The sequence below is a fragment of the Streptomyces sp. NPDC002619 genome, assembly GCF_042889305.1.
Lineage (GTDB): Bacteria > Actinomycetota > Actinomycetes > Streptomycetales > Streptomycetaceae > Streptomyces.
The window spans coordinates 54,416-110,407 of the sequence record NZ_JBIAQV010000022.1 but is presented as its reverse complement, the minus strand read 5'-3'; the positions used below and the strand labels follow the sequence as shown (position 1 = coordinate 110,407).

The window sequence follows — 55,992 nt, the reverse complement described above, 5'->3', positions numbered from 1 at the left end:
GGTGTTGGAGACGACCTGGCCGGCGAAAAAGAGTCGGTAGTTCCTGATCCTCAGCGAGCTGAACATCGAGGACTTGGCGGAAACGGGAGTGGTAGTAGCGGTCGGTGCGGGGGCGGAAATTGCTCCGGATCCCGTACTCAAAGTGGGTTCGCCTCCTTGGTTCGGTACGACGATTCAGTACGACGGCTTGGTGCGCGGCGCGGCTGCACATGTGCAACGCGCCGCGCCACGTGGCTACAGGTTTGCGAGCTTCTCCAGCACGGGGGCGGCGGCGCGGACTTTCGCCCACTCGTCCTCGTCGAGGCCGTCGACGAGGCCGGCCAGGAACGCGTTGCGCTTGCGGCGGCTCTCCTCGAGCATCGCCTCGGCCTGCTCGGTCCTGGTGACGACCTTCTGGCGCCGGTCCTCGGGGTGCGGCTCCAGACGGACCAGTCCCTTGGCCTCGAGCAGCGCGACGATGCGGGTCATCGAGGGCGGCTGGACGTGCTCCTTGCGGGCGAGCTCGCCCGGTGTGGCCTGGCCGCAGTTGGACAGAGTGCCGAGCACCGACATCTCGGTGGGGCTCAGCGACTCGTCGACCCGCTGGTGCTTGAGCCGACGGGACAGCCGCATCACGGCGGAGCGGAGAGAGTTCACGGCGGCAACGTCGTCGCCATGCGTAAGGTCCGGCATGTCTTTAGAGTAACTCATTACTCTCGCTAAAGACCACCGGGAACGCGCCGGGTGCCCGTGACTTGGGCCACTGAACCATAGTCAACGCTTGCAGGGCACATTCATCACCCAAACGAGTGAGCCGATTCCGGAAAGTGAGACACCGGACGCCCGGAGATGGCGACCCTCGTAGCCATGGGGACCAGCGTGCTCAGCCTGCGGATGGACGGGGAGCTGCTCGACCGGCTCCGGGGCCATGCGGCCAAAAGAGGAATGAGCGTCCAGGACTATGTGATCCGGACGCTCATTCGGGACGACTTCGACGAGCGGTTCCAGGCCGCCGTCGAGGAGACGGAGAAGTTCTACGGGCTCACATGAGCCCGGCTCACGTGAGGCCCAGGGCCGGCATCAGGTAGTAGAAGGCGAACACGGCCGAGACGGCGTACATCGGTACGGGGATCTCACGGCCGCGGCCCGCCGCCAGGCGCAGCACCACGAAGGTGATGAAGCCCATGCCGATGCCGTTGGTGATCGAGTAGGTGAACGGCATCATCACCATCGTCACGAAGGCCGGGATCGAGACGGTGTAGTCGGCCCAGTCGATCTCCTTGACCGAACCGGCCAGGATCAGGAAGCCGACCGTGACCAGCGCGGGGGTGGCCGCCTGGGACGGGACCATCGTCGCGATGGGAGTCAGGAACAGCGCCACGGCGAACAGGGCACCCGTGATGACGTTCGCGAAGCCGGTGCGCGCGCCCTCACCCACACCCGCGGTCGACTCGACGAAGCAGGTGGTGGCCGAGGAGGAGCTGGCGCCACCGGCGGCGACGGCGATGCCGTCGACGAACAGCACCTTGTTGATGCCGGGCATCTGGCCCTGGGCGTCGGTCAGCTTGGCCTCGTCGCTGACGCCCATGATCGTGCCCATGGCGTCGAAGAAGCAGGACAGCAGGACCGTGAAGACGAACAGGACGCCGGTCAGGACGCCGACCTTGTCGAAGCCGCCGAAGAGGCTGACCTTGCCGAGCAGTCCGAAGTCCGGGGTGGAGACGGGATTGCCGGGCCACTTCGGGGTGGTCAGGCCCCAGGACGGCACCTTGGCGACGGCGTTGATGATCACCGCGAGCACGGTCATCGACACGATCGAGATGAGGATCGCGCCGGAGACCTTGCGGACGATCAGCGCGAACGTCAGCAGGACGCCCAGGATGAAGACGAGAATCGGCCAGCCATTGAGGTGACCATCGGCGCCGAGCTGGACCGGGACGGTGGTGTGGGCGGCGTCCGGGATACGGCCGACGAAGCCGGAGTCGACGAGACCGATCAGCATGATGAACAGGCCGATACCGATCGAGATCGCCTTGCGCAGGGAGTACGGCACCGCGTTCATGACGCGCTCGCGCAGCCCGGTGGCGACGAGCAGCATGACGACGAAGCCGGCGAGGACGACCATGCCCATGGCGTCCGGCCACGACATGCGCGGGGCGAGCTGGAGGGCGACGACGGAGTTCACGCCGAGGCCGGCCGCGAGGGCGATCGGGACGTTGCCGATGACGCCCATCAGCAGCGTCGTGAACGCGGCGGTGACGGCGGTGGCCGTGACCAGTTGCCCGTTGTCGAGCTGATGCCCGTACATGTCCTTCGCGCTGCCGAGGATGATCGGGTTCAGCACGATGATGTACGCCATCGCGAAGAAGGTGGCGAAACCGCCACGTATCTCGCGCGGCAGGGAGCTGCCCCGCTCGGAGATCTTGAAGTAGCGGTCGAGAGCGCCGTAGGCGGGCGCGCTGCCCGGTTGCTCCGGTGCGGGGACCTTGGCGGGTGCCGAGGTGGACATGCGGGACCTCACACCAACGGATTCCCCCAGGCACCGTTGGACTTTCATACGAATGGAAGCGGCCAAAGACAAACGGCTTCAGTATGAACGTATAAAAAAGAGTTGGCTATCTCCGCGCGTAGACCCCACTCGGCCATGAGGCCGGAGGCAGGCCTCGTAAGCTGTGCGCATGACGAAGTGGACCCCCACGCACGAAGCGCCGGAGCCCCTGGAGGGCCCCGTGGTCGCCACCATCACCGGCGGCACGATCGTCTGGTTCGTCCTCTTCCTGGTCCAGCTCCCGTTCTACAGCTGGTTCGACGACCACGGCCACACGTGGTGGCTGTGGACCTGCCTGGCCGGCGGCGGACTGGGCCTCATCGGCATCTGGTACGTCCGCAAGAGGGACGCGGCGATCAAGAGGGCAGCGGCGCTCGGCGTGACGGTAACGGAATAACCGCCCCCCCCGGTCTACAACCACCGCACGACTCCCCTCCTCCCCAGGTCGGATCTTCCCGCCACTCGGCAGGTGAAGCCGCATATCCGCACGTACCGTCGAATGCATGACGCATATCGACGCCGGCGCCGAGCTCGACCCCGTGCATCCGGTCCCCGTGCCGTCGACACCGTCGACCGGCCTGACGTCCACAGAAGTCGCGCGGCGCATCGCCCGCGGCCAGGTCAACGACGTACCCGTCCGCTCCAGCCGTTCCATCTCCGAGATCGTCCGCGCGAACGTCTTCACCCGCTTCAACGCGATCATCGGCGTCCTCTGGCTGATCACCCTGGTCGTCGCCCCGATCCAGGACAGCCTCTTCGGCTTCGTGATCCTCGCCAACACGGGCATCGGCATCGTCCAGGAATGGCGTGCGAAGAAGACCCTCGACTCCCTCGCCGTGATCGGCGAGGCCCGGCCGACCGTCAGACGTGACGGCAACGCCGTCGAAGTCCCCACCAACGAGATCGTCCTCGACGACCTCATAGAGATCGGCCCCGGTGACAAGGCCGTCGTGGACGGCGTCTGCGCCGAGGCCGACAGTCTGGAGATCGACGAGTCACTGCTCACCGGCGAGGCCGACCCCGTCGTCAAACGCCGCGGCGACCCGATCATGTCCGGCAGCTTCGTCGTCGCGGGCGGCGGCGCGTTCACCGCCACGAAGGTCGGACGCGAGGCCTACGCCGCCCAGCTCGCCGAAGAGGCCTCCCGCTTCACGCTCGTCCACTCCGAGCTGCGCACCGGCATCTCGACGATCCTGAAGTACGTCACCTGGATGATGATCCCGGCCGCCACCGGCCTGGTCGTCACCCAGCTCTTCGTCAAGAACAACCACCTGAAGGACGCCGTCGCCCGCACCATCGGCGGCATCGTCCCCATGGTCCCCGAGGGCCTCGTCCTGCTCACCTCCGTCGCCTTCGCGATCGGCGTCATCCGGCTGGGCCGCAAGCAGTGCCTCGTGCAGGAGCTGCCGGCCATCGAGGGGCTCGCCCGCGTCGACACGGTCTGCCTCGACAAGACCGGCACGCTGACCGAGGGCGGCATGGACGTCACCGAGCTGCGCTCGCTCAACGGCGTCGACGAGGCGTACACACGACAGGTCCTCGGCGCGCTCGGCGAGTCGGACCCGCGGCCCAACGCCTCCCTCCAGGCGATCATCGACGCCTACCCGGACAGCGAGGACTGGCGCTGCGTCGAGTCGCTGCCCTTCTCCTCCGCCCGCAAGTACAGCGGCGCGACCCTCAGCGAGGGCGACGGCGAGAGCAGTACCTGGCTGCTCGGGGCGCCCGACGTCCTGCTCACGCCCGAGGATCCCGCCCTCGCCGAGACCGAGCGGCTCAACGAGCAGGGCATGCGCGTCCTGCTGCTGGCCCGCGCCACCCGTGACCTCGACGACACCGACGTCGCCCGGGGCGCCCGGCCCGCCGCCCTCGTCGTACTGGAGCAGCGGCTGCGCCCCGACGCCGCCGACACCCTGCGCTACTTCGCCGACCAGAACGTCCATGCCAAGGTCATCTCCGGCGACAACGCGGTGTCCGTCGGAGCGGTTGCGGCCAAGCTCGGGCTCAGCGGTACGACGGTGGACGCGCGGCGGCTGCCCGCCGACAAGGACGGGATGGCGACCGCCCTCGACGAGGGCACCGTCTTCGGCCGGGTCACCCCGCAGCAGAAGCGGGACATGGTCGGCGCGCTGCAGTCCCACGGGCACACGGTCGCGATGACCGGCGACGGTGTGAACGACGTGCTGGCGCTGAAGGACGCCGACATCGGCGTCTCGATGGGGTCGGGGTCGGAGGCGACCCGTGCGGTGGCGCAGATCGTGCTGCTCAACAACAGCTTCGCCACGCTGCCGTCGGTGGTGGCGGAGGGGCGCCGGGTCATCGGCAACATCACTCGGGTGGCCACGCTGTTCCTGGTGAAGACCGTCTACTCGGTGCTGCTGGCCGTGCTGGTCGTGTGCTGGCAGGTCGAATATCCCTTCCTGCCACGGCACTTGACCCTGCTGTCCACGCTCACCATCGGCGTCCCGGCCTTCTTCCTGGCGCTCGCACCGAACAAGGAACGGGCCCGGCCGCACTTCGTGCGGCAGGTGATGCGGTACTCGATCCCAGGCGGGTTGGTGGCCGGGATCGCGACCTTCGTGACGTATCTGCTGGCCCGTCACCACTACACGGGTCCGGGCGCGTTGGACGCGGAGACCAGCGCGGCAACGCTCACGCTCTTCCTGGTCTCGATGTGGGTCCTGGCGATCGTCGCCCGGCCGTATACGTGGTGGCGGGTGGTGCTGGTCGCCTCGATGGGCGCGGCGTTCGTGTTCGTGCTTGTGGTGCCCGCGCTGCAGAGTTTCTTCGCGCTGAAGCTGGTCGGGATCACGATGCCGTGGACGGCGGTGCTCGTGGCGGTGGTGGCGGCGGCCGCCCTGGAGTTCCTGTGGAGATGGGTCGACCGCCGTTTCCCTACGTGAGAGAACCCGCGGGGCTACTGCACGTCGACGAAGTCGCCCGTCGCGCTCACCGAGGACGTCGTGGCGATGCCCGCGAAGCTGTAGCGGTAGTAGCCGTCGACGGACGCCGTGACCGTGGTCTTCAGGGCGCCCGTGGAGGACGACGTGATGGTCTTGAGGGTCGTGTAGGTGGTGGTGCCGTTCTTGCGGAACTGGAGCTTGACCGACTGGCCGCCGAGCGCGACGTAGGTCCCGCTCTCCCAGTTGGCCCGGGTCAGCTTGCCGCTGACCGTGATGGTCCCACCCTTCTTCACCGGCTCCGGTGTCGCGTCGGTGGTGAGCTTGGCCTGGCGGCGGATGGCGATGGTGCCGAGGTCGCCCTGCCACTTCTGGCCGCCGGTCTTGGTGTCGACCGCGACGCCGCCCGACTTCCAGGTGCCGGCGTCCGAGTTGTACAGCTCGGAGGCGGGGACGGTGATGGTGGCCTTGCAGTTCAGGGTGGTCGTGGAGGCGGTAGTGCAGGTGCCGGGGGCGTCGCTGATGATCTCGGCGGTGTAGTCCTGCGGGGAGGTGCCGCGGTAGATCAGCGGGCCGTTCTGGATGGTGCTGAGGTCCAGGCCGGCTGCGTGGGTCACGGTGTACGTGACCGGGAGCTTCAGGGTGGTGGTGGCTCCCTCGGTGGCGGCCTTGCCGTTGTTGACCTTCATGTTGGAGAAGGTGACGGCCGGCGCCGCGGCGGCCGTGGCGGCGTGCGCGGCCGGGACGGCGAGGGCGGACAGAGCGAGGGCGCCGGAGACGGCGGCCACGGTGGCGCGAATGCGCATGGAGTTCCCCAGGTGGAGAAAGGGGGGCGCGGGGCCCGAGTTGATCGTGGAGTCTGTTGACTCACGCGATCAGATCAACGACCGGGGGCGGGGGTTGTACGGCTGCGGGGCCGCCGCGGCAGATTTTGATCACGGATGACGAGCCCGTGGCCGGAGATTGCACGCGCATGACCGAATGCAGAGGAAACGCCACGGCCCCGGGTCCCCCCGGGGCCGTGGCAAGGGCCGGAACAGCCCGTGCGCCGCTTACTTCACGCCGACGTAGTCACCCGTGGCGGCGACCTGGGCGCTGTACGAGGCACCCGCGAAGTAGTAGCGGAAGTAGCCGTCGACGGACGCCGTGACCGTGGTCTTCAGGTTGCCCGCCGAGTCCGACTTGACCGTCTTCACCGTGCTGTAGGTGGTGGACTCCTTCTTGCGGAACTGCAGCTGCACCGACTGACCGGCGTACCCGTGGTACTTGTGGTCGGTCCAGTTCGCCAGGGTCAGCTTGCCGCTGACGGTGATGGTCTTGCCCTTCACCACGGGCTCCGGCGTGCCGTCGGCCGTGGCCTTGGTCAGGCGCTTGAGGCTGGTGGTGGCCAGCGCGTCCTGGTCGATGTAACCGACCTTGCTCCAGTCGATGTTGTCGGAGTTCGGGTCCTGGTCGTTCCAGTCGATCGCGAAGCCGACGGCCGTCCACTTGGTCGCGTCGGCGTTGGTCAGCTCGATGCCCGCGTAGACGTCGATGGTGCCCTTGCAGCTGTCCTGGGTCGCGGAGACCACGGTGCAGGTGGGGAAGTCGTCGCCGAAGAGGACGTTGACCGGGTTGTCGAACGAACCGCGGTAGATCTCCACGTCCATCATGAAGTCGGCCGCGTTGACGTCGATGCCCTCGGCGTGCGTGACGGTGTAGGTCACGGGGGCCGTGGTGTGGGTGGTGGTGCCCGCGTTGATCGACTTGCCGTTGTTGATCTTGACGTTGGAGAAGGAGAGGTCCAGCGCGTAGGGCTCACCCGTGTCGGCGGGGGTGGCCGTGCTGAACGCGGACTTGCCGGCGGCGTGGTGCGCGGCCTGCGCGGCCTTCACGAGGTTGTCGTGGTTGAACGAGGTGCCGTTGTCGGCGTGCGCGGCCGGCACGACGAAGGCAGAGAGGGCCAGGGCGCCGGAGACGGCGGCCACGGTGGCACGAATGCGCATGCGTTCCCCCATATGGAGAGCGGGGCCCGGCTGCGGACGTTCGCTACGACTCGCCTACGCCGAGGACCCACGTGATCGTGGAGTCTGTTGACTCAGATGATCAGATCCGCGACGGCTGTGGATAGTTGTACGAAAGGTGGAGAGTTTGTGTGCGCGTCATCTAGGTTACGGCCGGGCCAACGGAGCCCGTACGGAAGGTGTCCGAACCCGCCGCGGTCCGGCTCAGTCGAACCAGCGGTCCCGCGCCAACTCCTCCGTGCGGGACGGGTCCTCCAGCAGCGCGGCCACCTCGAAGCGGCGGGGCCACTGGCCGGCCGCCCAGGCCAGGCCCGCGGCCACGCCCTCCAGGGTCGCCGCGTGCAGGGTGCCGTCGGCCGTGAGGCGCCAGTCGATCTCAACGCCGTCGACGACGAGTTCCTCGTGCTCCACGTAGGTGTCCGGAGTGCGCGGGCCGAGCAGGACCCGCACCGACTCCGGTACGGCGTGCTCCGTGCCCTCGGAGTCCACCGACCCGGTGACCGACTCGCTCAGCCGCCGCACCTGGAACAACTCGGCCAACTCGGCGGCCCGCGACGGCCGTACGGGCAGCAGCGGGACACCGGACGTGAAGGGCAGCAGGTCGGGTGAGTCGACGACCACGGCGTCCGCCGCGTCCACCACCTCCACCCGCCCGTCCACCACGGCCCGCAGATCGTCCGGCAGGGTCACCTGCTCCGGATCCAGGTCGGCCAACGCGCCGTACAGACCGTGCAGTTGAGCAGCTCCGACAGGTCGCTCGGGATCGGCCAGGCGCTCCAACAGCTCGGCGGCGCCGCCGGGTTCGTCCAGCAGCGCGGCCACGGAGGTGCGGACGCCGAGGGCGCGCAGCACCTGTTCGTCCTCGAAGCCTGTGGCGTCCGCCTCGTCGTACAGGCCGTGCAGGAGCGGGTCGCCGCCCGCGGCCAGCAGACCGGCGGGGCGGCGGCCGTCGAGCACCGGGTGCCCGCGCAGCCACCATGCGGTGTACGGCCGTACGACCTCGTGGGTGCCGTCCGGCAGCAGGATCCGTACCGGCTGGGTGAGCGCGTCGCGCAGCGGCGGGCGGGCCAGCAGGGCGAGGGCCTGCGGCCAGTGGCCGTCGTCGACGAGGTCGAGGTCACGCACGGCCACCAGCTCGGTGGCGACCGGGGGTACGGGGGTGTCCGGGAAGCGGTCGAGGATGTCCTCGCACCACACGTCCACGGCGTCGAGCAGGCCGGCGTCGTCCGGTTCGGCGAAGTCCCCTTCCCGGGGCTCCAGTTCGTCGGGGTCGAGGACGACGTCCGTGGCGCGTACGAGCGCGAAGTCGGCGAGGACGCCACACGCGGCCAGCGGCTGCTCGCCCCACTTCTCGGCCAACTCAGCTTCCACCGCAGCCAGTTCGTCCTCGCGGATGACCTGGGCGAAGGGGCTGCCGGGGAGGACGAGTTCACCGGCGGGGGCGAGTTCGCCGTCCTCGTCGGGCAGGGCGAGGGCGCCGAGCCAGGGTTCGTCACCGGGTTCGAGGCCCGCGTCGCGCACGAGCGCGAGGACGGTGTCGGCCAACTCCTCGGCGTCCGGGGCGTCTTCCTCCCAGGCCACCGCACCGTCGTCGAGGGAGGCGGCGACGGCGGCGCGCACCTGCGGGGTGGTGAGCACGGCGCGCGGGGTCGCGGGCAGGGCGCCCAGCTTCTCGAGCAGCGGGTGGGCGGCGTCGGGGTGGGCGACCTTGAGGCCGAGCCGGGCCAGGACCTCGGGATCGATACGGGCGGTGTCCGAGGTGGGCAGGAGGACCTGGCGGGGCCCGATGGTCGTACGCCCGTCGGCAAGCGGCACCGGCAGCCCGGACAGCCGGTCGGGGTCGACGCCGGCGAGGCTGTCGTACAGCCGGTACCACCAGTCCGGGTCCTTCTCCAGACCGGCCAGGCGGTCGATCGCGTCGGCGAGCGAAAGGCGGGCGACACCAAGGGTGCGCAGCCCGACGCGGCGTTCCAGGCCGGCGGGCAGCAGGGTGGGCAGCACCTCGGCCAGGACGCGCACGGTGTCGCTGCCCGCGCCCTCGACGACCTCGGCGTCACGGGGGCGCAGGGCCTCGGGGAGGTCGTCGGCACCCTTGGGCTCGATGGCCGGCGGCAGGAAGGCCGTGCGCGGCAGCCGGTCCAGGATCGCCTGGCGCAGCGCCCCGTCCAGTTCGCCCTTGCCGAGCGGGCCGGGCACGAGGCCGATGATGCTGTCGGTCACCGGCCGCCAGCCGGCGAGGAGTTCGGCGTAGGCGTCCGCCGCCCGCTGCACCAGGAAGTCGGTGAGCGGACCGGGCGCGGCGTGCCGCCGGGTGGTGTCCAGCGGGAACGAGGCGATGAGCAGGGCGGGCACGCCGAGGGGCTCGTCGCTGGGGGTGGGGGCGTGCACGACGGGGGCGGTGCGGGGCGAAACCGGCCGCTGGTCCTCGTCGATGGGTACGGCCCAGGTGACCGACCAGTGGGGGCGCAGCCGCTCCTCCACGGGGCGGTCGGCGAGCAGGTCGGGGGTGAGCAGACCGTGCGCGGCGGCGGTACGCCAGCGGGTCGTGCCGTCGCGGGAGTCCTCGACGACGGTGGTGGTGCCGTCGGTGCGGCGGCGCAGGGTGCGCAGGGTGTCGGTCTCGACGACGACTTCCTCGAGTCCCGGCAGGGCGAGGAGGAGGGCGTCGTCGACGCTGTCCAGGAGGCGTTCGGCGAGATCGGTGGCGGCGGTGTCGCGCAGCGGGAGGATGACGACGGTGTCGTACGGGTCGGGGGCGGTGCCCTCGGCGGTGAACGGGAGGCGGAGGAGGGGTACGTGTCCGTCGCGTCGGCGGATCTCGTCGCGCAGGCCGGGGCCGTGGATGGCGGTCTCCTCGGCCAGTTCGCGGGCCTCTGCCAGGGACCAGCGCACGCCGCCGTGCCGGCCGACGACGGCGGGTTCGTCGGTGACGGCGAGTACGGCGGCGAAGCCGACGCCGAAGCGGCCGGTCTGGCCATCGGGGGCGTCGCGTTTCGCGGAGGCGCGAAGGGTGGCGAGGGACTCGACCCCGGCCGCGTCGAGCGGGGCGCCGGTGTTGGCGGCGAAGAGGACGCCGTCGCGGAGGGTGAGGCGAAGGCTACCCGGCGTGTGGGCGCGGGCGGCGGCGTCGGCGGCGTTCTGGGCGAGCTCCACGATGAGGCGGTCGCGGTAGCCGCCGAGAACCAGGTCCTCCTCGGCGTTGGCGTCCTCGCGGAAGCGGGCGGGGCTGGTGGCCCAGGCGTCGAGGACGCCACGGCGGAGCCGGGCCGTGCCGAAGGGATCGGCGCCCTCGGGCGCCGGCCGCACGAACTTGCTCACGTTCCCTCTCCTCGTCGACGTGAGGACGAAGGTACCCCCTGGCGGGCGCTGCCGCGGCATGCGGACGGAGGCGGGTGCGGCATGCGGGGCGGGGGGTCACCCGCCCAACGAGACCCACTCCCACACGTTGCCGGTCAGCATCCACGTCCCCGTCTCCGAAGACGCCGGCCCGTCGATCACGGTGGACCCGGTGGGCACCGGGAAGTAAGCCGGGCCAGGCGCGGTGTCGGTCCCCTGCGGCAGAATGGCGCCCCGTGCTCCGCGGAGGGGGAAGAGACGTTGACCATCGCCACTGGCGCCCTGGCCGGTCCGGTCGTCCATTGAGCGCCCGCGCCTGGATAGTCGCCGTATGGGCGCTGCTGTGCCTCGGCGGACTCGCCGCGACCTCCGCACTCAACGCCGGACCAGCCACCGAGAAGCCGACGCCGCGCGAAACGGCGGTCGATACGGCCGCCGTGGACTGCGAGCGAATCGCGGACGAGATCGAACGGGACCGCGCCGAGGCGCGCGAGACTCCGCAGCCGACCGGGAGACCCGACTTCGTTGCCCAGTCGGTGGCCGTGCTTCAAGAGTGTGCGGACGAACTGGAGGAGCGCGGCCTCAGGTAGCTCGTTGCCACGGAACCCGACCGGACACCCTGTGCCCCCTCTACGAGTGCCCCAGCTCCGCCGTCTCCTCGTCGCCCACCGCTGACACCGAGCCCGAGTCCGGGGACGGGCGAAGCGGGAAGGGGTCGACTCGGGTTTCGTCGATCACCGGGGCCGCCGGCTGGGGGGGCTTCGGCATGACCGCTGCCTCCGAGTGGCCGCCGCAGCCGTAGGTCAGGGACACCACGCGGCCGTCGGCCGGGGCGAACTCGTTCGCGCAGACTCCGAAGGCCTGGCCGAGGGAGCCGCCCAGCGGAAGCAGGAAGCCGCAGCTGACGCAGGCCGCGGGGGCCGCCTGGGCCATCGGGGTCTTGGGGCCGAACGCGTCCTCCCAGCGGTCGGCGGCGACATGCAGGCCGTACCGGGACAGGACGCGGGCGCGGCGCATGCCCAGTTCCTCGGCCACCGCGGCGATCGAACCGCGCGTAGGCGCGGCCGGGAGCGCCGCCGGGACGCCCGAGGTGACCTCCGCGTCCTCCGCCTCGACCAGTTCCGCCATCTCGTGCGACACCGGGGAATTGGGGGCCGGGTCGTCGTCACCCGTGTAGCCGGGCTCCAGGCGGAGGTCCTCGGCCTCGGTCGGCAGCAGGTCGCCGGGGCCCATGTCACCGGGGCGCAGCCGCTCGCTCCACGGCACCCACTCCGGCGCGAGCAGCGCGTCCGAGCCGGGCAGGAGGACGACCTCGTCCAGCGTGACCACCTTGGCGCGGGACGCGCGGGCCACTGTCACCGCCCAGCGCCAGCCGCGGTACCCGAGCTCCTTGCACTCGAAGAAGTGCGTGACAACGCGGTCGCCCTCGGACACGAGTCCGGAGTGCTCGCCGACCACACCTGGCGCGGCGGCCTCCTCGGCCGCGGCGCGGGCAAGGTCGACCGCCTCGGCGCACAAGCGGTCGGGGGTGCGGCTTCGCGTTGTCGCTGCGCTCACAGGTATCGCTTCTCTCCTACGCCGTCTCACGGGTACGCCTGCCTCAAGGCGGTGGGACGGACGGAGCGGACCTGTGGGCCGCATCGACGTCCGCGTCCGATCGCGCTCGGGCGCACCTCTGTCATCCATTCTGCGGGATGGCTGAGATACGCACGCTACCTGTTCGCTGGCGCTTGGCCTACACCGACGGTCCTTTCGCCGCTTCGCGGCGTTGTTTCCCGCCCGCCCACCTGTGACGGACGGCCGCAAAGTCGGGCGCCATGCGCGCCGTAACCGCACTATTGACGCGCCACTCAGGGCACTATGAACGTCGTGGCAGCCGCGAGGTCGTCCCAGGGCGCCGCCGGGGTCGGCGGGGTCCGGGGAAGCAGTCGAGGTGGCGGTGCGGGCCGGGTGAGCGGTGCCGTCCGCGCCGTCGGCCGTGCCCTGCACCTTCCCGTCACCGGTACCGCCCGCGGCATCCGCAGGGCCACGCACGCGCACGGCGCCGGCGAGTCCGGGCTGGGCAAGCTGATCGAGCTGCACGCCGTGAACGGCGCCGGTGACGTCATGGTCACCATCGCGCTCGCCTCCACTGTCTTCTTCTCGGTGCCGACGGACGAGGCCCGCGGCCGGGTCGCGCTGTATCTCGCCATCACCATGGCCCCGTTCACGATCCTCGCGCCCGTGATCGGCCCGCTCCTCGACCGGCTGCCGCACGGCCGTCGCGCCGCGATGGCCGGCGCGATGCTCGCCCGCGCCCTGCTCGCACTGATCATCTCCGGAGCGGTCGCCAGCGGGAGTCTGGAGTTGTATCCGGCCGCCCTCGGCGTCCTGGTCGCGTCGAAGGCGTACGGCGTCGTCCGCAGCGCCGTCGTGCCCCGGCTGCTGCCGCCGCGGTTCTCCCTGGTGAAGGCGAACTCGCGGGTCACCCTCGCCGGGCTGCTGGCCACCGGTGTGGCCGCGCCGGTCGGGGCGGGGCTGCACGCGATCGGCGATCCCTGGCCGCTCTACGGCGCCTTCGTGATCTTCGTGGCGGGTACGTTCCTGTCCTTCTCCCTGCCGCCGAAGGTCGACTCCGCCAAGGGCGAGGCCGTCGCCCTGCTGGCCGCCGACGAGGACCATCTGCACGGTCCGCACCGGGGGCCGGTGAAGCGACCGGGACTGCGCACGGTCGGCCCCGCCGTCACGCACGCCCTCGGCGCCAACGCCACCCTGCGCTGTCTGTCCGGCTTCCTGATCTTCTTCCTCGCGTTCCTGCTGCGCGAGCACCCGCTGACCGGCGAGAGCGCGGCCGTGTCGCTGGGCATCGTGGGCGTGTCCGCGGGCGCGGGCAACGCGCTCGGCACGGCGGTCGGGGCGTGGCTCAGATCGCGGGCGCCGGAGGTGATCATCGTGACGGTGGTAGCGGTGGTGCTGGGTACGGCGATCGTCGCGGCGCTGTTCTTCGGCGCGTTCCTGGTGGCGTGTCTGGCCGCGGTCGCCGGGTTCGCGCAGGCGCTGGCCAAGCTGTCCCTGGACGCGCTGATCCAGCGGGACGTGCCGGAGCTGGTGCGGACGTCGGCGTTCGCCCGTTCGGAGACATTGCTGCAGATGGCGTGGGTGTTCGGCGGCGCGGTCGGCATCGTGATGCCGCTCAACGGCACGCTGGGCCTGTCGGTGGCCGCCGTCATCGTGGCCGCGGGCTGGCTTGCGACCCTGCGGGGACTCTTGGCCTCGGCGCGGCACGGCGGCCGGGCAGGACCGCGAGTGGCGTAACGAACCGGGCACGCCGCACCCCACGTAGGCGGTCTGCCCGAGGTGCCAGATAGCCTTCGGCCATGACCATGCAATCCGTTGTGCGACGCCGCCGCGCGGTCGCCGTTGCCGGCGCCGTTTCCGCCGGACTGCTCGTCCTGTCGGCCTGCGAAAAGCCGACCCCGATCGCGACGATCACCGTCGGCACGAACTCGGTCAACTCCGAAGCCACTTGCTACAACGACGGTGACGCCCTGGACACGGCCGCCCTCGCCGAGTGCATCAAGAACACCGACATCAAGTCGATCAAGGTCGACCCGGACGACACCGTCCGCTTCGGCGTCGACCCGTCGATCGCCGACAGCGGCTGGACGATCCTGATGAACGGTCAGCCCCTCACCGACTCCAGCACGAAGACCTACCGCACGATCCCGGGCAGCGTGTTCTTCAACGCGCAGTACGGCGCGCAGGGCAACACGACCACGGTCTCCATCAAGGAGGGCGAGAAGACGGTCAAGGGTCTGTGGTCCTTCAAGCTGGAGAAGGACGCCTGATCACGTCCCCCGTGCATGTCCTCGTGGCCACCGCGGTCCCCGCCGAGCGGGACGCGGTGGCCCGTGCGTTCACGGCGGAGACGGCGGAGGTACGGCTGCCGGGGGCGACGCTCCACCGGATCGGCGGAACGGGCCATTACGACCTCCTCGCCGCCGGTGTCGGCCCCGCCCTCGCCGCCGCCTCCACCGCCACCGCGCTCACCGCGGCCGCCCTGGCAGGCACCCCCTACGACCTGGTCGTCGCCGCCGGGATCGCCGGCGGTTTCGCGCCGGACGCCCCCGTCGGCTCCCTCGTCGTCGCCGACGAGATCATCGCGGCCGACCTGGGCGCCGAGACGGCCGACGGCTTCCTTCCGGTCACCGAGCTGGGCTTCGGGACCGTCAGCCACCGTCCGCCCACATCACTCGTACGAACCGTGTCAGCGGCCACCGGGGCGCGCTCCGGGGCCGTACTGACCGTGTCCACGGTGACCGGGACGGCCGCCCGCGCCGTCCGGCTCCGCGCCCGCCACCCCCGCGCCCTCGCCGAGGCCATGGAGGGCTTCGGGGTGGCCGAGGCGGCCGCCGCGCACGGCGTGCCCGTTCTGGAGATACGCGCCGTCTCCAATCCCGTCGGCCCGCGCGACCGCACCGCCTGGCGCATCGGCGACGCCCTCGCGGCCCTCACCGAGGGCTTCGGGAAGTTCGCGCCCGCACTGGAGAGTTGGAACCCACATGACCACTGAGCCCCTGAGGATCGTTTACTCCCCCTGCCCGAACGACACCTTCGTCTTCGACGCCCTCGCCCACGGCCGCGTCCCGGGCGCGCCCGCGCTGGACGTGACGTTCGCGGACATCGACATCACCAACGGCATGGCCGAGCGCGGTGAGTTCGACGTGCTGAAGGTGTCGTACGCGGTGCTGCCGTACGTCCTCGACGAGTACGCGCTGCTGCCGTGCGGCGGCGCGCTGGGGCGTGGCTGCGGGCCGCTGGTGCTGACGCGGGAGGCGGGTGCGGATCTGACGGGCCGTACGGTCGCGGTGCCCAGCGAGAAGTCGACGGCCTATCTGCTGTTCCGGTTGTGGGCCGCGGACACGGTCCCCGGTGGGGTCGGCGAGGTCGTGGTCATGCCGTTCCACGAGATCATGCCGGCCGTGCGGGACGGGAAGGTCGACGCGGGGCTCGTCATCCACGAGGCGCGCTTCACGTACCAGAACTACGGGCTGCACAAGCTCGCCGACATGGGCGAGCACTGGGAGAACACGACCGGACTGCCGATCCCGCTCGGCGCGATCATCGCCAAGCGGTCGCTGGGCGCGGACACGCTGACGCGGCTGGCCGAGTCGATCCGTACGTCGGTGCACGCCGCCTGGGACGACCCGGAGGCCTCCCGCCCGTACGTCATGGAGCACGCCCAGGAGATGGACCCGGCCGTCGCCGACCAGCACATCGGGCTGTACGTCAACGAGTTCACGTCGGAACTCGGCGAGGACGGCTACGCGGCGGTGCGGGGCCTGCTCACCCGTGCGGCGGCCGAGGGGCTTGTGCCGCCCCTCGGCGCTCAGGCACTGGTTTTCCCCTAGCGGATTCCCCTACCAGTTCTCCCTGGCGGTCAGACGTCCAACTGGTCGGCGACCGCCCGCAGCAGGCCGGCGATCTTCCCGCCGGAGGCTTTGTCGGGGTAACGGCCCTTCTCCAGCATCGGCGTGATGTTCTCGAGAAGGGTCGTCAGGTCCTGCACGATGGAGGCCAGCTCGTCCGGCTTCTTGCGCTGCGCGGCCGCGACCGAGGGCGTCGGGTCGAGGATGACGACCGAGAGTGCCTGGTCACCGCGCTGGCCGGCGACCACGCCGAACTCCACGCGCTGGCCCGGCTTGAGCGCATCGACTCCGGCGGGAAGGACCGAGGAATGGACGAAGACGTCACCGCCGTCGTCACGGGAGAGAAAGCCGAAGCCCTTCTCGCTGTTGAACCACTTGACCTTGCCAGTCGGCAAAGCACACGCTCCCTCGATCGGTCCCGGACGCTCCTGGACGCCCTTGAACTGCCGTTGAACAACCTTACCGGCCGTCTCCCCACCAGGACAGGAGCACAAACGGCAGTATCTCTGCTGCTCCCTAGGGCTCGGAGACGAAGTAGCCACGGCCACTGACCACGTACACGAGTCCCTCAGCGCGGAGTCTGGCCAGCGCACGGGATGCAGTTGACTGCGACACGTCGAACTCAGCAGCAAGGGCAACAGTGCCAGGCACACGTGCACCAGGGGCGTACGTGCCAGCGCGGATACGGCGCCGGATCTCCTCTGCTACCTGCGGCCAATGCGGCTCTGCCCTGTTGATCTCCACCTATTCAGCGTGCGAGGGAATCACTCCGTGCGCTACCGAGGTAGTCAGATACGGAGGTAGTCTGGTGAGCCCAAACATGAAGCGGCCCCCAGCGATCAGGCAGCGATCAACTGGGGGCCTACCGACTGGATTGGAGTCGGCATGGCAGAGCGTAGCGTCGTACGGCGGTTGCCCTGGAGCGGACCAGAGGGGAAGCGAGCGCATCTGGTCACCGACGGCACTCCCACTCCCCTCTCACTGCCGGCAGACAGGATCGAGAGCCAGCAGATGGAAACAGCCGCAGGTTCGTCGGGTAACTGCTGGTCATGGAGGACTGGTCCGGCGATCACCAAGACGGCCAACGGCGACCAGCGGCTCTCAGAGAACCTTGAACCGATGTTCCCCCGGTACGTTATGGCTGATCAATTGCCTTGTCATCTTGCCTTTTCCAGGAAGTGAGAGCGACAGTTCTTCAGCCATGGTCTGAATGTCTCCCATGTCCATGACCATTCCTGCCGCGCTCTCGTCTGTTCCCTTGTCCCAAGCCCAGACCTTGACCTGATACGTCCTCAGGAACTCCCTACGGTCTTCCTGGTCTTTGGTTTCCCAGACTTCCCCGTACTTCTTTCCTGTGGCTTTCAGTGTCGGGTGAGCCCTCTCCTCTTCCTGCTTTGCCAGGAGAGCCACTTTCCCTGAAAGGCTCTTGTGCATGCGCTTGTAGGACTCTTCCTGTCCCTCTCCGTCGTACTCTCCTGACAGGAAGTCAGTTTCCAGCTTCTCCAGACGTGTCCTAGCCGACTGGAGTTCCCTTGCCTGAGAGGGTCCTACTCCTGCCCTCTCGTACATGTCCCACTGACCGACGCTCCCCCGGATCTCCTGGTCAACCCATGCGTCTAGAGCGTCTGCACGGACATAGAGACCCTGTGCACAGGCTCCACCCTTGAACTTGTTGGAGCAGCGGTAATACCTGTGTCCGGCAACCTTCGTACCGTCCTTCCTGGTGTGTCCAGAGCTCAGAAGAGAGGTAACCGGCGCTCCACACTCCCCACAGTGAGCAACACCGGACAGGAGACTCTTAGCGCCGTTACGGCTCCCTGTAGGGGCTCCCTCTGCCTTGGGAGCGGGCTTGATCCTGTCCACCAGGTCTGTCCATTCGTCCATGGACGCTAGAGGCTTCTCGGGGAGAATTACGGGCTCTCCCTGGTCATCCAATACAGCCTCTCCCTTGTAGGTGTAGATCCCTGGCACCCAAGGGGAACGGATGAACTTGTTGATGATCGTGGATTGCCACTGAGTTCCCTTGGTGGCTTCCCCCTTGAGCTTCCTGAGATGGTCACCCCACGTGAGGATTCCACGGGAGTTGAAGTCTCGGGCAATCCGGTGTGTGGACTGTCCCTCAGTGACTCGCTGGAAGATCTCTTCCACATAGGGGGCGTAGTCCTGGTCAATCTCCAGGATCTTGCGCTTCCCCCCTTCAACTGCCTTGATGCGGTAGCCAGTTGGAGGAGCACCTGTGAGCCACGAACGGTTCTCTAGACGTGTCTGTACGCCGTTGATGATGCGGGCTTGGATCGTGTCCCACTCAGCCTCAGCGAAGACGGCCGTCATGCGCGCCATCATCTTCCCCTGTGGAGTCGAGAGGTCGAACCCCTCTTCCACGCACACGATGAACTTGCCGTTCCGCTGCGCCCACTCCAGTAGCTCATTGAAGTGCATCGAGCGGCGAGTAAGCCTGTCCATCTTGGCTGCAATGATCACGTCGAACTCATCGGCCCTGGAAGTAAGCCACTTCCCCAGCTTGGGACGCTTGAACGGGGAGAGGGAGCCTGAGACGTCCGTGTCCTCTGCTTCGCCCACCAGGACGCCGGACAGGAGCGGAGAGGCGACGTGGTGGCGGATCACGCCACGCTGCCACTCGATCGATATGGAGCCGTCAGAGTCGGCAGAGAGCCTGAGGCATGAGAGGTAGCGGAGACCAGGTGTCACGGAAGGAGCGTACCGATCCTCTGTGCCTAGGTAACCGGCTTGGCCTTGCCGGTAGGCACGTCAGTCCTCGTCCTCGTTCTCGTCGGAAAACTGCTCTGGATAGCACTCGGGCGGGTCCACCATGACCCGCCGGTACCAAGGCCAATGGTCTTCGGGCTGGTGACAAGACGTCGCCCGGTTGTTCCTTCGCGCTGGGAACTACCCTGGTCCGGTGCGTGACAAAACCCAAACGAATTCCGCCGGGCCCGGCGACGGACTGATCCGCGCCGGTGCCGTGGTCTTCTTCATCGGTGCCTTGGCCACTCTCGTCACCGTGGCCCCGCTGTTCTTCGGTACGAAGCCTTTTCCGACGTACATGTTCGGCCTCAGCATGCTGATGGGCGTCGGCTTCCTCGTCGCCGGCGCGGGCGTGCTGCGGTCGATGGCGGCGGGGCGGCGTCAGGCGCGCGAGGCCTCGCGGTAGGCAGACAGCCAGGCGGGGAACGCGGACAGGTCGGCGAGGACGACGTCCGCGCCCGCCGTGCGCAGTTCGTCCGCGTCGCAGGGGCCGGTGGCCACGGCCACGGACAGGGCCTCTGCGGTGCGGGCGCCGCGTACGTCTCCCACGTGGTCGCCGACGTACACAGCCGCGCCGTGCGCGCGCAGCGCCTCCGCCTTGCGCTCGGCCCACAGGTCGCCGATGACGGCGTCCGCGTCCATGCGCAGGTGTTCCAGGTGCAACTTGGCGTTGGGCTCGTGCTTGGCGGTGACGACGATCGCCTGTCCTCCGGCCTCCCGGACCGCCGCGATCGCCTCCCGGGCGCCGGGCATCGCGAGCGTGCCGGTGATCGCGTGCGCCGGGTACATCGCGCGGTAGAGATCGGCGATGGGCGCGACCTGCTCGGCCGGGAACCAGTGGACCAGTTCCTCCTCGAGCGGCGGCCCGAGCCGCGTGACCGCCAGGTCGGCGTCGATGTACGTCCCGGTCCGCTCGGCCAGCGCCAGATAGGTGGCGTGGATACCGGGCCTGGAGTCGATCAGGGTCATGTCGAGGTCGAAGCCGACGGTCAGCGCGGGAGCAGTCATATCGGCCATTGTGCCCAGGGGGTACGGCAGCCAGGCCGGACGGGGTTGTGAGCTCGGCGACCCCGCCTGCCGGCTAGAGCCTGTTGCGAAAGTCCCGTCGTCCGTCCGAAGGGCGGGCCCGGCGGCGTCGTGGGGGTCCCCCCGCTCGAGCGAAGCCGAGAGTGGGGGAGCGTGCTCTCGGCGTGCCGGGTGCAGGCCCTCGTACTGGACGTACTCGGGTCTGTGCCCGGTGCGGCGAGTGGGGGCACCTCCCACGCCCTTCAGGCAGTGGGGGAGCGTGCATGGCGTCGCGGGGCAGGCGGGACTTCCGCAACAGGCCCTAGCGGCGTCGCTGTGAGCGCCAGACCAGATACAGGGCCGAGGCGATGGCCGCGCCGCGGACCACCCAGGGCCAGGTTTCCGAGAGGGCGTCGCTCATGTGGCCCTCGGGGATGGGGGTGCCCCAGCGGCCGTCGGTACGGCCCCAGAGCCAGACGACGCCCGCCGTGAGCGCGAGGCCGGGCAGGACCAGGACGGCCCACTTGGTCTCCATAGGCGTGAGACGGCGGGAGCCGTACGCGATGAGCCAGCCGAGGATCAGCGCGAACCAGTTGCCGAGGACCGCGCCGACGACGAGGGCCGCGGCGGCGAGCAGCAGCAGGGGGTTGGTCCAGCCCGTGGCGGGGCGGGGGAGGGAGAGACGGCGGCGGTTGGACGGTGCCGGGGCCTCGGTCGGGGGTTCGGTGTCCTCGATGACCGGCTCCTTCCCCTTCGGCGGCGGTGGCTTGAGCAGCTCCGGGATCTCCACGCCCCCGACGAAGCCCGGCACCCCGTCCCCGGCGTCGAACGCACGGCCGTCCGTCCGCCACCAGTCGGGCTGCACGGCGGGGCCGCCTAGTTCGTGTTCGCCGGCGAGGTGCGGCGGGGACAGCGCGTCCGCGTCCGGCGCCGGATCGGCGGGGCGTGGCCGCGGTACGACCCGGCGCAACCCCTTCGGCAGGGACTCGCGCGGCGCGGGCTGTACGGGCACGGCTGCGGACGGCGTCTGCGGCGCACCGGCGGTGCCGCCCGCGGCGGTGACGACCTCGTCCGGGGTGCCGAGCCGCTCCAGGATGCGGCGGACGGCCGCGGGACTGTCGACGGTGACCTTGGCACGGTCCCGGTCGATCTCGTTCCGCAGCTGGGACACCAGCCGCATCCGCACGGACGACGGCAACTGTCGCTGCTGCGCCACGTCTCCGACGCGGCTCAGATACTCGTAGACAACCTGGTCGCTCTCGATACCCACGAAGTCCCTCCGGGGGTGTGGCCGTTGAACTCCGCTGGTGACGTTATCGCGTGGTTCGCACAATCCGGCGTCACAGCCGAAGCGGGGTCCCGCACATCGTCGGCCGAGCCGCCGGAGGCTACCGTTGGGCAGATGAGCACCGAGGACCGGCCCCGCTCCCTCGCGGAAGCGCTCCGTGTCAAGGACGACGCCTCCCTGGCCGCGCTGCTGCGCAGCCGCCCCGACCTCATCACCCCCGTCCCCACCGACCTCACGCAGCTGGCCACCCGGGCGGGCACCCGTGCCTCGGTGCTACGCGCGTTGGAGCGGCTGGACCGGTTCGCCCTGCAGACGGCGGAGGCACTGGCCGTGGCGGACCCGGCGTCGTACGAGGACCTGCTGCGGCTGATGGCCGGTGACGCCGGGGACCCGGCCGTCGCCGCCGCCCTTCCGCACGCTCTCGGCACGCTGCGCGAGCAGGCCCTGGTGTGGGGCGGCGACGACTGTCTGCGTCTCGTGCGCACCGCCCGCGAGGTGCTCGCCCCGTCGCCGCAGCACCCGTCGCCGACCGGACTCGGCCCGGCGGTGCAGGAGGCGACCGCGGGCATGTCGCCGGGCCGTATCCAGGAGATCGTCACCGCCGCCGGGCTCCCCTCGACGCACGACGCGGTCTCCGCCGCGACCGCGCTCACCGCCCTGTTCACGGACCGGAAGCGGATGGCGGCGCTGCTCGACGAGGCCTCGGAGGAGTCCCACGAGGTGCTGGCCCGGCTGGTGTGGGGGCCACCGTACGGGCAGGTCACCGCCGACCCGGCGCCCCGCCTGCGCTGGCTCCTGGACCGCGGACTGCTCCTGCCGACGGCGCCCGGCACGGTCGTACTGCCCCGCGAGGTCGCCCTGCATCTGCGCGAGGGCCGCGCCCACCGCGCGACCGAGGCCGTACCGCCGCCGGTCGAACCGGCCGCGACGCACCGACCGCAGATCGTGGACGCCACGGCGGCCGGCCAGGCCTACACCGCCCTCGCGACCGTCGAGGAGCTGCTGAAGGACTGGGACGAGGGCGGGCCCGCTGTGCTGCGGGCCGGCGGGCTCAGTGTGCGGGACCTGAAGCGGACGGCGGTCGCCCTCGATCTGCCGGAGCCCGTCGCCGCGTTCTGGGTGGAACTGGCCTACGCGGCGGGGCTGCTGGCCTCGGACGGCGAGGCCGACGAGCGGTACGCGGCGACTCCGGCCTACGACGAGTGGCTGGAGCAGCCCCCGGCCGAGCGCTGGGCGCGGCTCGCCGAGACGTGGCTGACGGCGACGCGGACGCCGGGCCTGGTCGGCGGGCGGGACGCGAAGGACCGCGCGCTGTCGGCGCTGGGTCCCGGCCTGGACCGCTCGGCCGCGCCCGAGGTACGGCACCGGGTGCTGAGCCTGCTGGCCGGGCTGCCGAAGGGCGCCGCCCCGTCCGCCGACTCCGTGCTGGCGCGGCTGCGCTGGGAACGGCCCCTGCGCGGCGCCCAGCAGAGCGACGACGACCTGCGCTCCCGGCTCGCCCGGTGGACGCTGTCCGAGGCGGAGCTGCTCGGTGTGACCGGCCGCGGCGCCCTGTCGGCACAGGGCCGGGCCCTGCTGGGAGCACCGGCCCCGGCACCCGCCCCGAGCGCCGTGTCGCCCGCTCTCTCCGGCCCGGGCGACAAGCTCCCCGCCCATCACCATCACCGCCCGCACGCGCCCCTCGAACCCCTTTCACCGCCCGAGCAGGCGGTCGCCTCCGCCTCGGCCGCCCGGCTGCTCGCGCCGCTGCTGCCCGAGCCGCTGGACCACGTGCTGCTCCAGGCGGACCTGACGGCGGTGGCCCCGGGTCCGCTGGAGCGGCCGCTGGCCGAGATGCTGGGCGTGCTGGCGGACGTGGAGTCGAAGGGTGGCGCGACGGTCTACCGGTTCACGCCCGCCTCCGTACGCCGTGCCCTGGACGCCGGCCGCGCCGCCGCCGACCTGCACGCCTTCCTGACCGCGCACTCGCGCACCCCGGTGCCGCAGCCGCTGGCGTATCTGATCGACGACGTGGCCCGCAGACACGGCCATCTGCGGGTCGGCGCCGCGTCGGCGTACGTCCGCTGCGACGACGACACCCTCCTGAACGAGATCCTCGCCGACAAGCGCGCCGGCGCCCTGCGCCTGCGGCGCCTCGCGCCCACCGTGCTGGCCGCCCAGGCCGACCCGGCGACGCTGCTGGAGGGCCTGCGCGCGATGGGGTACGCCCCGGCCGCCGAGTCGGCGGAGGGCGATGTGCTGATCACCCGCGCCCTCGCCCACCGCACCCCGCCGCGCACGGCCCCCGAGCCGGTCCCGGACGGTCCGCCGGCCCCGGACGCGACCCTGCTGTCGGCCGCGATCCGCGCGATCCGCGCGGGCGACCTGGCCGCCACGACCCCGCGCAAACCGTCCGGCAACCCCGCGGCGGGCGGTGACCTGCCCCGCACCAGCTCCGCCGAGACCCTCGCGACGATGCAGGCCGCGGTCCTGACGGGCGAGACCCTGTGGATCGGCTACGTCAACGCCGAGGGCTCCGCCAGCCAGCGCGTCATCGCTCCGATCAAGGTCGAGGGCGGCTTCGTGACGGCGTTCGACCACACCGCGGACGAGGTGCGGACATACCCGCTGCACCGCGTCACGGGAGTCGCGGAGCTGGCGGACGACTGAACGTGATCGCCGGGCGGTAGGGCACACTGGACGTTTGGCCGACGACAATGGCCGTACGGAAAGGGTGCCCGCGCGTGAATGGTCCGCTGATCGTCCAGTCCGACAAGACCCTGCTCCTCGAGGTCGACCACGAGCGGGCGGACGATTGCCGTCGCGCCATCGCGCCGTTCGCCGAGCTGGAGCGGGCGCCGGAGCACATCCACACCTACCGGGTGACGCCACTCGGGCTGTGGAACGCGCGTGCCGCCGGGCACGACGCCGAGCAGGTCGTCGACGCGCTCGTGGAGTACAGCCGCTATCCGGTGCCGCACGCGCTGCTGGTCGACATCGCCGAGACGATGGACCGGTACGGGCGGCTGACCCTGTCCAAGCACCCGGCCCATGGGCTGGTGCTGACGACCACGGACCGGCCGGTCCTGGAGGAGATCCTGCGCTCGAAGCGGATCGCTCCGCTGGTCGGGGCGCGGATCGATCCGGACAGCGTCGCCGTGCACCCCTCCGAGCGCGGGCAGATCAAGCAGGTGCTGCTCAAGCTGGGCTGGCCGGCCGAGGACCTCGCCGGGTACGTGGACGGCGAGGCGCATGCCATCGAGTTGGCCGAGGACGGCTGGGCCCTGCGGCCGTACCAGAAGCAGGCCGTGGAGAACTTCTGGCACGGCGGCAGCGGTGTCGTCGTGCTGCCCTGCGGCGCGGGCAAGACGCTGGTCGGCGCCGGCTCCATGGCGCAGGCCAAGTCGACCACTCTCATCCTCGTGACCAACACGGTCTCGGCCCGGCAGTGGAAGCACGAGCTGGTGAAGCGGACCTCGCTGACCGAGGACGAGATCGGGGAGTACAGCGGTACGAAGAAGGAGATCCGGCCGGTCACCATCGCGACGTACCAGGTGCTGACGACGAAGCGGAAGGGGATCTATCCCCACCTGGAGCTGTTCGACTCCCGCGACTGGGGCCTGATCGTCTACGACGAGGTGCATCTGCTGCCCGCGCCCGTCTTCAAGTTCACGGCCGACCTGCAGGCGCGGCGCCGCCTCGGTCTGACCGCGACACTCGTGCGCGAGGACGGCCGTGAGTCGGACGTGTTCTCCCTCATCGGGCCGAAGCGGTTCGACGCGCCCTGGAAGGAGATCGAGGCGCAGGGCTACATCGCGCCCGCCGACTGCGTCGAGGTCCGCGTGAACCTGACCGACTCCGAGCGGCTGGCGTACGCCACGGCCGAGACGGAGGAGAAGTACCGCTACTGCGCGACGACGGAGACGAAGCGGAAGGTCACGGAGGCGCTGGTACGTTGGTTCGCGGGCCAGCAGATCCTGGTCATCGGCCAGTACATCGACCAGCTCGACGAGCTGGGCGAGCATCTGAACGCGCCGGTCATCAAGGGCGAGACGTCCAACGCGCAGCGCGAGAAGCTCTTCGACGCCTTCCGCGAGGGCGAGATCAGTGTGCTGGTGGTGTCGAAGGTCGCCAACTTCTCCATCGACCTGCCGGAGGCGACGGTCGCCATCCAGGTGTCGGGCACCTTCGGCTCCCGCCAGGAGGAGGCCCAGCGCCTCGGCCGTGTTCTGCGCCCGAAGGCCGACGGTCACCAGGCGCACTTCTACTCGGTGGTCGCCCGCGACACGATCGACCAGGACTTCGCCGCCCACCGCCAGCGCTTCCTGGCGGAACAGGGCTACGCGTACCGCATCATGGACGCGGACGAACTCCTCACGGAGAGCTGAGCCCTGCCCCGTTGTCAGTGCCGTCCTCTACGGTGACGCCGTCTCGCAGACGACTTGGGGAGGGCGGCACGATGGGTGCCAGCGGCTGGGACTACGTCACCTCGTACGAGGGCAGCGTGGAGCGCTCACTGGAGGCGCTGCACGCGCGCGTCTTCGATGAGGACTACGGCGGCGGCGAGGAGTACGCGACGCTCGAAGATCTCTGGGCGGACGCGGAGTTCATGGGCAACGAGGGCACCCACTCGATCCTGGACGTCCAGACCGTCGTACACACCACCGAGCCGCCCTCCCAGCAGCGGATCGAGGACTACGGGACGCTGCGCCCGCTGGCCCCGGACCGGATCCGGCACCACTTCGGCACGGACCGGCCGACACCCGACGCCTTCACGGAGCGGCTCGCCCGGTCATTCGCGAACATGACGGTCGGGCCCGAGCGTGAGAAGACGCTGATCGACGAGTGCACCATGCGCTGGACCGGGGTGTACGTCATGCTCTACACCAGCGACGAGCCCACCCACTTGGGCATCTTCGGCTACTCCGGCGACTGAGCGACGACGCAGAGCGATGGCGGCCAGCAGGGCCAGGCCGAAGATCGGGTACGGCGACGCCAACGGCTGTTGCCACCACGGGAAGTGGAGGTCGCGGTCGCCCTCGTGGGGCAGGAGCCACATCGTGCGGGCCGTGAACAGGGCCGCCGTCAGGGCCGCGAGGCGGGTGCGGCCGTCCGCGAGGAGGACGGCGAGCAGCGGGACGCACCACACCCAGTGGTGGGACCAGCTGATCGGCGAGACGAGCAGTGCCGTGCCGGCCGTCAGCAGGATCCCGTGCCGTTCGTCCCGCGACCGTACCGCCAGCCACATGCCGAAGGCCGCGAGCAGTGCCGCCGGGAGCGCCCAGACGACGCCCGGTGCCGGGTCCCCCAGCAACCGGGCGATCAGGCCCTGGAGGGACTGGTTGTCGATGATCCAGGCCTTTCCGACGCGGCCGGTGTCGTAGAGCCGCGCGGTCCAGAAGTCCACGCCGGCCGCCGGAAGCACGAGGGCGCCCAGGCCGACGGTCGCGGCGAACACCGCCGTCGCCGTGCCCGCCTCGCGCCGCCGCCCGGTCAGGAAGAGGTAGGCGACGAAGACGGCCGGGGTGAGCTTGATCCCGGTCGCCAGGCCCAGGGCCACGCCCCTGCCCCGGGCGCCCGGGGGCCGGGTGAGGTCCCACAGGACCAGGCAGGCGACGGCGAGGTTGATCTGGCCGAAGAGCACCGTCTGGAAGACCGGTTCGAGCCACAGGGCGAGGGCGGTGCCGGCACACAGCAGCGGGAGCCGGGCGGTTCGGCCCGCCAGCCGGGCGGAGAGGGCGACGAACGTCGCGAGCAGGAGCGCGTTGCCCGCGAGGAAGGTCAGTTTGAGGGCCGGGACGGGGATCCAGGTCGTCGGCACGAACAGGACCGCCGCGAAGGGCGGATACGTCGCCGGCAGCCGCCACTCGGTGACCGTGAAGCCGTACAGGTCGCCGCCGTGGAGGACGGCCTCGCCCTCGGCCCGGTAGACCAGCACGTCGGCCATCGGGACGCGTTGCAGGACGCAGAGGGCGGCGAAGGAGGAGAAGGAGATCGAGAGGAGTAGAAGGGCAAAGGAGGTCACCGTCCGTTTGGGCACGGAGGTGAACCTATGTGGTCACTTTCGGCGTACGCCCGCTTCCTCGCCGTACTCGCCGAGGATGACAACGCCGAACGCCGCCTCCGCGAACACCTTCACGGCGCGCAGGGCGTCGCCCAGGCGGTGCCGGGGGACCGATTCGTCCACGGCAGTGGCGCCGGTGGGGCGGGCTGGAACGGGGTCGATGGTTGCTGCGCTCATGTCTCCATGGTGACTCCGGGGACATAAGCGCGGCATCGGTCTCCGGAGCCAATCTCCGACATCTCTCCGTCCACCCGTGGGGGGACGCTCGCCCCTACGCCGAACGGGCGCTCCCCCTAGGGGACGACGGAAAAACGATTGGCACCCCACCGCCCCGGCTCACTAAAATCCTCTCTCTTGCCCGCCTCCGTCACGGAGTGCTGCCGTCCGGCCGGAAACCGGACGGCCCCACAGTCACGAAAGATCCGGAGGCACTCCCTTGTCCGCGCCCGTCGACGACCCCCTGGCCCGGGAACGCTCCCATCTCGCCGAGTCCCGCTCCGCCCTGCGCGCCATGCGCGAGGACGTCGAGTCGCTCGACATCAGCGACGTCACCGCGAACTGGGTGAACGCGGAAGTCCTCGCCCGTCAGATCGAGGAGCGCATCAAGGCACTGGCCGACCTCAGCGACACCCCGCTGTTCTTCGGCCGCCTCGACTATCTGCACGCCCCCGGCGCCGACCAGGCGGAGGGCGCGGAGGGCGAGCGCTTCTACATCGGGCGCAGGCATGTGCACGACCACGACGGCGACCCGATGGTCATCGACTGGCGCGCGCCGGTCTCGCAGCCGTTCTACCGGGCCTCCAAGAAGGACCCGATGGACATCGCGCTGCGCCGCCGCTTCGGCTACACGGGCGGCGACCTCACGGCGTACGAGGACGAGCACCTCTCGGACCCCGCCGAGGCGGCCACCACCAGCAAGCTGCTCCAGCAGGAGATCGAGCGTCCGCGCGTCGGCCCGATGCGCGACATCGTCGCCACGATCCAGCCCGAGCAGGACGAGATCGTACGGTCCGGACTGTCGGGGACCGTCTGTGTGCAGGGAGGCCCGGGGACAGGGAAGACCGCGGTCGGCCTGCACCGGGTCGCCTACCTCCTCTACGCCCACCGCGAGCGGCTCGCCCGCACCGGCACGCTGGTGATCGGGCCGAACCGGTCCTTCCTGCACTACATCGAGCAGGTGCTGCCCGCGCTGGGCGAGCTGGCCGTGCGGCAGGCCACGGTCGACGACCTGGTCGCCGGGAACGTGGAGGTGCGCGGCACGGACGAGGCGGCCACCGCGATCGTCAAGGGCGACGCGAGGATGGCGGAGGTGCTGCGGCGGGCCGTGCGGGCGCATGTGAGCATGCCGACGGAGCCGGTCGTGGTGGTGCGCGGGTCGCGGCGGTGGCGGGTTCCGGCGTACGAACTCGAGGAGATCGTACGGGAGTTGCTCAGTAACACTAGTCGCTACCGCGACGGGCGCGACTTCCGGTACGGCGCCGCCCGCGAGGCCCTGCCGCAGCGGATCGCGCACGCGGTGCTCGTGCAGATGGAGCGGTCCGGGGAGGCGCCGGACGACCGGGTGCAGGACGCGGTGGCCCGGGGCAGCGCGGTGAAGGCGGCGGTCAAGGAGATCTGGCCGCCCGTCGACCCGGCGAAGCTCGTGCTGCGGCTGCTGACGGACGCGGACTTCCTCGCCGTGCACGCGGAGGGGGTCCTCTCCGCGGACGAGCAGAAGACGATCCTGTGGGCGAAGCCGGTGCGCAGCGTGAAGTCGGCCAAGTGGTCGGCGGCGGACGCGGTGCTGATCGACGAGACGACGGACCTGGTCCAGCGCACGCACTCGCTCGGGCACGTCGTCCTCGACGAGGCGCAGGATCTGTCGCCGATGCAGTACCGGGCCGTGGGGCGCCGCTGCACCACCGGCAGCGCGACCGTCCTCGGGGACCTGGCACAGGGCACCACCCCGTGGGCGACCCGGAGCTGGGACGAGGCACTGGCCCACCTGGGCAAGACGGACGGCGTGATCGAGGAACTGACGGCCGGTTTCCGCGTGCCGACGGACGTCATCACGTACGCCTCACGGCTGCTCCCGCACATCGCACCGGGTCTCACGCCGGTCGCGTCGGTCCGTGAGAATCCGGGGTTCTTCGAGGTCCGTACGGTGGCCGGGCCCGCCGAAGTGGTCGCGGCGTGCGGGGAGTTGCTGCGCAACGAGGGTTCGACGGGCCTGATCGCGGCGGACGCCCGAATCCCGGAGCTGTCCGAGGCGCTCGCGTCGGCGGGGATCACCCATCTCTCGCCGGGCGAGGAGACCACCCGGGACACCCGCCTGACCCTGGTCCCGGCGTCCCTGGCCAAGGGCCTGGAGTACGACTACGTGGTCCTGGACGAGCCCCAGGCGGTGGTCGACGGCGAACCGGACGAACGCACGGGGCTGCGCCGCCTGTACGTGACACTGACCCGAGCGGTGTCGGGGCTGATCGTGACGCACACGGCACCGCTGCCGTGGCAGCTGGCCTGACCGGACTGGTACTGGCCGGCACTTGTGCCGGTGCTGGGCGGGGTGGGTTTCGCTCACCCGCGCCGGCGGGGTGCCTCCGCCACTCTCGGCTTCGCTCGAAGAGCGGGGGAGGCACGACTGCCCGCAGCTGGGGCCGGTTCACCGTTCACCCTTCGTCCAGCACCCGCCGCCACTCCCCCACAGCCTCCACCGACACCGGCCCCGCCCACCCCTGAGGCCGAGCCGCGCCGCCAATGTGAAACGCGTTGATCCCCGCGTCCCGAAGCCCCGGCACATGCTCCAGCCGAAGCCCCCCACCCACCAGGATCGTCGGCTCGTACCCCGGCTCCCCACCCCTTTGCGCCTCGGCGCACAACGTGGCGAGCCCGTCATCCACACCGGCCGCCGACCCCGCGGTCAGGTAGTTGTCCAACCCCGGCAGATCGGCGAGCTGTTTCCGCAGGGCGTCACGATCGGCCGCCCGGTCGATCGCCCGGTGAAAAGTCCACCGGCACCCACCCAGCTCCGCGACCACCCGCTCGACGGCATCGAGGTCCACCCCACCGTCCGCACCCAGGAACCCCAGCACGAACTGATCGGCCCCGGCCGCCCGCAGCTCCCCCGCCACCCGCACGAGCCGGTGCACCCCGGCGGAGCCGCCCGCCGAGAAGCCGTCCGAGAGCCGCAGCATCACGCGCAGGTCGATGTCGACGGCGGCACGGATCCCGGCGAAGGTCTCGGCCGACGGCGTCAGCCCGTCGGCCGACATGTCGGTCACCAGCTCGAGGCGATCCGCGCCTCCGGCCTGGGCGGCGACCGCGTCCTCGACACCGAGGGCGATCACCTCCAGGACTGCACGCGTGCTCATAGGACCCCTTCCGTCGGTGTTCCCTGGAGCGGCTACAGGTCTAGTCCAATCTCAGGGTACGTCGGGAAGGCAGGACAGTGCGAGATCGCCCCCGTCCTCGCGCCGGTCACAGGGACCGCCCCCGTGCCAGTCACCCGAAGATGTTCAGCTCAGCCGCCTCCACCCCCACGAGCTCGTACGCCGCCCCGTCGAGCGGCCGTCCCGAGTACAGCCGTACAAGCGTGGCGGCGTCGCCGATGAACCGCGCCGGCGTCCGCGTCCCGCTCGCCGTACCGAGCCGCAGCGGCTCGTCCATGTCGTCGAGGTCGGCGTGCAGGGGCGGGTGGCCCTTCTCGACGGTGGCGCGGGCCAGCAGGGTGAGGGCGTAAGGCAGCCCGTCCCCGGCGTAGGCGCCCGGCTCGCCAAGGGCCTCGCGCACATCACCGGCGTGTACCCACTCGCCGAGCCCGATCAGGTCCAGCACACCGCCCGCAGCGGCGATCACCGGCCCGGCCTCGGTCATCCCGCGCTCCAGCTCGTCGACGACCTGTTCGTTGGACCACTCGGCCCGCTCGGCGATGTCCCGGTCGTTCGCCGCGGGCGAGAACACGTCCTTCTCGTATCGGCTCTCGACCACCCGCATCAGCGCGGCCGAACAGTGCGCGAGCACGTCCCGCACGGTCCACCCGGGACACGCGACAGTCGCCTGGGCGAAATCCACGTCGTCCCTGCCGCGCAACAGCGGCACCAACGCATCCCGTTCGACGACCAGCAGCCGGCCGGGCAGTTCGGGGTCGCGCACTTCGTGTACGTCAGTCATGCCGACCAAGCTAGGGGCGGCCCCACCCCAGTTGTCATTACCGGACGCGGTAATCCCGCACCGACTGCCGCTCTGCGCCACGGTTGTCCCCGCACCAGTGACGGGGCTGACCGACCAGGTCGGCCGGGCCGCCACCAAGGTGGGCGCGACTCGTGGTGCACCGGTCAGCCGCGAAGACGCAGAATGACCCCATGGCCGATCTCGACGCCCTGCGCGCCCGCTGGACCCGAGCCCTGGAAGGAGCCCGCGGGCCCGGCACCGGCCCCGACCCGTTGCCGTACGCCGACAATCTGATCGCCCGCTGGCAGGAGCCGCAGCGGCACTACCACACGCTCACGCACCTCACCGCCGTCCTCGACCACGTGGACGTGCTGGAGAAGTACGCTGGCGACGCCGACACCGTCCGGCTCGCCGCCTGGTTCCACGACGCCGTCTATCTGCCCGACCGGTCCGAGAACGAGGAGCGGTCGGCCCGGCTCACCGAGCGTGCGCTGACGGAGATCGGGGTCCCGGACGCGAAGATCGCCGAGGTGGCGCGGCTGGTGCGGCTGACCGTCGGGCACGACCCCGCCGACGACGACCGCGACGGGCAGGTGCTGTGCGACGCGGACCTCGCGATCCTCGCCGCGTCGCCGTCCGCGTACGCCACCTACACCGCGGCCGTCCGCGAGGAGTACCACTTCGTGCCGAACGACGCCTTCCGCGCCGGCCGTGCCGCGATCCTGCGCCAACTCCTCGCGCTGCCACGCCTGTTCCGCACGCCGTACGGCGCGGCGGAGTGGGAGGCGACGGCCCGCTACAACGTCCGCTCCGAGCTGGAATTGCTGTCGACCCCGGCGGACCCGGCGCCCTAGGGTGCCGTGCATGCGTGCATTGGGCGGGGACCAGGTGGACGAGGCCGTGGCGAGCTGTACGGCGACGCTGCGCACGGTGGTGGACCGGGACTGGGAAGGGGTGAAGGCCGGGCGGGTGGAGTGGAGTTGCCTGCACACGGCGGAGCACATCGCCGGTGACCTCATCGCGTACGCGGGCCAGCTCGCCGGACGCGCGCAGGACGCGTACGTGCCCTTCGAGATCACCCTCGACGAGGGCACCGACAACGCGGGCGCCCTGCACGTGATCGAGACCACCGGCGCCCTGCTCTCCGCCGCCGTCCGCACCGCCCCTCGTGACGTCCGCGCCTTCCACCCGTACCCGTTCCGCAGCGCGGACCGCGAGGGCTTCGCCGCGATGGGCATCGCCGAGGTGCTGCTGCACACGCACGACATCGCCGAAGGTCTCGGGATCGCGTACGCGCCCTCCGAGGATCTCGCCGAAGCCGTGCTGGCCTGCATCTTCCCGCACGTCCAACCCGGTCCGGCCGCCTGGCCGACCCTGCTGTGGGCCACCGGGCGCGGGAACCTGCCGGGCCGGGCCCCGGTCACCGAGTGGCACTGGCACAACAACCTCGTCATCCCCGCCGAACGCCTCACCCTCACCGGCGTCCGGCCCGGCGCCGCCCACGATCTGCGCCTGGGCGGCGACGGCGGCTTCGAGTGGATCGACGGCGGGCCCTACCAGGGCACGCGGGAGGCCGCCGGGATGACCGTCAAGGCGTACGAGGCGGGCATCCTGCGGCCCGAGTTCGGGCTGTTCGCGCTCGTGCGCCGGGAGGACGGCCGCGCTGTCGGCGGCATCGGGTTCCACGGGGTCCCGGACCACGAGGGCCGCGTCGAGATCGGGTACGACCTCGCCGAAGCCGCGCGCGGACAGGGTTACGCGACCGAGGCGCTGCGCGCGCTGTCGGAGTGGGCGCTGGCCCGCGACGACGTGTCGGTGCTGTTCGCGGCCATAGAACCGGACAACCTCGCCTCGCAGGCCGTGGTGTCCCGGGCCGGCTTCGTCCCGGCGAGCGTGGCGGAGGAACGGACCGCGCACGAGGGGAACGACGCGGCGGACGGAGCACTGCTGCTCTACGTTCGCCGGGCCTGACGGCCGCCGTACGTCTTACGTCCTGCGCGCCTGACGCCCCTTGCGTCTGCGCAGTCCGGCCTTGTACAGCAGCCGTACCACCTCGCGGCTGCTGACCTCGATGGCCCCGGCGGCGACCGCGTCCGTGTACCGGTGCGACGGAAGGTCGTAGTGATCGCGCTCGAACGCCCGCCGGGGCACACCCAACTCGGCGGCGAACAGGTGCAGTTCGTCGTACGACACGTCGCTCACGAGGTGCGACCACATGCGCCCGTGGCCGGGCCACTGCGGCGGGTCGATGTAGACCGTCACGAGAGCCTCACGAGGACGGCGCCCCGCCGCCCGTCGCCCGCCCCAGCGCGCCCACGGCCGCGACCTTCACGCCCGCCTTGTGACACACCCAGTGCGGATCGGGCCCTAGCTCCGGCTCGACGTCCAGGGCGTGCGGGTCCCCGGAACCGCACACCGGGCACAGCGGCCACCGGCCGTACCGTTCGAGCAGGGCGTCCTGGACGTCCTGGGCGACCAACCCCGCCACGTACGCCACCCCGTCGGGCCATTGCTCGACCCACCACCGGCGCTGTACGACGGAGTCCTCGACCAGCGAGACCACGTCCGCCTCGGCGACCTCGCCCGCGACCAGATCGGCGAGCACGAGGGCGCGTGCAGCGTGCAGCGCCTGCTCCAGCGGGGTAATGGGATCCATGGTCCTATTGTGCGTGGTCTTGACCCCGGCACCGAGCCGAAAATATCTTTCATACGTGACCCAGAACGTGAAGGAAATTTTCGGAGAGTCGGGTGGCAGGGGTGGCACGGGCGCCTCGCCGCCCGCTCCGGCCGCGCTCGCCGCCAAGGTGCGCACGCTCGCCCCCTCCATGACCCGCTCCATGCAGCGCGTCGCCGAGGCCGTCGCGGGCGACCCGGCCGGCTGTGCCGCCCTCACGGTCACCGGCCTCGCCGAACTCACCGGCACCAGCGAGGCGACGGTCGTGCGCACCGCCCGCCTCCTCGGCTACCCGGGCTACCGCGATCTGCGCCTCGCCCTCGCGGGCCTCGCCGCGCAGCAGCAGTCGGGCCGCGCGCCCGCCATCACCACCGACATCGCGGTCGACGACCCGATCGCCGACGTGGTCGCCAAACTCGCCTACGACGAGCAGCAGACCCTCGCCGACACGGCCGCCGGCCTCGACACCACGCAACTCGGCGCGGCCGTCGCGGCACTGGCCGGAGCGCGGCGTACCGATGTGTACGGGATCGGCGCGTCGGGGCTGGTCGCCCAGGACCTCACCCAGAAGCTGCTGCGCATAGGGCTGATAGCCCACGCGCACAGCGACCCGCACCTCGCCGTCACCAACGCCGTGCAACTGCGCAGCGGGGACGTGGCGATCGCGATCACACATTCCGGTTCGACGGGGGACGTCATCGAGCCGCTGCGGGTCGCGTTCGAGCGCGGCGCGACCACCGTCGCCATCACCGGCCGGCCGGACTCACCGGTGACGCAGTACGCCGACCACGTGCTCACCACGTCCACCTCCCGGGAGAGCGAACTGCGGCCCGCCGCGATGTCCTCCCGGACCAGTCAACTCCTCGTCGTGGACTGCCTGTTCGTGGGAGTGGCGCAACGTACGTACGAGTCGGCCGCGCCCGCGCTGGCCGCGTCGTACGAGGCGCTGGCCCACCGGCACCGGAGCACGCCGCGCCGCTAGGAGCCATCAAGGATCACCAGAGATCACTTGGGACCCGCACGGAACCGCGTTGGAAAGAGCCGCTGCCCATGACCTCCATGTCCGAACCCCGTGACCTCCGCGCCGAGCTGGAGAGCCTGACCACGGAAGCCTTCCGCCCCGAACTCGCCGAGATCGACCGGCTCCCCACGCTCGACATCGCCCGCCTGATGAACGGCGAGGACACGGGCGTCCCCGCCGCCGTCGCCGTGCGCCTCCCGCAGATCGCCGCCGCGATCGACGCGATCGCCGCCCGCATGTCCCGCGGCGGCCGGCTGATCTACGCGGGCGCGGGCACCGCGGGCCGCCTCGGTGTCCTGGACGCCTCCGAGTGCCCGCCCACCTTCAACACCGACCCGTCGCAGGTCGTCGGCCTCATCGCCGGCGGACCCGAGGCCATGGTCACGTCCGTCGAAGGCGCCGAGGACTCCAAGGAGCTGGCCCGGGCGGACCTCGACGCGCTGTCCCCGACGTCCGCCGACACGGTGGTCGGCATCTCCGCGTCCGGCCGCACCCCGTACGCGATCGGCGCCGTCGAGCACGCCCGCGCCCTGGGCGCACTGACCGTCGGCCTGGCCTGCAACGAGCACAGCGCGCTCGCGGCGGCGGCCGAGCACGGTCTGGAGATCGTCGTGGGCCCGGAACTGCTCACCGGCTCCACCCGTTTGAAGGCCGGTACGGCGCAGAAGCTGGTCCTCAACATGCTGTCGACGATCACGATGATCCGCCTCGGCAAGACGTACGGAAACCTGATGGTCGACGTACGCGCCTCGAACGAGAAGCTCCGCGCCCGCTCACGCCGTATCGTCGCCCTGGCCACGGGAGCCACGGACGAGGAGATCGAGCGGGCCCTCACCGAGACGGAGGGCGAGGTGAAGAACGCGATCCTGGTCATCCTGACCGACGTCGACGGCCCGACGGCGACCCGCCTCCTGGCGCAATCGGCGGGCCACTTGCGCGCGGCGCTGGCGGCGGCGATGGGGTGACGCCGGGTTCTGGTGGCGTGACGCCGTCACCGGGGCGTTCGTTGCCCGGACATGATGAAGAAGCTCCTGGCCGTAGCCGCCCTGGCGACCTCCGGCGCCGCACTGGCCGCCCCCGCCCACGCCTCCGAAAACTGGACCACCACGGACACGGCCACCTGCGTCCGGGACCTGGCCGTCGCCCCGGTGGTCAGGGGTGTGGTGCCGGCAACTCTCCTGCCCGCCCCGGAAGCGGGCACCGCACACCACTCCTGCGGCAAGGGAATCCTGATCCGACAGGGCGCGGCCCGGAGCAATTGACCCGCCGTACGGCTCGTCATGTCGGGGCCGGTCCAGGGCACCATGGAGGAAGAACCCGAACCCGGACCGGTCACAGGAAACGGAGCCCCGAGCCGTGAATCACGCTCAACTGACCGCCCTCGGCCGGGCGCTCCGGCTCATCGGTGAGCACGGGGAAGCCCTGACCACCGACACCCCGGACACCCGGCTGCGCGAGGTAAGGGCCGACCTGCAGCGCGCCCTGGACCTGCTGGACGAGAGCGTCACGTCGGGCGCGGTCACGACTCGCTGCCCGGAACATCCGAACGGCCCCGTGGACGAGAGTGCCCAGGACCTCTGCCTGCTCTGCGAGACCCGGAGGCGGGCAGCCCGCCGCACCGAGTTCCACGGCGCCCGCCGGCCGAGGTCCGCCGACCCGGTCCCCTCCCGTTACGGCGTCCGATCCGACCGCCCACAGCCCCAGCAGCGCTGGCTGCCGGAGCTGTGGAACGGACGGGAGTGGCAACTCTGCGGCACACCGAGGCGGGACCGCCAGGAGGCCGAGCTGTACCTCGCCGCCCAGCGACGCGGCCCGCGGCCGGCAATGGCGTACCGGCTCGTGCACGAGTTCACCGACTACGAGGTGCTGAGAGTCTGGGGCACACCCGTGTACGTCGACGTCGAGCCGATGGGCAACCTCTAGGGCCGGTCGGCTCAGCTCAAGCAGCGCGCGCCCCACCGCCGGCGCCTGTGGTCCCGGACACGCCCGAGGGCGGCACCCCCTGGTCGGGGAGTGCCGCCCTCGGTCAACGGACGGTCGATCAACCGGAGTTGATCAGAAGTCCATGTCACCGCCCGGCATGCCGCCCGGAGCGGCCGCGGCGGCCTTCTCCGGCTTGTCGGCGATGACGGCCTCGGTGGTGAGGAACAGCGCGGCGATGGAGGCGGCGTTCTGCAGGGCAGAGCGGGTCACCTTCGCCGGGTCGATGATGCCTTCCTTGACCAGGTCGACGTACTCACCGGTCGCGGCGTTCAGGCCGTGTCCCGGGGTCAGGTTGCGCACCTTCTCCACCACGACACCGCCCTCGAGGCCGGCGTTGACGGCGATCTGCTTCAGCGGGGCCTCGAGCGCGATGCGCACGGCGTTGGCGCCGGTCGCCTCGTCACCCTCGAGGTCCAGCTTCTCGAAGACCGAGGAGGCCTGGATGAGCGCCACGCCACCACCGGCGACGATGCCCTCCTCGACGGCCGCCTTGGCGTTGCGGACGGCGTCCTCGATGCGGTGCTTGCGCTCCTTGAGCTCGACCTCGGTGGCGGCACCGGCCTTGATGACGGCCACGCCGCCGGCCAGCTTCGCCAGACGCTCCTGGAGCTTCTCGCGGTCGTAGTCCGAGTCCGACTGCTCGATCTCGGCGCGGATCTGGTTCACACGGCCCGCGACCTGCTCGGAGGAGCCGTCACCGTCGACGATGGTGGTCTCGTCCTTGGTGATGACGACCTTGCGGGCCTTGCCCAGGAGGTCCAGGGAGGTGTTCTCGAGCTTGAGACCGACCTCCTCGGAGATGACCTCGCCACCGGTGAGGATGGCGATGTCGTTCAGCATCGCCTTGCGGCGGTCACCGAAGCCCGGGGCCTTCACCGCGACGGACTTGAAGGTGCCGCGGATCTTGTTGACGACCAGGGTCGACAGTGCCTCGCCCTCGACGTCCTCGGCGATGATCAGCAGCGGCTTGCCCGACTGCATGACCTTCTCGAGGAGCGGGAGCAGGTCCTTGACCGAGGAGATCTTGGAGTTGGCGATCAGGATGTACGGGTCGTCGAGGACGGCCTCCATACGCTCCATGTCGGTCGCGAAGTACGCCGAGATGTAGCCCTTGTCGAAGCGCATGCCCTCGGTGAGCTCGAGCTCGAGACCGAAGGTCTGCGACTCCTCGACGGTGATGACGCCTTCCTTGCCGACCTTGTCCATGGCCTCGGCGATGAGCTCGCCGATCTGGGTGTCGGCGGCGGAGATGGAGGCCGTGGAGGCGATCTGCTCCTTGGTCTCGACGTCCTTGGCCTGCTCGAGCAGGGCGGCGGAGACGGCCTCGACGGCCTTCTCGATACCGCGCTTGAGGGCCATCGGGTTGGCGCCGGCGGCTACGTTGCGCAGGCCCTCCTTGACCAGGGCCTGGGCGAGAACGGTCGCCGTGGTCGTACCGTCACCGGCGACGTCGTCCGTCTTCTTGGCGACTTCCTTGACCAGCTCGGCGCCGATCTTCTCGTACGGGTCCTCGAGCTCGATCTCCTTGGCGATGGAGACACCATCGTTGGTGATCGTGGGGGCGCCCCACTTCTTCTCGAGGACGACGTTGCGGCCCTTGGGGCCGAGCGTCACCTTGACGGCGTCCGCGAGCTGGTTCATGCCGCGCTCGAGGCCGCGCCGCGCCTCCTCGTCGAACGCGATGATCTTGGCCATGTGAAGTGGTCCCTCCAGGACTGGGGGTGATTCCTTCGGACCGCGCCCGCGCCCGCGACGGACGGCTCGCCGGCCTTGTGGTTCCTTGCCCCACCCGGCCTGCGGGCCTCACCGACCCGGTCCATCTTTGTCACTCTCACCTTCAGAGTGCTAACGCCAATGATTAGCACTCGACCCCATCGAGTGCAAGCGCCTACGAAGCAGGCTCGATGAGGGGTGGTGGTCGGGTGACGGGCGGGCGCAAGCGGCTCCAGGGATCGCGCCGGGTACGACACGGAACCGGCGGACAGCATGAAGGGTCCGTACCCCTGCCGGGCACGGACCCTTCATGTGTGAGAATGTTCAGGCGGTGACGCGAACCATGTCGGCCTGCGGGCCCTTCTGACCCTGCGAGATCTCGAACTCGACCCGCTGGCCCTCTTCCAGGGTGCGGTAGCCGTCCATCTGAATCGCGCTGTAGTGGACGAAGACGTCCGCACCACCGTCGACCGCGATGAAGCCGTACCCCTTCTCCGCGTTGAACCACTTGACGGTGCCCTGAGCCATGCCTAACTCCCCTATTACTGGCCCTTGCACAGATCCACACTTCGCGGATCCGGGTCAGACCTCACCCCCCAAGGTTGGGGGCGTGCGCCGGAACGCGTCGACCGCGGCTGAATGTATCTGTCCAACTGCCGTCTGCAACAGGTCAATCGGACGAGAAATCTGGACGCCAGGGGTCGGGAATCTGCCGAGAATTCGCCTGAATTCCGGTCAAGTCGGACCCCACAAAGGGCACAAATGCCGCAAATAGCCCGCACACTTTGGCTACTTCTTATCGGGCTCGCGGAATGATTCCGGGGCCTACGACCCGGGGATCGGCAGCACGTTCCCCAACTGTACCGCGCTCAACCACACTGAATTGCCCCCTCCGCTTCTCTCACAGAGGGGGCAATCGGATGAACAGCCGGTAACTGTAGTTACCGAAGGTAACTGTCAGCCGCCGGCAACGGCCGGAATGATGGACACGCCTGCGCCGTCCGGGGTCACGGTCTCCAGGCCCTGCTCGAAGCGGACGTCGTCGTCGTTGACGTACACGTTGACGAAGCGGCGCAGCTTGCCCTGGTCGTCCAGAACACGGGCGGCGATGCCGGTGTGGTTCTTCTCCAGGTCGGCGATGACGGCGGCGAGGGTCGCCCCCTCGGCGGGGACCTCGGCCTTGCCACCCGTGTAGGGACGCAGGATGGTCGGGATGCGAACGGTCACGCTCATGCGAGGCCAGCCTCTCGGAAGGAGTCCAGGTTCGGGCGGATGGTCGCGGTCAGACCGGTGCCGGCCACCGCGTCAAGGGTCTTGAGGCCGTCGCCCGTGTTGAGGACGACGGTCGTCTTCGTCGGGTCGAGCACGCCGGTCTCGATCAGCTTGCGCGTCACGCCCACCGTCACGCCACCCGCCGTCTCGGCGAAGATGCCCTCCGTACGCGCCAACAGCTTGATCGCGTCGACGATCTGCTCGTCCGTCACATCCTCCACGGCCCCGCCGGTGCGGCGCGCGATGTCGAGGACGTACGGGCCGTCGGCCGGGTTGCCGATGGCGAGGGACTTGGCGATGGTGTCCGGCTTCTGCGGGCGGACCACGTCGTGGCCCTCCTTGAAGGCCACCGACACCGGCGAGCAGCCCTCGGCCTGCGCACCGAAGATCTTGTACGGCTTGTCCTCGACCAGACCGAGTTCGATCAGCTCCCGCAGACCCTTGTCGATCTTCGTGAGCTGGGAGCCGGAGGCGATCGGGACCACGATCTGGTCCGGCAGCCGCCAGCCGAGCTGCTCGCAGACCTCGTACGCCAGGGTCTTGGAACCCTCCGCGTAGTACGGCCGCAGGTTGACGTTGACGAAGCCCCAGCCCTCGCCGGCCGGGTCGCCGATCAGCTCGGAGCAGAAGCGGTTCACGTCGTCGTAGTTGCCCTCGATGCCGACGAGGTCACCGCCGTAGATCGCGGCCATGACGATCTTGCCCTGCTCCAGGTCGTGCGGGATGAACACGCAGGAGCGGAAGCCGGCGCGGGCGGCAGCGGCGCCGACGGCACCGGCCAGGTTGCCCGTCGAGGAGCAGGAGAGGGTGGTGAAGCCGAAGGCGCGCGCCGCCTCCAGCGCCTGGGCCACGACGCGGTCCTTGAAGGAGTGCGTCGGGTTGCCGGAGTCGTCCTTCACGAACAGGCCGCCGGTCACGCCGAGTTCGCGGGCGAGGTTGTCGGCCTTGACGAGCGGGGTCCAGCCGGGGTTGATGTTCGGCTTGCCGGCCACGTCCGCGGGGACGGGCAGCAGGGGCGCGTAGCGCCAGATGTTCGCGGGGCCCGCTTCGATCTGCTTGCGGAGCTCCTCGGTTTCGTACGCCGAGAAGTTGTACGCGATCTCGAGCGGGCCGAAACACTCCTCGCAGGCGAATACCGGTCCGAGCGGCACCCGGTGGCCGCACTCCCGGCAGCTCAGTGCCGCGGCGGGGCCGAGGTCTACCGTGGGATTCGTGGTGGTTGCAACAGTCTGCACAGCCATGTGAGGCGAGGCCCTTTCTCCTCATCTTCCTCACGACGCATCTCGCCGTGAGACGGATTTGGCACCTTCCCTAGCCGGGAGCCTCGCGGGCGATCAGTGATCTACGAGTACCGACTGGAGGGTTGCCGGGGCTTCATCGGGCCGTATCCCTCTGCCCCTCTGGATGAGCTGTATGCGGTTGTAAACGCTCATGACCCCCGACATGCGATGGTCATCGGCGTTGTTCAAGACTGTAACCGAAGGCCAGGACAGTTGAGATAGACGTCCGAACCGCGAGATTGATCACACGGTCAGTCACCAGGTGTGATCACTACAGTGAGGAGCCGCTGACTGTGCTGGAAGAAGTCGAGCGCTGGCTGGCCACCCGCTCCTGGTCCGTGACCGACCGCTCGCTCCACAAGATCCTGGCCGCGAAGCAGCGTACGGGCCAGTCGGTGTCCGTGGTGCTGCCCGCGCTGAACGAGGAGGAGACGGTCGGCGACATCGTCGCCGTCATCCGTCACGATCTCATGCAGCAGGTCCCGCTCGTCGACGAGATCGTCGTCGTCGACTCGGGTTCCACCGACCGCACCTCCCAGGTGGCCGCCGCCGCGGGCGCCCGGGTCGTGCACCGCGACGAGATACTTCCGCGCCTGCCCGCCGTCCCCGGCAAGGGCGAGGTGCTGTGGCGCTCGCTGCTGGTCACCACCGGTGACATCGTCTGTTTCATCGACGCCGACCTCCGGGAGTTCTCTCCCGACTTCGTCTCCGGGATCGTGGGCCCACTGCTCACCGACCCGGACGTGGACCTGGTCAAGGCGATGTACGACCGTCCGCTCGGCACTGTGTCGAATGAGCTCGCCTCCGGCAAGACGGCGGAGCAGGGCGGCCGGGTCACCGAGCTGATGGCGCGCCCGCTGCTGAACATGCACTGGCCGCAGCTGGCCGGTTTCGTGCAGCCGCTCGGCGGCGAGTACGCGGCCCGCCGCTCGCTGCTGGAACAGTTGCCGTTCCCCGTCGGGTACGGCGTCGAACTGGGCATGCTGGTCGACGCCCTGCACCTCGTGGGGCTCGACGCGCTGGCCCAGGTCGACGTCGGCGTGCGCAAGCATCGGCACCAGGACGGACAGGCGCTGGGCCGGATGGCGGCCGCCATCTACCGCACCGCGCAACTGAGGCTGGCGCGCGGGCATCTCATCCGTCCTTCCCTCACCCAGTTCGAGCGGGGCGAGGACGGTTTCGAGCCGCGCACGTACTCGGTGGACACCGAGGAGCGGCCACCGATGGTGGAGATCGCGGAGTACGCCGCGCGCCGGGTGGCGTGAGCACGTTCGCCGGGTGGCAGAACCTTCCGCCACGCGGCGTCAACGTATGCGTCACGCTGTAAACGCGCACGACGCCAGAGCCTCGTATACCGTCGCGTCGTACGTTTGAGCGCGTCAACGACGGGCTAGGTTGAGGCTTGTGACTCCGCTCCCTGCCCGAAGGAAGGGGCTTCCAATCCGAGGATTGCGGTCCAGCCCGAACCGATCCCTGTACGGGATTCAGGGAAAGTAGCACGGGCAAGGGAGATCAAGTTCCCAGTCGGCTGAAGTATGTGCCCCTCGCTAGGAGACCGATGGCTTCCACTCACGCTGCCCGGGTTCTGGTCGCCTCCAACCGCGGCCCGGTCTCGTACGGCGTGCGCGAGGACGGCTCGCTGCACGCCAAGCGGGGTGGCGGCGGGCTGGTGTCCGGGCTCTCCGCGATCGGGCCGGACGCGGACGCGCTATGGGTGTGCGCCGCGCTCGGTGACGGCGACCGCGAGGCGGTACGGCGCGGGGTCGCCGAGCCGGGCGTGCGGATGCTGGACATTCCGGCGGACGTACACGCCGACGCGTACAACGGGATCGCCAACTCCGTGCTGTGGTTCGTGCACCACATGCTGTACCAGACCCCGCTGGAGCCGGTCTTCGACGCGGAGTTCCGGCGGCAGTGGGCGTCGTACCAGGCCTACAACCGGGCGTTCGCCGAGGCGCTGGCCGAGGAGGCGGCCGAGGGCGCGGCGGTGATGATCCAGGACTACCACCTGGCCCTGGCGCCACGGATGCTCCGGCAGCTGCGGCCCGACCTGCGCATCGGCCACTTCTCGCACACCCCGTGGGCGCCGCCGGACTACTTCCGGCTGCTGCCGGACGACATCGCGGCCGAGCTGCTCGGCGGGATCCTGGGCGCGGACCGGGCGGCGTTCCTCACCCGGCGCTGGGCGGACGCGTTCACCGACTGCTGTCACGCGGTCCTGGGCCCCGGCATCCCGTCCGGCACGCGCATCGGCGTGCACGGGCTCGGCGCGGACGCGGACTTTCTGCGCAAGCGCTCGCACGAGCCGGACGTCGCCGAGCGGATGGCGGCGCTGCGGGCGGAGATCGGTGAGGGACGGAAGACGATCGTGCGGGTCGACCGCACCGAGCTGTCGAAGAACATCGTGCGGGGGCTGCTGGCGTACCGGCAGCTGCTCGACGACCATCCGGAGTGGCGCGAGCGGGTCGTGCACGTCGCGTTCGCGTATCCCTCCCGTCAGGACCTGGCCGTCTACCGGGACTACACGGCGGAGGTGGCACGCCTCGCGGACGAGATCAACTCCCGGTACGGAACGCCGGGTTGGACCCCGGTGCTGCTGAACCTGAAGGACGACTTCGCGCGCTCGCTGGCCGCGTACCGGCTCGCGGACGTGGCCCTGGTGAACCCGATCCGGGACGGCATGAACCTGGTCGCCAAGGAGGTGCCGGTGGTCTCGGACGAGGGGTGTGCGCTGGTGCTGTCGCGGGAGGCGGGGGCGTACGAGGAGCTGGGCGAGGACGCGATCACGGTGAACCCGTACGACGTGGTGGGTACGGCGGATGCGCTGCAGCAGGCGCTCACGATGCCGTTCGGGGAGCGGGCGGAGCGTACGAAGCGGCTCGCTGCGGCGGCTACGGCGTTGCCGCCTGCGCAGTGGTTTCTGGATCAGCTGGGGGCGCTGGACGGCTGATCGCGGGGCGCCCGGCGCTGGGGCTGGGGCTGGGCGGGGGTGGGTTCGCTTGCCCGCGCTTGCGGGGTGCCTCCCCCACTCTCGGCTTCGCTCGAGCGGGGGACTCCCATCGCCCACCCGTGCCGCCCGGGGGTCCCCCCGCTCGAAGAGTGGCGGAGGCACGACTGCCCGCAGTTATGGCTGGGGCAGTTCGGCCGCCAGGCTCCTCAGCAGGTCTACGACCCCCTCCGGGCCGTTCACCACGATGTCCGCCCGTTCGGCCAGTTCCGTGACCTCCGTGCTGCCGCTGCACACCAGCAGGCCGGGGACGCCGTCGGAACGGAGTTTGTCGACCGCGGCGTAGGCGGGGAGGTCGCCCAGGTCGTCGCCGGCGTAGAGGACCGACTCGGCGGCGGTGGCACGGAAGTGTTCGAGGAGGGCGACGCCCTTGTCCATGCCGGGCGGGCGGAGTTCGAGGACCAGGCGGCCGGGCTCGACGATCAGGCCGTGCCGGGTGGCGAGGTCGGTGAGGGGGCCGCGCAGGGCCTCGAACGCGGCCTGGGGGTCGTCCGCCCGGCGGGTGTGGACGGCGACGGCCCGCCCCTTCTCCTCGATCCAGGTGCCGTGCCAGGCGCCGATGCTGTCGAGGAAGCCCGGCAGTTCGGCGCGCACGCCGGCGACGCCGGGGTGCGCGGCGGGGGCGGTGACGGTGCCGGAGACCGCGTCCCAGCGTTCGGCGCCGTAGTGGCCGAGGACGACGAGGTGTTCCAGGCCGGGGACGCCGGCGAAGCCGCCGTAGCGGACGGCCACCCCGGCCGGGCGGCCGGTGACCACCGCGACGGAGGCCACCTTCGGGGCGAGGGCGGCGAGCGCGGGTACGGCGTCCGGGTGGGCGCGGGCCTGGTCGGGGTCCGGGACGATCGGCGCGAGCGTCCCGTCGAAGTCGAGGCCGATCACGGCGGTGCGGGGCCGGGCGAGCAGCGCCGCCAGCCCTTCGCGTCCTGCCTGGGTGGCCGGGGTCGGCAACGGGTCCGCCGCCTCCGTCGAGTCCGTCCTGTGGATGCCCATACGGCGACCCTATCCAGGTGAGGCCAGCAGCACGCGCGGCGGCGCAGGTCGGCCGGATCTCTGCGCTCACCCCGCCGCACCCCCGCCGCAAACCCAGCAGCATGTCGACCGGACAGCTGCACCGCCCCGCCACGCACCCCACAGCACCCGCCCAGCGCACGTGCCGGAGCTCACATCGTGCCGAACCCCGCGCCCGCCCCCAGCACACGCACAACCGCGCTGCCCGGCCCGCCGCCGACTCCCGCCCAGCGCACGCTCGCAGCGCAAGTCCGCCGAATCCGCGTCAGCGTTGCGTGCGGCGCGTCTCGCGGACCCGGCGCAGCCGGTTCACCGTCACCGGGTCGTGGGCGAGGGCCCGCTCGTCGTCGAGCAGGGCGTTCAGGAGCTGGTAGTAGCGAACGGGGGCCAGGCCCAGCTCCTCGCGTATCGCCCGTTCCTTCGCGCCGGGGCCCGTGAAGCCGCGGCGCTCCAGTGCGAGGATGGCCTGTTCGCGTCGGCCCAGCTCGTCCGGTTCCATGCCCTGAACGGTAACGCCGGGCACCGACAGCGGGTCAGTTCGAGGCGCTGCTGTCGGCGGCGGTGGCGGCGGCCTGGATGCGGCCGAGGACGTCGGTGGGGCTGCCGCTCGGGGCGACGGCCTGGCCGATGTTCTTCTTGATGTCGGCACTGACCGCCGCCCAGGAGGTCTTGCCGACCGGATAGAGCTGGGCGGTGGTGAGCTGGTCCAGGAAGGCGTGCAGGTCCTTGTCGCGGGGGGCCTGAGCCATGGTGTCGGAGGCCGAGCTGGTCACCGGGAGGAGGCCGTACTCGCGGGAGAAGGCGAGGACGTTCTTCTCGTCGTAGACGAAGTTCAGGAAGTCGCCGATCTGCTCGGCGTGGCCGTTCTGCTTGAAGGCCATCATCCAGTCGGCGACGCCCATCGTGGCCTTGGCCTGGCCGGTGCGGCCCGGCATCGGCACCATGCCGAACTTCACGCCCTTCTCGGCGGCCTGCCGCATCAGCGTGGGGTGTCCGTTGAGCATGCCGACCTTGCCGTTCGCGAAGGCGGTGAAGGCGTCGGCGCGGTTGAGCTTGCCGGGGGCGACCGGGCCGGTGAGTCCCTTGGCGACGAGGTCGTCCTTGAGCCAGCTGAAGGTCTGGATGTTCTGCGTGGAGTTGATGGTGTAGGTGCCGGTGGTGTCGGTGTAGCCGTCGCCGCCGCTGAGCAGCCACTGCATGGTCTCGGCCTGTGCCTCCTCGGAGCCGAGGGGCAGCGCGTACGGGTACTCGACGCCCTGGTCCTTGAGTGCCCTGGCGTCGGCTTCGAGCTCGTCCCAGGTGGCGGGCGGGGTGATGCCGGCCTGGGCGAAGAGGGCCTTGTTGTAGAAGAGGACGCGCGTCGAGGCGGCGAAGGGGATGCCGTACTGGACGTGGTTGACCTGGCCGGCCTCGGCGAGCTGGGAGAGGAAGTCGGCCTGCACAGGTATGGAGAGCAGGTCGGAGGCCTGGTAGAGCTTGCCCGCGGCCGCGTAGTCGGCGTAGGCGCCGATCTGCGCGAGGTCGGGTGCCTTGCCGGCGTCGACCATCTCCTTGACCTTGCGGTCGACGTCGTTCCAGGAATAGACGCTGACCTCGACCTTCACACCGGAGTGCTGCGCCTCGTACTCCTCGACGAGCTTGTCCCAGTACTTCTGGGAGCTGCCCGCGGCCGAGTCGCCGTAGTCGGCGGCGACGAGTCTGAGGGTGATGTCCGAGGAACCCGTGCTGCCACAGCCGCCGAGGACCGCCGCCATGCCCAGTGCGGACACCACCGCGATCATTCCTGCCCCACGCCGACCCACCGTGTACCGCCCCGCCCCTGTTGTCTTTCGTTCAATCTGTGGACCCGCAAGGTCTACACCACCCTAGTGGACTAGACCTCTTGCGGGTCGGAGGTCCACACTGTCCCCGTGGAACATGTCATCGCCCTCGACGTGGGCGGCACCGGGATGAAGGCCGCCCTCATCGACGGCTCCGGGGGGCTCCTGCACCAGGACCGCCGGGCGACCGGGCGCGAACGCGGGCCCGACGCGGTGGTCCGCGGCATCGTCGACTTCGCCGCCGAGCTGAGCGCGTACGGCGCGGAGCGCTTCGGCGAACCGGCGGCCGCCATCGGCGTCGCCGTCCCCGGCATCGTCGACGAGACGGACGGCATCGCCGTCTACTCGGCCAACCTGGGCTGGCGCGACGTACCCCTGCGCGATCTGGTCGCCGAACGGCTCGGCGTCCCGGTCGCGCTCGGCCACGACGTGCGCACCGGCGGGCTCGCGGAGGGCCGCATCGGCGCGGGCCGGGGCGCGGACCGGTTCCTGTTCGTGCCGCTGGGCACCGGGATCGCGGGCGCGATCGGGCTGGACGGCCGGGTGGAGGCGGGTGCGCACGGCTTCGCGGGCGAGATCGGCCACATCGTCGTACGGCCCGGCGGGGCGCCGTGTCCGTGCGGGCAGATCGGCTGTCTGGAGCGGTACGCGTCCGCGGCCGCCGTCAGCGAGGCGTGGGCGTCGGTCTCCGGGGACCCGGGCGCCGACGCGGCCGACTGCGCGAAGGCTGTCGCGTCCGGCGACCCGAACGCCGTCCGGGTGTGGCAGGAGGCGGTGGACGCCCTGGCCGACGGGCTGGTCACCGCGCTCACCCTGCTCGACCCGCGCACGCTCATCATCGGCGGCGGACTGGCCGAGGCGGGGGACACGCTGTTCACTCCCCTGCGGGACGCCGTCCGGCGCCGCGTGACCTTCCAGAAGCTCCCGTCGATCGTCCCCGCGGCCCTCGGAGACACGGCCGGCTGCCTGGGCGCGGGGCTCCTCGCCCGGGGCCTCCTCGCAACGACCGACGCGCCCGAATCAACCGACGCTCTCGACACCACTGACCCTTCGGAGGTAAGCGCCTGATGGCCCCCACTTTGGTTCTCGCCGGTGCTCAGGTGGTGCTGCCCACCGGGATCGTGGACGACGGGCGCGTGATCGTCGAGGGTGAGCGGATCGCGGGCGCGGCTCCCGCGGACGCCGAGGTCGTCGACGTGCGCGGGCACTGGCTGGTGCCCGGCTTCGTCGACATCCACAACCACGGCGGTGGCGGCGCGTCCTTCTCCGGTACGGCCGACGAGGTCCTGACGGCCATCCGCACCCACCGGCTGCACGGCACCACCACGCTCGTCGCGTCCACCGTCACCGACGACATGGACTTCCTGGTCAAGCAGGCCGGGCTGCTGTCCGAGCTGGCCGAGCAGGGCGAGCTCGCCGGTATCCACTTCGAGGGCCCTTTCATCTCGCCCTGCCGCAAGGGCGCGCACTCCGAGGAACTGCTGCGCGACCCGGATCCGGCGGAGGTCCGCAAGCTGATCGACGCCGCGCGCGGCAGGGCGAAGATGGTCACCCTCGCCACCGAACTTCCCGGCGGCATCGAGTCGGTACGGCTGCTGGCGGAGCACGGGGTCATCGCCGCCGTCGGGCACACGGACGCGACGTACGAGCAGACGGTGGAGGCGATCGACGCGGGTGCGACCGTCGCGACCCACCTCTTCAACGCCATGCCCACGCTCGGCCACCGCTCCCCCGGCCCGGTCGCCGCGCTCCTGGAGGACGAGCGGGTCACCGTCGAGCTGATCAACGACGGCACGCATCTGCATCCGGCCGCGCTGGAGCTGGCGTTCCGGCACGCGGGCGCGGGGCGGGTCGCGTTCATCACCGACGCGATGGACGCCGCCGGCATCGGCGACGGCCGCTACATGCTCGGCCCGCTGGAGGTCGAGGTCAGCGAGGGCGTGGCCCGTCTGGTGCACGGCGGTTCGATCGCGGGCTCGACGCTGACCCTGGACCGCGCGTTCAAGCGCGCGGTGACGGTGGACCGGCTGCCGGTGGAGGACGTCGTGGCGGCCCTGTCCGCCAACCCGGCCCGGCTGCTCGGCATGGCCGACCGGGTGGGCTCCCTGGAGCCCGGCAGGTTCGCCGACCTCGTCCTGCTCGACGAGAACTTCGATCTCAAGGGCGTGATGCGGCAGGGCACCTGGGTGGTCGCTCCCCAACTGCCCTGATCCGTCCCGCCGTAGAGCACGCGTGAAGAGACGCCGATCGTCCCCTGGTCTGGGCCGGTCGCCGTCTCTTTGGCATGATCGGGGCGCGAACGCATGGCGAACACATGGAGTTTGAGGGAGGTCGGCCCGGGTGATCCTCACAGTCACGCTGAACACCGCTCTCGACCTCACCTATCGCGTACGGTCCCTGCGCCCGCACGCGTCGCACCGCGTCTCCGAGGTCGTCGAACGGCCCGGCGGCAAGGGCGTCAACGTGGCCCGGGTGCTCGCCGCCCTCGGGCACGAGGTGGCGGTCGCCGGGTTCGCGGGCGGCGGCACCGGGCGTGAGGTGCGCGAGCGGCTCGCCGGGACGGCGGGCATAGTGGACGCGCTGGTTCCGGTGGGCGGGGCGACGCGGCGCACGATCGCCGTGGTGGACGAGCGCACGGGCGACACGACCCAGCTCAACGAGCCCGGCCCGCAGGTGACTTCGGCCGAGTGGGCGGCCTTCCAGCGGTCGTACGAGGATCTGCTCGCCGCGGCCTCGGCGGTGGCCCTGTGCGGCAGTCTGCCGCCGGGGGTGCCCGTGGGCGCCTACGCGGGGCTCATACGGGTCGCGCGGGCGGCCGGGGTACCGGTGCTCCTGGACACCAGCGGGGAGCCGCTGCGGCGCGGTGTGGCGGCCCGCCCGGACGTCGTGAAGCCGAACGCCGAGGAACTGGCCGAACTCACCGGCTCCCACGAGCCGTTGCGCGCGGCCCGGGACGCCCGCCGGCGCGGCGCGCACGCGGTGGTCGCCTCCCTCGGCGTGGACGGCCTGCTGGCCCACACACCCGAGGGGCGCTGGCGCGCCGCCCCGCCCACGCGGCTGCACGGCAATCCGACGGGCGCGGGCGACTCGGCGGTGGCGGGCCTGCTGTCGGGCCTGGCGGACGGCCTGCCCTGGCCCGAGCGCCTGGCGCGCGCGGTCGCCCTGTCGGCGGCGACCGTACTGGCCCCCGCGGCGGGCGAGTTCGACCGCACGGCGTACGAGGAGCTGCTGGGCCGGGTGGCGGTGACCGGGGAGGTCACCGCCGCTTGACGCATCCCGTGGCCGTCAGTTCTTGACCTGGCCCTGCTTCAGCCACAGCTGGTCGAGGAGGATGTCGCACTTGTCGCCGGCCTGGCAGGACAGCGAGACGACGTTCGTGCCCTTGTTCAGGGTCGGATAGGCGAAGGTCTTGGTCCAGGCCTTCGAAGGGTCGTTGTTGTGCGTGAAGTTGGAGAGGTTCAGCTTGCTGCCGAACGGCTTGCCGTTGACGCTCAGCGTCATCGACTGGTCCTCACCGGCCGCGCTGTAGCGCACGAAGAGCGTGTACAAGCCGTTCGCGGGGATGTTGTCGACGGTCCAGGTGACCGACGAGCCGACCGAGTTGAGACCGCCCACATAGGTGCCGCCCGACGACTCGGCGCCCTGGACGTCCGCGGCCAGAGCGGCGGTGCCGGCCAGCTGGAGCGCCTTGGCGTCGATCTTCGGCAGCTCCGCGGGCGCCGCCGAGTGGCTGCCCGACGTGCTCGGCTCGGCGCTCTGGGACTGGGCCGGGGCGGTGCCGCCGGCCTGGTCGCCGGACTTCTTGTCGTCCGAGTTGCCGTTGATCATGGCGACGCTGATGCCGATGACGACCGCGGCGACCACCGCGATCGCGCCGATCAGCAGACCCTTGGTGTTGGGCCCGCCCGTCCCGCGCCCCCGGCCGCCGCCCTGTGGCCCCGGCTGCTGGGTGGTCGGCGCGCTGCCGGGGAAGGTCTCCGGCGCCTGGTAGTGGGCGTTCGGCTGACCGTAGCCACCCTGCTGCTGGCCGTAGTCACCCGTCTGCTGGCCGTACCCGCCCTGCGGCTGCGGGACGGTCTGCTGGCCGCCGTACGAGGGCTGCTGCGGGGGCTGGCCGCCGTACTGGCGCTCGCCGACCGCGCGCACCCTGCTCCTGCTGACCGAGTTCGGGTAGCCGTAGCCACCTGACGGCGGCTGGGCTCCTCGGGCCTGCCCGTCGGCGTACAGATAGCCGAACGGGTCCTCGTCCTCGGGCGTGCTCGCGCCGTTGTTGCCGGGCGTCATCCCTTGGTACTCCTCAACAGGTGCGGCGGATGCGGTACAGCTTCAGAAGAGCGAGCCTACCCGCTCCGGCTGGCCCAAACAGGTGACTCAGCACTCATTGCACCGCTGACCTGGGGGTCATCCCGCCCGCCTGTGCTGTTTGGGACGAGATCGTTTCTCGACGTACATCCGCTCGTCGGCGGATTTCAACACTTCGTCCGCCGTCATGCCGCAGTGGGCCCATCCGATGCCGAAACTGGCGCCCACCCGCACGGCCCGTCCCTCGGCCCGGATGGGCTGGATGATCTCGTTCCGCAGCCGTACGGCCAGGTCCTGGGCGTCGGCCTTGCCGAGCCCGTCGGCGAGGATCACGAACTCGTCGCCGCCGAGCCGGGCCACCATGTCGCCGTCCCGCACGCCCCGGGACAGCCGCCGGGCGACCTCGATGAGGACCGCGTCGCCCGCGTTGTGCCCGAACCGGTCGTTGATCGACTTGAAGCCGTCGAGGTCGCAGAAGAGGACCGCGAGCCCCTTGGTGCCGTCGTCCTGGCCGCCCTCGGGGGCGACGGTGTGCACATGGTGGTCGAAGCCGTCGTACGTCTCCGCGCCACCGCTCGACGCGAAGTCGAAGCCGTGGCCGTTGACGTCGAAGGCGGGGTGGCCGTAGGCCGCGTCCAGGGACTCGATGACGCCGGCGGTCGTGGGGCGCTGACAGAGCCGGGCGGACAGGCGTGAGCGCAGCTCGGCGGAGTTCGGAAGGCCGGTGAGGGAGTCGTGGGAGGCGCGGTGGGCGAGCTGGAGCTCCCGGCGCTTGCGCTCCTCTATGTCCTCGACGTGGGTGAGGAGGAACCGGGGGCCGTCGGCCGCGTCGGCGACGACGGAGTTGCGCAGGGACACCCAGACGTAGGAGCCGTCCCGGCGGCCGAGACGGAGTTCCGCGCGCCCGCCCTCCGCCGAGGTGCGCAGCAGGGTGCCGATGTCCTCGGGATGGACGAGGTCGGAGAACGAGTAGCGGCGCATCGCGGAGGCGGGGCGGCCCAGGAGGCGGCACAGCGCGTCGTTGGTACGCAGGATGCGGCCGTGCTGGTCGCCGCCCATCTCGGCGATCGCCATGCCGGAGGGGGCGTACTCGAACGCCTGACGGAAGCTTTCCTCGCTGGCGCGCAGCGCCTGCTGCTCCCGCTCCAGGCGGACTAGGGCGCGCTGCATATTTGCACGTAGACGCGCGTTGCTAATGGCGATGGCGGCCTGGAACGCGTACACCTGCAAGGCCTCGCGCCCCCAGGCGCCGGGGTGGCGGCCGTTGCGCGGGCGGTCCACCGAGATCACGCCGAGCAGTTCACCGGAGGAGCCCTGCACACCGGGCGTGTACATCGGCGCGAAGAGCCGGTCGGAGGGATGCCACTCGTCCTCGAAGCGGGGCGCCGGGCCGTCGGTGAACCACTGCGGTACGTCGTCCTCGTCGAGGACCCAGCCCTCGGTGTGCGGTATGAACCTGAGGTCGCCCCAGGCCTCGCCCATGCTCAGCCGGCGCTCCCAGGAGACGCGCGAACCGACACGGCCGGTGACGAGGGCCTCGGCGGCGGAGTTGCCGGAGAAGGCGGCGACGACGAGGTCGCCGTCGGGGCGCACGAGGTTGACGCACGCCATCTCGTACCCGAGGGCGCTGACCGCGCCGTCGGCCACGGTCTGCAGTGTGTCCGCCAGGCTGCGTGCCGTGTTCATGTCGGCCATGACCTGGTGCAGTTGCCGCAGGGACGCAAGACGGACGTACGGCTCCGACTCGGTCTCCATGCTCGCCCTCCCCCCGAGACCTCGCAGCGAATGAAGGGTTGTCTCCGGCGCTTGTAGTCAGTGGTGCCCTTGCCATGCTCTTGCAGGTTTCCCCGCCACTGAATCACAGCGCGCTCCCCACTCGGTACACAGGGTCAACAATTCATGGCCCTTGTGACTCAAGTCACAGGAGAACGTGAACAATTGAGTAGAGCTTCCGTGTTTTCCCTGTGCGTTTACGAAAGGAAGGCCAAGCGGGAGTGCGGACATCGTGCACGAACCGTCACCACCGGTCGTCCCATGGTCCTAGGACCGGACTCGGGCGGAGGCCCGATGCGGTCCGTGCGGGGCGAACACTAGCGTTTCCGCCGTGCCGAACAACCCCGCTCCACAGCGTTCCCAGACCCTGACTGCCACCCCCGGGCATCCTGTGGGGGTGAGCAACGACGAGTTCCGGGCCGCCATGTCCCGGCTGGCCGCGGGCGTGGTCCTGGTGACCGCGCAGGAGCCGCCGCTCGACCCGGACGACCCCTCGGCACCGGTCGGCGAGGACGTCGGCATGACGGCGACGGCGTTCCTGTCCGTGTCGCTGGACCCGCCGCTGGTGCTGGTCAGCCTGCGTGAGGGCTCCCGCATGGACGACCTGCTCGACGAGCAGCCCCTGTGGGCGGTCTCCGTCCTCTCCGAGAGCCAGCGGCACATCGCGGGCCGCTTCGCCATGCGGGGCCGTATCAGCGACCGGCTCCTGTTCGAGGACATCGCGTACGTCCGCGGGGAGGCGTCCGGCGCTCTTGTGGTGGGCGGCGCCCTGGCGACCCTCGAGTGCCGCACCGAACAGCGAGTGACGGCCGGGGACCACACGCTGGTGATCGGGCGGGTGCTGACCGCGCGGGTGCCCAGCGCGGACGGGGGGCCGCTGCTGTATTTCCGGGGCCGGTACCGGCAGTTGGGATAAAAGCCGTCGAGAGGGACGCGGGGAAATTCCGTGGCGATTGTGTGAACCGCCCGCCTAATGTGCGCGGATGATGCCTCGCCTGGAAGAAGTCACACCGCGGAATTTCGAAGCCGCCCTCGGCATCGAGATCCGGCCGGACCAGCGGCACGCGGTCGAACCGGTGGTGCACTCGCTGGCGGAGGCATTCGTGCATCCGGTCGGGGTCGCCTGGCCGCGGCTGATCGTCGACGCCGACCGTCCGGTCGGCTTCCTGATGGCCTTCCTCGACATCGACTGGCTCGGGGACGGCACCGTGCGCCGCTCGGGCCTGTGGCGCCTGAACATCGCCGACGAGGCACAGGGCCGGGGGTACGGCCGTTTCGCGGTCGACTCCGTGGCCGCCGAGATCCGCCGCCGGGGCGGCACACGGCTGTACGTCACCTGGCACCCCGGTCCCACCGGCCCGGAGGGCTTCTACGGCGCCCTGGGCTTCCGCACGACCGGGGAGACGAGCGGTGGGCAGACGGTGGGCGTACTGGACCTGGCGTAGCCCCGGAGCGGCCCCCTACACGAGGTCGATGTGGAGCTCCGACACCCGCTCCGGGGACAGGGCGACGTCGATGACCGTGATGCGGTCGTGGGCGAAGGTGAAGGTCAGGGCCCGTTCCGGGCGGCCGTCTTCGAGGACCACCAGGCCCGTCGCCCCGTCCACCAGGGCGGGGAGCGCCACCCGGGAGAAGCTCGCGAAGCGCCGCGCGCCGGCCGCGACCGCTACCGCGCCCGACGTCACCCCGCCCTCGCTGCGGGCCACCACGTCCGGGTCGAGCACCGCCAGCAACCCCTCGAGGTCACCCTCGCGCGCGGCGGCCAGAAAAGCGTCCACGACCTCCCGCTGCCGTACGAGGTCGGTGTCCGGGACCGGCGCCCCCCGCACCCGCCGCCTGGCCCGGCTGGCCAGCTGCCGCGCGGCCGCGGGCGAGCGCCCGAGGATCCCGGCGATCTCCTCGAACGGCACCGCGAACAGATCGTGCAGCACGAACGCGAGCCGCTCGGCAGGGCTGAGCGTGTCCAGGACGACGAGCAGGGCCACCCCGACCGAGTCGGCGAGCAGGGCGTCCTGCTCGGGGTCGAACGCCTCGGACGCCACCACGGGACCGGACTCCAGGGGCTCCTCCGCACGGGACCTGCGGGAGCGGAGCATGTCCAGACAGACCCGGCCGATCACGGTCGTCAGCCAGCCGCCCAGGTTCTCCACCGCCCCGGCGTCGGAGCGGCTGAGCCGGACCCAGGCCTCCTGCACCGCGTCGTCGGCCTCGGCGGTCGAGCCGAGCATGCGGTGGGCGACGGCTCGCAGACGGCTGCGGTGCGCCTCGAAGCGCTCGGCCAGGAACTCGTTCTCGCTCATCCGTGGTCACACCCGTCGTCGTGGTCCGTCGTCAGGGGTTTGACGGATCGGGGGGTGTGGTTTGTGACAGGGCGGGGCTACGGGCAGTGCTGTGGGCCGTACAGGACGGGGCCGCGGGCCGGACTACGTCCAGTCCCGCCCGGTCCGCCCGCGCTTCGTCTCCGAGCGCTGCTTCTTCTGCCGCAGCCGTCGTTCGTTGATCCCGCGCGGAATGCGGGTGGGCTTGCGCGGCTTGGGCGGGGGTGCGGTCGCCTCGGCCAGCAGGGCGGCCAGCCGTACGGCGGCGGCCTCGCGGTTGCGCCACTGCGAGCGGTGCTCGGACGAGCGCACGGTGATCACGCCGTCGACGAGCCGCCCGGCCAGCCGCTCCAGCGCGCGCTCCTTCCACACCTGCGGAAGCGCCTCGGTCTTCGCCAG

General features: G+C 70.7%; 54 protein-coding genes and 1 riboswitch (2 of these 55 only partly in view). Of the genes, 25 read left to right on the top strand and 29 right to left on the bottom strand.

What is annotated here, in order from left to right:
* Together ACFYXB_RS28955 and ACFYXB_RS28950 are read right to left on the bottom strand one after the other, a co-directional pair.
* Nucleotides 1-141: the 5' portion of an MFS transporter gene (locus tag ACFYXB_RS28955; protein ID WP_389587304.1), read on the bottom strand. It extends 1,203 nt beyond the left edge of the window; only the first 141 of its 1,344 coding nucleotides appear in the window; it begins with the start codon at nt 139-141; its stop codon lies off the left edge, out of view.
* A gap of 93 nt (nt 142-234) precedes the next feature.
* Nucleotides 235-672 (bottom strand): MarR family winged helix-turn-helix transcriptional regulator, encoded by a 438-nt coding sequence (locus ACFYXB_RS28950; RefSeq protein ID WP_389587302.1) that lies wholly within the window; start codon nt 670-672, stop codon nt 235-237.
* Between the two features lie 156 nt (nt 673-828).
* On the opposite strand from ACFYXB_RS28950, the gene ACFYXB_RS28945 reads away from it, so the two are divergent.
* A complete protein-coding gene (locus tag ACFYXB_RS28945) occupies nt 829-1,029 on the top strand; it encodes a ribbon-helix-helix protein, CopG family (protein WP_389587300.1) in 201 nt (66 codons plus the stop codon).
* A gap of 7 nt (nt 1,030-1,036) precedes the next feature.
* On the opposite strand, the gene ACFYXB_RS28940 is transcribed toward ACFYXB_RS28945, so the two are convergent.
* Complete coding sequence (locus ACFYXB_RS28940) at nt 1,037-2,488, bottom strand: NCS2 family permease (RefSeq protein ID WP_351345757.1); 1,452 nt, start codon at nt 2,486-2,488, stop codon at nt 1,037-1,039.
* A gap of 169 nt (nt 2,489-2,657) precedes the next feature.
* On the opposite strand from ACFYXB_RS28940, the gene ACFYXB_RS28935 reads away from it, so the two are divergent.
* Together ACFYXB_RS28935 and ACFYXB_RS28930 are read left to right on the top strand one after the other, a co-directional pair.
* Nucleotides 2,658-2,924 (top strand): DUF2530 domain-containing protein, encoded by a 267-nt coding sequence (locus tag ACFYXB_RS28935; protein ID WP_351345760.1) that lies wholly within the window; start codon nt 2,658-2,660, stop codon nt 2,922-2,924.
* A 106-nt stretch (nt 2,925-3,030) separates the two neighbouring features.
* Complete coding sequence (locus ACFYXB_RS28930) at nt 3,031-5,427, top strand: HAD-IC family P-type ATPase (RefSeq protein ID WP_389587297.1); 2,397 nt, start codon at nt 3,031-3,033, stop codon at nt 5,425-5,427.
* A 14-nt stretch (nt 5,428-5,441) separates the two neighbouring features.
* Here ACFYXB_RS28930 and ACFYXB_RS28925 read toward each other — a convergent pair whose 3' ends face one another.
* The 3 genes from ACFYXB_RS28925 to ACFYXB_RS28915 form a co-directional block, all read right to left on the bottom strand.
* Nucleotides 5,442-6,230 (bottom strand): hypothetical protein, encoded by a 789-nt coding sequence (locus ACFYXB_RS28925; protein ID WP_389587295.1) that lies wholly within the window; start codon nt 6,228-6,230, stop codon nt 5,442-5,444.
* Between the two features lie 246 nt (nt 6,231-6,476).
* Entirely contained in the window at nt 6,477-7,409 is a 933-nt protein-coding gene (locus ACFYXB_RS28920; protein ID WP_389587293.1) for a hypothetical protein, read from the bottom strand.
* A 222-nt stretch (nt 7,410-7,631) separates the two neighbouring features.
* Entirely contained in the window at nt 7,632-10,745 is a 3,114-nt protein-coding gene (locus ACFYXB_RS28915) for a sacsin N-terminal ATP-binding-like domain-containing protein (RefSeq protein ID WP_389587291.1), read from the bottom strand.
* Nucleotides 10,746-11,065: 320 nt separating this feature from the next.
* On the opposite strand from ACFYXB_RS28915, the gene ACFYXB_RS28910 reads away from it, so the two are divergent.
* On the top strand, nt 11,066-11,353 hold the full coding sequence (locus ACFYXB_RS28910) for a hypothetical protein (protein WP_389587289.1): 288 nt from the start codon (nt 11,066-11,068) through the stop codon (nt 11,351-11,353).
* Between the two features lie 40 nt (nt 11,354-11,393).
* On the opposite strand, the gene ACFYXB_RS28905 is transcribed toward ACFYXB_RS28910, so the two are convergent.
* The gene (locus ACFYXB_RS28905; RefSeq protein WP_389587287.1) at nt 11,394-12,320 is read right to left on the bottom strand and encodes a DUF3027 domain-containing protein; all 927 of its coding nucleotides are present in this window, start codon (nt 12,318-12,320) and stop codon (nt 11,394-11,396) included.
* Nucleotides 12,321-12,632: 312 nt separating this feature from the next.
* Here ACFYXB_RS28905 and ACFYXB_RS28900 point away from each other — a divergent pair, with 312 nt between their 5' ends.
* The 4 genes from ACFYXB_RS28900 (at nt 12,633) to ACFYXB_RS28885 (ending at nt 16,153) form a co-directional block, all read left to right on the top strand.
* On the top strand, nt 12,633-14,057 hold the full coding sequence (locus ACFYXB_RS28900; protein WP_389587285.1) for an MFS transporter: 1,425 nt from the start codon (nt 12,633-12,635) through the stop codon (nt 14,055-14,057).
* 62 nt (nt 14,058-14,119) lie between these two features.
* Entirely contained in the window at nt 14,120-14,590 is a 471-nt protein-coding gene (locus tag ACFYXB_RS28895; RefSeq protein WP_389587283.1) for a DUF2771 domain-containing protein, read from the top strand.
* Nucleotides 14,591-14,601: 11 nt separating this feature from the next.
* Nucleotides 14,602-15,315, top strand: a complete 714-nt coding sequence (locus ACFYXB_RS28890; protein ID WP_389587281.1) for a futalosine hydrolase — start codon at nt 14,602-14,604, stop codon at nt 15,313-15,315.
* Complete coding sequence (locus ACFYXB_RS28885; protein ID WP_389587279.1) at nt 15,305-16,153, top strand: 1,4-dihydroxy-6-naphthoate synthase; 849 nt, start codon at nt 15,305-15,307, stop codon at nt 16,151-16,153. Before ACFYXB_RS28890 ends, ACFYXB_RS28885 begins: the two co-directional genes overlap by 11 nt.
* A gap of 29 nt (nt 16,154-16,182) precedes the next feature.
* Here the strand turns inward: ACFYXB_RS28885 and ACFYXB_RS28880 are convergent, their stop codons facing one another.
* The 3 genes from ACFYXB_RS28880 to ACFYXB_RS28870 form a co-directional block, all read right to left on the bottom strand.
* Nucleotides 16,183-16,566 carry a cold-shock protein gene (locus ACFYXB_RS28880; protein WP_351345793.1) on the bottom strand — a complete coding sequence of 128 codons (384 nt, stop codon included), beginning with the start codon at nt 16,564-16,566 and terminating at the stop codon, nt 16,183-16,185.
* Between the two features lie 121 nt (nt 16,567-16,687).
* Nucleotides 16,688-16,915, bottom strand: coding sequence for a winged helix-turn-helix domain-containing protein (locus ACFYXB_RS28875; protein WP_389587276.1), 228 nt, complete (start codon nt 16,913-16,915; stop codon nt 16,688-16,690).
* Nucleotides 16,916-17,272: 357 nt separating this feature from the next.
* Nucleotides 17,273-18,880 carry a recombinase family protein gene (locus ACFYXB_RS28870; protein WP_389587274.1) on the bottom strand — a complete coding sequence of 536 codons (1,608 nt, stop codon included), beginning with the start codon at nt 18,878-18,880 and terminating at the stop codon, nt 17,273-17,275.
* Between the two features lie 211 nt (nt 18,881-19,091).
* On the opposite strand from ACFYXB_RS28870, the gene ACFYXB_RS28865 reads away from it, so the two are divergent.
* Nucleotides 19,092-19,343, top strand: coding sequence for a hypothetical protein (locus ACFYXB_RS28865; RefSeq protein ID WP_351363418.1), 252 nt, complete (start codon nt 19,092-19,094; stop codon nt 19,341-19,343).
* On the opposite strand, the gene ACFYXB_RS28860 is transcribed toward ACFYXB_RS28865, so the two are convergent.
* Nucleotides 19,319-19,954, bottom strand: a complete 636-nt coding sequence (locus ACFYXB_RS28860) for an HAD family hydrolase (RefSeq protein ID WP_389587272.1) — start codon at nt 19,952-19,954, stop codon at nt 19,319-19,321. The two genes, ACFYXB_RS28865 and ACFYXB_RS28860, sit on opposite strands and share 25 nt — an antisense overlap.
* A gap of 310 nt (nt 19,955-20,264) precedes the next feature.
* Complete coding sequence (locus ACFYXB_RS28855; protein ID WP_389587270.1) at nt 20,265-21,212, bottom strand: hypothetical protein; 948 nt, start codon at nt 21,210-21,212, stop codon at nt 20,265-20,267.
* 132 nt (nt 21,213-21,344) lie between these two features.
* Here ACFYXB_RS28855 and ACFYXB_RS28850 point away from each other — a divergent pair, with 132 nt between their 5' ends.
* Complete coding sequence (locus ACFYXB_RS28850; protein ID WP_389587268.1) at nt 21,345-23,879, top strand: helicase-associated domain-containing protein; 2,535 nt, start codon at nt 21,345-21,347, stop codon at nt 23,877-23,879.
* Nucleotides 23,880-23,953: 74 nt separating this feature from the next.
* Nucleotides 23,954-25,597 carry a DNA repair helicase XPB gene (locus ACFYXB_RS28845; RefSeq protein ID WP_389587266.1) on the top strand — a complete coding sequence of 548 codons (1,644 nt, stop codon included), beginning with the start codon at nt 23,954-23,956 and terminating at the stop codon, nt 25,595-25,597.
* Between the two features lie 404 nt (nt 25,598-26,001).
* On the opposite strand, the gene ACFYXB_RS28840 is transcribed toward ACFYXB_RS28845, so the two are convergent.
* Together ACFYXB_RS28840 and ACFYXB_RS28835 are read right to left on the bottom strand one after the other, a co-directional pair.
* Nucleotides 26,002-27,249: a glycosyltransferase 87 family protein gene (locus tag ACFYXB_RS28840; RefSeq protein WP_389587264.1), complete on the bottom strand. Its 1,248-nt coding sequence runs from the start codon at nt 27,247-27,249 to the stop codon at nt 26,002-26,004.
* Between the two features lie 18 nt (nt 27,250-27,267).
* The gene (locus ACFYXB_RS28835) at nt 27,268-27,450 is read right to left on the bottom strand and encodes a hypothetical protein (RefSeq protein WP_389587262.1); all 183 of its coding nucleotides are present in this window, start codon (nt 27,448-27,450) and stop codon (nt 27,268-27,270) included.
* A 259-nt stretch (nt 27,451-27,709) separates the two neighbouring features.
* Between ACFYXB_RS28835 and ACFYXB_RS28830 the strand changes: the two genes are divergently transcribed.
* Nucleotides 27,710-29,776: a HelD family protein gene (locus ACFYXB_RS28830; RefSeq protein WP_389587260.1), complete on the top strand. Its 2,067-nt coding sequence runs from the start codon at nt 27,710-27,712 to the stop codon at nt 29,774-29,776.
* Nucleotides 29,777-29,921: 145 nt separating this feature from the next.
* On the opposite strand, the gene ACFYXB_RS28825 is transcribed toward ACFYXB_RS28830, so the two are convergent.
* Both ACFYXB_RS28825 and ACFYXB_RS28820 read right to left on the bottom strand, forming a co-directional pair.
* A complete protein-coding gene (locus tag ACFYXB_RS28825; RefSeq protein ID WP_389587258.1) occupies nt 29,922-30,623 on the bottom strand; it encodes a copper homeostasis protein CutC in 702 nt (233 codons plus the stop codon).
* A gap of 130 nt (nt 30,624-30,753) precedes the next feature.
* The gene (locus ACFYXB_RS28820) at nt 30,754-31,422 is read right to left on the bottom strand and encodes a maleylpyruvate isomerase family mycothiol-dependent enzyme (RefSeq protein WP_389587256.1); all 669 of its coding nucleotides are present in this window, start codon (nt 31,420-31,422) and stop codon (nt 30,754-30,756) included.
* 191 nt (nt 31,423-31,613) lie between these two features.
* Here ACFYXB_RS28820 and ACFYXB_RS28815 point away from each other — a divergent pair, with 191 nt between their 5' ends.
* Together ACFYXB_RS28815 and ACFYXB_RS28810 are read left to right on the top strand one after the other, a co-directional pair.
* On the top strand, nt 31,614-32,276 hold the full coding sequence (locus ACFYXB_RS28815; protein ID WP_389587254.1) for a hypothetical protein: 663 nt from the start codon (nt 31,614-31,616) through the stop codon (nt 32,274-32,276).
* 10 nt (nt 32,277-32,286) lie between these two features.
* Complete coding sequence (locus ACFYXB_RS28810; RefSeq protein ID WP_389587250.1) at nt 32,287-33,393, top strand: GNAT family N-acetyltransferase; 1,107 nt, start codon at nt 32,287-32,289, stop codon at nt 33,391-33,393.
* Between the two features lie 15 nt (nt 33,394-33,408).
* On the opposite strand, the gene ACFYXB_RS28805 is transcribed toward ACFYXB_RS28810, so the two are convergent.
* Both ACFYXB_RS28805 and ACFYXB_RS28800 read right to left on the bottom strand, forming a co-directional pair.
* Nucleotides 33,409-33,684: a DUF4031 domain-containing protein gene (locus tag ACFYXB_RS28805; protein ID WP_351355597.1), complete on the bottom strand. Its 276-nt coding sequence runs from the start codon at nt 33,682-33,684 to the stop codon at nt 33,409-33,411.
* Nucleotides 33,685-33,691: 7 nt separating this feature from the next.
* Nucleotides 33,692-34,078, bottom strand: a complete 387-nt coding sequence (locus ACFYXB_RS28800) for a hypothetical protein (RefSeq protein WP_351355594.1) — start codon at nt 34,076-34,078, stop codon at nt 33,692-33,694.
* A 55-nt stretch (nt 34,079-34,133) separates the two neighbouring features.
* Here ACFYXB_RS28800 and ACFYXB_RS28795 point away from each other — a divergent pair, with 55 nt between their 5' ends.
* The 4 genes from ACFYXB_RS28795 to ACFYXB_RS28780 all read left to right on the top strand — a co-directional run bounded on the left by ACFYXB_RS28795 (nt 34,134) and on the right by ACFYXB_RS28780 (nt 37,040).
* The gene (locus tag ACFYXB_RS28795) at nt 34,134-35,078 is read left to right on the top strand and encodes a MurR/RpiR family transcriptional regulator (protein ID WP_389587247.1); all 945 of its coding nucleotides are present in this window, start codon (nt 34,134-34,136) and stop codon (nt 35,076-35,078) included.
* A 68-nt stretch (nt 35,079-35,146) separates the two neighbouring features.
* On the top strand, nt 35,147-36,082 hold the full coding sequence (murQ, locus tag ACFYXB_RS28790) for an N-acetylmuramic acid 6-phosphate etherase (protein WP_351355588.1): 936 nt from the start codon (nt 35,147-35,149) through the stop codon (nt 36,080-36,082).
* A gap of 51 nt (nt 36,083-36,133) precedes the next feature.
* Entirely contained in the window at nt 36,134-36,379 is a 246-nt protein-coding gene (locus ACFYXB_RS28785; RefSeq protein ID WP_389587245.1) for a hypothetical protein, read from the top strand.
* Between the two features lie 94 nt (nt 36,380-36,473).
* Entirely contained in the window at nt 36,474-37,040 is a 567-nt protein-coding gene (locus tag ACFYXB_RS28780) for a hypothetical protein (RefSeq protein WP_388498353.1), read from the top strand.
* A gap of 132 nt (nt 37,041-37,172) precedes the next feature.
* On the opposite strand, the gene groL is transcribed toward ACFYXB_RS28780, so the two are convergent.
* The 4 genes from groL to thrC form a co-directional block, all read right to left on the bottom strand.
* A complete protein-coding gene (gene groL, locus ACFYXB_RS28775) occupies nt 37,173-38,795 on the bottom strand; it encodes a chaperonin GroEL (RefSeq protein WP_351355579.1) in 1,623 nt (540 codons plus the stop codon).
* 342 nt (nt 38,796-39,137) lie between these two features.
* A complete protein-coding gene (locus ACFYXB_RS28770) occupies nt 39,138-39,341 on the bottom strand; it encodes a cold-shock protein (RefSeq protein WP_004986573.1) in 204 nt (67 codons plus the stop codon).
* Between the two features lie 429 nt (nt 39,342-39,770).
* On the bottom strand, nt 39,771-40,046 hold the full coding sequence (locus ACFYXB_RS28765; protein WP_351355576.1) for a MoaD/ThiS family protein: 276 nt from the start codon (nt 40,044-40,046) through the stop codon (nt 39,771-39,773).
* Complete coding sequence (gene thrC, locus ACFYXB_RS28760; RefSeq protein WP_389587242.1) at nt 40,043-41,326, bottom strand: threonine synthase; 1,284 nt, start codon at nt 41,324-41,326, stop codon at nt 40,043-40,045. The genes ACFYXB_RS28765 and thrC overlap by 4 nt, the downstream gene beginning before the upstream one ends.
* A gap of 18 nt (nt 41,327-41,344) precedes the next feature.
* Nucleotides 41,345-41,496: riboswitch (SAM riboswitch) on the bottom strand.
* 162 nt (nt 41,497-41,658) lie between these two features.
* On the opposite strand from thrC, the gene ACFYXB_RS28755 reads away from it, so the two are divergent.
* A complete protein-coding gene (locus ACFYXB_RS28755) occupies nt 41,659-42,630 on the top strand; it encodes a glucosyl-3-phosphoglycerate synthase (protein WP_389587240.1) in 972 nt (323 codons plus the stop codon).
* 293 nt (nt 42,631-42,923) lie between these two features.
* Complete coding sequence (locus ACFYXB_RS28750; protein ID WP_351355567.1) at nt 42,924-44,315, top strand: trehalose-6-phosphate synthase; 1,392 nt, start codon at nt 42,924-42,926, stop codon at nt 44,313-44,315.
* 174 nt (nt 44,316-44,489) lie between these two features.
* On the opposite strand, the gene otsB is transcribed toward ACFYXB_RS28750, so the two are convergent.
* The 3 genes from otsB to ACFYXB_RS28735 all read right to left on the bottom strand — a co-directional run bounded on the left by otsB (nt 44,490) and on the right by ACFYXB_RS28735 (nt 47,161).
* The gene (gene otsB / locus ACFYXB_RS28745; RefSeq protein ID WP_389587239.1) at nt 44,490-45,362 is read right to left on the bottom strand and encodes a trehalose-phosphatase; all 873 of its coding nucleotides are present in this window, start codon (nt 45,360-45,362) and stop codon (nt 44,490-44,492) included.
* 283 nt (nt 45,363-45,645) lie between these two features.
* A complete protein-coding gene (locus ACFYXB_RS28740; protein WP_351355561.1) occupies nt 45,646-45,879 on the bottom strand; it encodes a DUF3263 domain-containing protein in 234 nt (77 codons plus the stop codon).
* A 34-nt stretch (nt 45,880-45,913) separates the two neighbouring features.
* On the bottom strand, nt 45,914-47,161 hold the full coding sequence (locus tag ACFYXB_RS28735; RefSeq protein ID WP_389587236.1) for an extracellular solute-binding protein: 1,248 nt from the start codon (nt 47,159-47,161) through the stop codon (nt 45,914-45,916).
* Between the two features lie 129 nt (nt 47,162-47,290).
* Here ACFYXB_RS28735 and ACFYXB_RS28730 point away from each other — a divergent pair, with 129 nt between their 5' ends.
* The 3 genes from ACFYXB_RS28730 (at nt 47,291) to ACFYXB_RS28720 (ending at nt 50,470) form a co-directional block, all read left to right on the top strand.
* On the top strand, nt 47,291-48,268 hold the full coding sequence (locus ACFYXB_RS28730; protein WP_389587234.1) for an ROK family protein: 978 nt from the start codon (nt 47,291-47,293) through the stop codon (nt 48,266-48,268).
* A complete protein-coding gene (gene nagA, locus ACFYXB_RS28725; protein ID WP_389587232.1) occupies nt 48,268-49,410 on the top strand; it encodes an N-acetylglucosamine-6-phosphate deacetylase in 1,143 nt (380 codons plus the stop codon). The genes ACFYXB_RS28730 and nagA overlap by 1 nt, the downstream gene beginning before the upstream one ends.
* 130 nt (nt 49,411-49,540) lie before the next feature.
* Nucleotides 49,541-50,470, top strand: a complete 930-nt coding sequence (locus ACFYXB_RS28720) for a 1-phosphofructokinase family hexose kinase (protein WP_389587230.1) — start codon at nt 49,541-49,543, stop codon at nt 50,468-50,470.
* Between the two features lie 15 nt (nt 50,471-50,485).
* Here the strand turns inward: ACFYXB_RS28720 and ACFYXB_RS28715 are convergent, their stop codons facing one another.
* Nucleotides 50,486-51,484, bottom strand: coding sequence for a carbohydrate-binding protein (locus tag ACFYXB_RS28715; RefSeq protein ID WP_389587228.1), 999 nt, complete (start codon nt 51,482-51,484; stop codon nt 50,486-50,488).
* Between the two features lie 117 nt (nt 51,485-51,601).
* A complete protein-coding gene (gene cdgB / locus ACFYXB_RS28710; RefSeq protein ID WP_389587226.1) occupies nt 51,602-53,257 on the bottom strand; it encodes a diguanylate cyclase CdgB in 1,656 nt (551 codons plus the stop codon).
* 415 nt (nt 53,258-53,672) lie between these two features.
* Between cdgB and ACFYXB_RS28705 the strand changes: the two genes are divergently transcribed.
* Nucleotides 53,673-54,191 carry a flavin reductase family protein gene (locus ACFYXB_RS28705; protein WP_389587224.1) on the top strand — a complete coding sequence of 173 codons (519 nt, stop codon included), beginning with the start codon at nt 53,673-53,675 and terminating at the stop codon, nt 54,189-54,191.
* Between the two features lie 67 nt (nt 54,192-54,258).
* A complete protein-coding gene (locus ACFYXB_RS28700) occupies nt 54,259-54,720 on the top strand; it encodes a GNAT family N-acetyltransferase (protein WP_389587222.1) in 462 nt (153 codons plus the stop codon).
* 15 nt (nt 54,721-54,735) lie between these two features.
* Here ACFYXB_RS28700 and ACFYXB_RS28695 read toward each other — a convergent pair whose 3' ends face one another.
* Both ACFYXB_RS28695 and arfB read right to left on the bottom strand, forming a co-directional pair.
* On the bottom strand, nt 54,736-55,575 hold the full coding sequence (locus ACFYXB_RS28695; RefSeq protein WP_389587220.1) for a sigma-70 family RNA polymerase sigma factor: 840 nt from the start codon (nt 55,573-55,575) through the stop codon (nt 54,736-54,738).
* 123 nt (nt 55,576-55,698) lie between these two features.
* Nucleotides 55,699-55,992, bottom strand: partial view of an alternative ribosome rescue aminoacyl-tRNA hydrolase ArfB gene (arfB, locus tag ACFYXB_RS28690; RefSeq protein WP_389587218.1) — the 3' portion only. The gene runs 177 nt beyond the window's last position; only the last 294 of its 471 coding nucleotides appear in the window; its start codon lies beyond the right edge, outside the window — the gene reads right to left on this strand; it ends in the stop codon at nt 55,699-55,701.

Excerpts from the sequence above, each read along its gene's own strand:
- ACFYXB_RS28950 (WP_389587302.1), bottom strand. The coding sequence starts at position 672 with ATGCCGGACCTTACGCATGGCGACGACGTTGCCGCCGTGAACTCTCTC.
- ACFYXB_RS28945 (WP_389587300.1), top strand. The coding sequence starts at position 829 with ATGGCGACCCTCGTAGCCATGGGGACCAGCGTGCTCAGCCTGCGGATG.
- ACFYXB_RS28940 (WP_351345757.1), bottom strand. The coding sequence starts at position 2,488 with ATGTCCACCTCGGCACCCGCCAAGGTCCCCGCACCGGAGCAACCGGGC.
- ACFYXB_RS28935 (WP_351345760.1), top strand. The coding sequence starts at position 2,658 with ATGACGAAGTGGACCCCCACGCACGAAGCGCCGGAGCCCCTGGAGGGC.
- ACFYXB_RS28930 (WP_389587297.1), top strand. The coding sequence starts at position 3,031 with ATGACGCATATCGACGCCGGCGCCGAGCTCGACCCCGTGCATCCGGTC.
- ACFYXB_RS28925 (WP_389587295.1), bottom strand. The coding sequence starts at position 6,230 with ATGCGCATTCGCGCCACCGTGGCCGCCGTCTCCGGCGCCCTCGCTCTG.
- ACFYXB_RS28920 (WP_389587293.1), bottom strand. The coding sequence starts at position 7,409 with ATGCGCATTCGTGCCACCGTGGCCGCCGTCTCCGGCGCCCTGGCCCTC.
- ACFYXB_RS28895 (WP_389587283.1), top strand. The coding sequence starts at position 14,120 with ATGACCATGCAATCCGTTGTGCGACGCCGCCGCGCGGTCGCCGTTGCC.
- ACFYXB_RS28885 (WP_389587279.1), top strand. The coding sequence starts at position 15,305 with ATGACCACTGAGCCCCTGAGGATCGTTTACTCCCCCTGCCCGAACGAC.
- ACFYXB_RS28860 (WP_389587272.1), bottom strand. The coding sequence starts at position 19,954 with ATGGCCGATATGACTGCTCCCGCGCTGACCGTCGGCTTCGACCTCGAC.
- ACFYXB_RS28850 (WP_389587268.1), top strand. The coding sequence starts at position 21,345 with ATGAGCACCGAGGACCGGCCCCGCTCCCTCGCGGAAGCGCTCCGTGTC.
- ACFYXB_RS28835 (WP_389587262.1), bottom strand. The coding sequence starts at position 27,450 with ATGAGCGCAGCAACCATCGACCCCGTTCCAGCCCGCCCCACCGGCGCC.
- ACFYXB_RS28825 (WP_389587258.1), bottom strand. The coding sequence starts at position 30,623 with ATGAGCACGCGTGCAGTCCTGGAGGTGATCGCCCTCGGTGTCGAGGAC.
- ACFYXB_RS28820 (WP_389587256.1), bottom strand. The coding sequence starts at position 31,422 with ATGACTGACGTACACGAAGTGCGCGACCCCGAACTGCCCGGCCGGCTG.
- ACFYXB_RS28815 (WP_389587254.1), top strand. The coding sequence starts at position 31,614 with ATGGCCGATCTCGACGCCCTGCGCGCCCGCTGGACCCGAGCCCTGGAA.
- ACFYXB_RS28810 (WP_389587250.1), top strand. The coding sequence starts at position 32,287 with ATGCGTGCATTGGGCGGGGACCAGGTGGACGAGGCCGTGGCGAGCTGT.
- ACFYXB_RS28800 (WP_351355594.1), bottom strand. The coding sequence starts at position 34,078 with ATGGATCCCATTACCCCGCTGGAGCAGGCGCTGCACGCTGCACGCGCC.
- murQ (WP_351355588.1), top strand. The coding sequence starts at position 35,147 with ATGACCTCCATGTCCGAACCCCGTGACCTCCGCGCCGAGCTGGAGAGC.
- ACFYXB_RS28785 (WP_389587245.1), top strand. The coding sequence starts at position 36,134 with ATGATGAAGAAGCTCCTGGCCGTAGCCGCCCTGGCGACCTCCGGCGCC.
- groL (WP_351355579.1), bottom strand. The coding sequence starts at position 38,795 with ATGGCCAAGATCATCGCGTTCGACGAGGAGGCGCGGCGCGGCCTCGAG.
- ACFYXB_RS28770 (WP_004986573.1), bottom strand. The coding sequence starts at position 39,341 with ATGGCTCAGGGCACCGTCAAGTGGTTCAACGCGGAGAAGGGGTACGGC.
- ACFYXB_RS28765 (WP_351355576.1), bottom strand. The coding sequence starts at position 40,046 with ATGAGCGTGACCGTTCGCATCCCGACCATCCTGCGTCCCTACACGGGT.
- thrC (WP_389587242.1), bottom strand. The coding sequence starts at position 41,326 with ATGGCTGTGCAGACTGTTGCAACCACCACGAATCCCACGGTAGACCTC.
- ACFYXB_RS28750 (WP_351355567.1), top strand. The coding sequence starts at position 42,924 with ATGGCTTCCACTCACGCTGCCCGGGTTCTGGTCGCCTCCAACCGCGGC.
- otsB (WP_389587239.1), bottom strand. The coding sequence starts at position 45,362 with ATGGGCATCCACAGGACGGACTCGACGGAGGCGGCGGACCCGTTGCCG.
- ACFYXB_RS28740 (WP_351355561.1), bottom strand. The coding sequence starts at position 45,879 with ATGGAACCGGACGAGCTGGGCCGACGCGAACAGGCCATCCTCGCACTG.
- ACFYXB_RS28735 (WP_389587236.1), bottom strand. The coding sequence starts at position 47,161 with ATGATCGCGGTGGTGTCCGCACTGGGCATGGCGGCGGTCCTCGGCGGC.
- nagA (WP_389587232.1), top strand. The coding sequence starts at position 48,268 with ATGGCCCCCACTTTGGTTCTCGCCGGTGCTCAGGTGGTGCTGCCCACC.
- ACFYXB_RS28715 (WP_389587228.1), bottom strand. The coding sequence starts at position 51,484 with ATGACGCCCGGCAACAACGGCGCGAGCACGCCCGAGGACGAGGACCCG.
- cdgB (WP_389587226.1), bottom strand. The coding sequence starts at position 53,257 with ATGGAGACCGAGTCGGAGCCGTACGTCCGTCTTGCGTCCCTGCGGCAA.
- ACFYXB_RS28700 (WP_389587222.1), top strand. The coding sequence starts at position 54,259 with ATGATGCCTCGCCTGGAAGAAGTCACACCGCGGAATTTCGAAGCCGCC.
- ACFYXB_RS28695 (WP_389587220.1), bottom strand. The coding sequence starts at position 55,575 with ATGAGCGAGAACGAGTTCCTGGCCGAGCGCTTCGAGGCGCACCGCAGC.